The 57,671-nt window shown below is 37.5% G+C and carries 61 protein-coding genes (1 of these 61 running past the window's edge); 41 read left to right on the top strand and 20 right to left on the bottom strand.

Features of this window, described 5'->3' with window-relative positions:
* Positions 1 to 962 carry the 3' portion of a 23S rRNA (uracil(1939)-C(5))-methyltransferase RlmD gene (gene rlmD / locus N7603_RS06450; protein ID WP_262096587.1) on the top strand. 316 nt of this gene lie to the left of the window's left edge, so the window shows 962 of its 1,278 coding nt (coding positions 317-1,278); its start codon lies off the left edge, out of view; its stop codon occupies positions 960 to 962.
* A gap of 115 nt (positions 963 to 1,077) precedes the next feature.
* Complete coding sequence (locus N7603_RS06445) at positions 1,078 to 3,387, top strand: ABC transporter ATP-binding protein/permease (RefSeq protein ID WP_262096586.1); 2,310 nt, start codon at positions 1,078 to 1,080, stop codon at positions 3,385 to 3,387.
* Positions 3,388 to 3,433: 46 nt separating this feature from the next.
* Here N7603_RS06445 and N7603_RS06440 read toward each other — a convergent pair whose 3' ends face one another.
* Both N7603_RS06440 and N7603_RS06435 read right to left on the bottom strand, forming a co-directional pair.
* Entirely contained in the window at positions 3,434 to 4,786 is a 1,353-nt protein-coding gene (locus N7603_RS06440; RefSeq protein WP_262096585.1) for an O-antigen ligase family protein, read from the bottom strand.
* A gap of 35 nt (positions 4,787 to 4,821) precedes the next feature.
* Positions 4,822 to 5,436 carry an MBL fold metallo-hydrolase gene (locus tag N7603_RS06435; RefSeq protein ID WP_262096584.1) on the bottom strand — a complete coding sequence of 205 codons (615 nt, stop codon included), beginning with the start codon at positions 5,434 to 5,436 and terminating at the stop codon, positions 4,822 to 4,824.
* Between the two features lie 116 nt (positions 5,437 to 5,552).
* Here N7603_RS06435 and cysK point away from each other — a divergent pair, with 116 nt between their 5' ends.
* From cysK to N7603_RS06365, 14 genes are all read left to right on the top strand, one after another.
* Positions 5,553 to 6,479 (top strand): cysteine synthase A, encoded by a 927-nt coding sequence (gene cysK / locus N7603_RS06430; RefSeq protein ID WP_262096583.1) that lies wholly within the window; start codon positions 5,553 to 5,555, stop codon positions 6,477 to 6,479.
* Positions 6,479 to 7,120 carry a serine O-acetyltransferase EpsC gene (gene epsC, locus N7603_RS06425; RefSeq protein WP_262096581.1) on the top strand — a complete coding sequence of 214 codons (642 nt, stop codon included), beginning with the start codon at positions 6,479 to 6,481 and terminating at the stop codon, positions 7,118 to 7,120. The genes cysK and epsC overlap by 1 nt, the downstream gene beginning before the upstream one ends.
* A 139-nt stretch (positions 7,121 to 7,259) precedes the next feature.
* A complete protein-coding gene (locus N7603_RS06420) occupies positions 7,260 to 8,216 on the top strand; it encodes an ABC transporter permease (RefSeq protein ID WP_262096580.1) in 957 nt (318 codons plus the stop codon).
* Positions 8,206 to 9,183 carry an iron chelate uptake ABC transporter family permease subunit gene (locus N7603_RS06415; protein WP_262096579.1) on the top strand — a complete coding sequence of 326 codons (978 nt, stop codon included), beginning with the start codon at positions 8,206 to 8,208 and terminating at the stop codon, positions 9,181 to 9,183. The genes N7603_RS06420 and N7603_RS06415 overlap by 11 nt, the downstream gene beginning before the upstream one ends.
* Positions 9,180 to 9,959, top strand: a complete 780-nt coding sequence (locus N7603_RS06410; RefSeq protein ID WP_262096578.1) for an iron ABC transporter ATP-binding protein — start codon at positions 9,180 to 9,182, stop codon at positions 9,957 to 9,959. The genes N7603_RS06415 and N7603_RS06410 overlap by 4 nt, the downstream gene beginning before the upstream one ends.
* A complete protein-coding gene (locus N7603_RS06405) occupies positions 9,956 to 10,960 on the top strand; it encodes a siderophore ABC transporter substrate-binding protein (protein WP_262096577.1) in 1,005 nt (334 codons plus the stop codon). Before N7603_RS06410 ends, N7603_RS06405 begins: the two co-directional genes overlap by 4 nt.
* Positions 10,961 to 11,060: 100 nt before the next feature.
* Positions 11,061 to 11,285: a preprotein translocase subunit SecG gene (gene secG, locus N7603_RS06400; RefSeq protein WP_262096576.1), complete on the top strand. Its 225-nt coding sequence runs from the start codon at positions 11,061 to 11,063 to the stop codon at positions 11,283 to 11,285.
* A 200-nt stretch (positions 11,286 to 11,485) separates the two neighbouring features.
* Positions 11,486 to 12,073 (top strand): hypothetical protein, encoded by a 588-nt coding sequence (locus N7603_RS06395; protein ID WP_262096575.1) that lies wholly within the window; start codon positions 11,486 to 11,488, stop codon positions 12,071 to 12,073.
* A 97-nt stretch (positions 12,074 to 12,170) separates the two neighbouring features.
* Complete coding sequence (locus tag N7603_RS06390; RefSeq protein WP_262096574.1) at positions 12,171 to 12,620, top strand: YceD family protein; 450 nt, start codon at positions 12,171 to 12,173, stop codon at positions 12,618 to 12,620.
* An 11-nt stretch (positions 12,621 to 12,631) separates the two neighbouring features.
* A complete protein-coding gene (gene rpmF, locus N7603_RS06385; protein ID WP_262096573.1) occupies positions 12,632 to 12,817 on the top strand; it encodes a 50S ribosomal protein L32 in 186 nt (61 codons plus the stop codon).
* A 129-nt stretch (positions 12,818 to 12,946) separates the two neighbouring features.
* Positions 12,947 to 14,920 (top strand): LTA synthase family protein, encoded by a 1,974-nt coding sequence (locus N7603_RS06380; protein WP_262096572.1) that lies wholly within the window; start codon positions 12,947 to 12,949, stop codon positions 14,918 to 14,920.
* A 1-nt stretch (position 14,921) separates the two neighbouring features.
* Entirely contained in the window at positions 14,922 to 15,830 is a 909-nt protein-coding gene (gene rsmH / locus N7603_RS06375) for a 16S rRNA (cytosine(1402)-N(4))-methyltransferase RsmH (protein ID WP_262096571.1), read from the top strand.
* A complete protein-coding gene (locus N7603_RS06370; RefSeq protein WP_262096570.1) occupies positions 15,827 to 16,906 on the top strand; it encodes a phospholipase D-like domain-containing protein in 1,080 nt (359 codons plus the stop codon). Before rsmH ends, N7603_RS06370 begins: the two co-directional genes overlap by 4 nt.
* A 107-nt stretch (positions 16,907 to 17,013) precedes the next feature.
* The gene (locus N7603_RS06365) at positions 17,014 to 18,036 is read left to right on the top strand and encodes a DUF2804 domain-containing protein (protein WP_262096569.1); all 1,023 of its coding nucleotides are present in this window, start codon (positions 17,014 to 17,016) and stop codon (positions 18,034 to 18,036) included.
* Between the two features lie 64 nt (positions 18,037 to 18,100).
* Here the strand turns inward: N7603_RS06365 and N7603_RS06360 are convergent, their stop codons facing one another.
* Both N7603_RS06360 and N7603_RS06355 read right to left on the bottom strand, forming a co-directional pair.
* Positions 18,101 to 18,526 (bottom strand): Fur family transcriptional regulator, encoded by a 426-nt coding sequence (locus tag N7603_RS06360; protein ID WP_262096568.1) that lies wholly within the window; start codon positions 18,524 to 18,526, stop codon positions 18,101 to 18,103.
* Positions 18,527 to 19,300, bottom strand: a complete 774-nt coding sequence (locus N7603_RS06355) for a lysophospholipid acyltransferase family protein (RefSeq protein WP_262096567.1) — start codon at positions 19,298 to 19,300, stop codon at positions 18,527 to 18,529. It abuts the gene before it with no gap.
* Positions 19,301 to 19,408: 108 nt separating this feature from the next.
* Here N7603_RS06355 and N7603_RS06350 point away from each other — a divergent pair, with 108 nt between their 5' ends.
* Genes N7603_RS06350 through recD2 form a run of 5 tightly spaced genes read left to right on the top strand, consistent with a single transcriptional unit; the run spans position 19,409 to position 26,331 of the window.
* Positions 19,409 to 19,972 carry a nicotinate-nicotinamide nucleotide adenylyltransferase gene (locus N7603_RS06350; protein ID WP_262096566.1) on the top strand — a complete coding sequence of 188 codons (564 nt, stop codon included), beginning with the start codon at positions 19,409 to 19,411 and terminating at the stop codon, positions 19,970 to 19,972.
* A 5-nt stretch (positions 19,973 to 19,977) separates the two neighbouring features.
* Positions 19,978 to 21,840, top strand: a complete 1,863-nt coding sequence (locus N7603_RS06345) for an NAD(+) synthase (protein WP_262096565.1) — start codon at positions 19,978 to 19,980, stop codon at positions 21,838 to 21,840.
* A complete protein-coding gene (gene mnmA / locus N7603_RS06340; protein WP_262096564.1) occupies positions 21,837 to 22,964 on the top strand; it encodes a tRNA 2-thiouridine(34) synthase MnmA in 1,128 nt (375 codons plus the stop codon). Before N7603_RS06345 ends, mnmA begins: the two co-directional genes overlap by 4 nt.
* A complete protein-coding gene (locus tag N7603_RS06335) occupies positions 22,964 to 24,133 on the top strand; it encodes an MFS transporter (RefSeq protein ID WP_262096562.1) in 1,170 nt (389 codons plus the stop codon). The genes mnmA and N7603_RS06335 overlap by 1 nt, the downstream gene beginning before the upstream one ends.
* Complete coding sequence (gene recD2 / locus N7603_RS06330; RefSeq protein WP_262096561.1) at positions 24,130 to 26,331, top strand: SF1B family DNA helicase RecD2; 2,202 nt, start codon at positions 24,130 to 24,132, stop codon at positions 26,329 to 26,331. The genes N7603_RS06335 and recD2 overlap by 4 nt, the downstream gene beginning before the upstream one ends.
* Positions 26,332 to 26,368: 37 nt before the next feature.
* Here the strand turns inward: recD2 and N7603_RS06325 are convergent, their stop codons facing one another.
* The 4 genes from N7603_RS06325 to N7603_RS06310 form a co-directional block, all read right to left on the bottom strand.
* Positions 26,369 to 26,629 carry a thioredoxin family protein gene (locus tag N7603_RS06325; protein ID WP_262096560.1) on the bottom strand — a complete coding sequence of 87 codons (261 nt, stop codon included), beginning with the start codon at positions 26,627 to 26,629 and terminating at the stop codon, positions 26,369 to 26,371.
* Between the two features lie 10 nt (positions 26,630 to 26,639).
* On the bottom strand, positions 26,640 to 27,653 hold the full coding sequence (locus tag N7603_RS06320; protein WP_262096559.1) for a permease: 1,014 nt from the start codon (positions 27,651 to 27,653) through the stop codon (positions 26,640 to 26,642).
* Positions 27,650 to 27,943 carry an ArsR/SmtB family transcription factor gene (locus N7603_RS06315; protein WP_262096558.1) on the bottom strand — a complete coding sequence of 98 codons (294 nt, stop codon included), beginning with the start codon at positions 27,941 to 27,943 and terminating at the stop codon, positions 27,650 to 27,652. Before N7603_RS06315 ends, N7603_RS06320 begins: the two co-directional genes overlap by 4 nt.
* Before the next feature lie 146 nt (positions 27,944 to 28,089).
* Positions 28,090 to 28,752 carry an MIP/aquaporin family protein gene (locus N7603_RS06310; RefSeq protein ID WP_262096557.1) on the bottom strand — a complete coding sequence of 221 codons (663 nt, stop codon included), beginning with the start codon at positions 28,750 to 28,752 and terminating at the stop codon, positions 28,090 to 28,092.
* A 225-nt stretch (positions 28,753 to 28,977) separates the two neighbouring features.
* Between N7603_RS06310 and N7603_RS06305 the strand changes: the two genes are divergently transcribed.
* Together N7603_RS06305 and N7603_RS06300 are read left to right on the top strand one after the other, a co-directional pair.
* On the top strand, positions 28,978 to 30,243 hold the full coding sequence (locus N7603_RS06305; RefSeq protein WP_262096556.1) for a DUF1576 domain-containing protein: 1,266 nt from the start codon (positions 28,978 to 28,980) through the stop codon (positions 30,241 to 30,243).
* On the top strand, positions 30,240 to 30,581 hold the full coding sequence (locus tag N7603_RS06300) for a hypothetical protein (RefSeq protein ID WP_262096555.1): 342 nt from the start codon (positions 30,240 to 30,242) through the stop codon (positions 30,579 to 30,581). Before N7603_RS06305 ends, N7603_RS06300 begins: the two co-directional genes overlap by 4 nt.
* Positions 30,582 to 30,613: 32 nt before the next feature.
* On the opposite strand, the gene N7603_RS06295 is transcribed toward N7603_RS06300, so the two are convergent.
* The 3 genes from N7603_RS06295 to N7603_RS06285 are packed head-to-tail and all read right to left on the bottom strand — an operon-like array spanning position 30,614 to position 32,425.
* Complete coding sequence (locus N7603_RS06295) at positions 30,614 to 31,177, bottom strand: DUF2179 domain-containing protein (protein WP_262096554.1); 564 nt, start codon at positions 31,175 to 31,177, stop codon at positions 30,614 to 30,616.
* Positions 31,178 to 31,236: 59 nt separating this feature from the next.
* On the bottom strand, positions 31,237 to 31,941 hold the full coding sequence (locus N7603_RS06290) for a pseudouridine synthase (RefSeq protein ID WP_262096553.1): 705 nt from the start codon (positions 31,939 to 31,941) through the stop codon (positions 31,237 to 31,239).
* A complete protein-coding gene (locus N7603_RS06285) occupies positions 31,928 to 32,425 on the bottom strand; it encodes an NUDIX domain-containing protein (protein ID WP_262096552.1) in 498 nt (165 codons plus the stop codon). The genes N7603_RS06290 and N7603_RS06285 overlap by 14 nt, the downstream gene beginning before the upstream one ends.
* Positions 32,426 to 32,576: 151 nt before the next feature.
* Between N7603_RS06285 and N7603_RS06280 the strand changes: the two genes are divergently transcribed.
* From N7603_RS06280 to N7603_RS06195, 18 genes are all read left to right on the top strand, one after another.
* The gene (locus N7603_RS06280; protein WP_262096551.1) at positions 32,577 to 34,748 is read left to right on the top strand and encodes a sensor domain-containing diguanylate cyclase/phosphohydrolase; all 2,172 of its coding nucleotides are present in this window, start codon (positions 32,577 to 32,579) and stop codon (positions 34,746 to 34,748) included.
* A gap of 11 nt (positions 34,749 to 34,759) precedes the next feature.
* On the top strand, positions 34,760 to 36,124 hold the full coding sequence (locus N7603_RS06275) for a GGDEF domain-containing protein (RefSeq protein ID WP_262096549.1): 1,365 nt from the start codon (positions 34,760 to 34,762) through the stop codon (positions 36,122 to 36,124).
* Between the two features lie 51 nt (positions 36,125 to 36,175).
* On the top strand, positions 36,176 to 36,619 hold the full coding sequence (locus N7603_RS06270) for a hypothetical protein (protein ID WP_262096548.1): 444 nt from the start codon (positions 36,176 to 36,178) through the stop codon (positions 36,617 to 36,619).
* 5 nt (positions 36,620 to 36,624) lie between these two features.
* Positions 36,625 to 36,807 carry a helix-turn-helix domain-containing protein gene (locus N7603_RS06265; protein WP_262096547.1) on the top strand — a complete coding sequence of 61 codons (183 nt, stop codon included), beginning with the start codon at positions 36,625 to 36,627 and terminating at the stop codon, positions 36,805 to 36,807.
* Positions 36,808 to 37,027: 220 nt separating this feature from the next.
* Positions 37,028 to 38,299 (top strand): RNA-guided endonuclease InsQ/TnpB family protein, encoded by a 1,272-nt coding sequence (locus N7603_RS06260; RefSeq protein ID WP_262096545.1) that lies wholly within the window; start codon positions 37,028 to 37,030, stop codon positions 38,297 to 38,299.
* 151 nt (positions 38,300 to 38,450) lie between these two features.
* On the top strand, positions 38,451 to 39,455 hold the full coding sequence (locus tag N7603_RS06255) for a glycoside hydrolase family 5 protein (protein ID WP_262096544.1): 1,005 nt from the start codon (positions 38,451 to 38,453) through the stop codon (positions 39,453 to 39,455).
* 9 nt (positions 39,456 to 39,464) lie between these two features.
* The gene (locus N7603_RS06250) at positions 39,465 to 39,770 is read left to right on the top strand and encodes a DsrE family protein (RefSeq protein WP_262096543.1); all 306 of its coding nucleotides are present in this window, start codon (positions 39,465 to 39,467) and stop codon (positions 39,768 to 39,770) included.
* A 92-nt stretch (positions 39,771 to 39,862) separates the two neighbouring features.
* On the top strand, positions 39,863 to 40,603 hold the full coding sequence (locus N7603_RS06245; protein WP_262096542.1) for a nuclease-related domain-containing protein: 741 nt from the start codon (positions 39,863 to 39,865) through the stop codon (positions 40,601 to 40,603).
* Between the two features lie 8 nt (positions 40,604 to 40,611).
* Positions 40,612 to 43,914, top strand: coding sequence for a DUF3427 domain-containing protein (locus N7603_RS06240; protein WP_262096541.1), 3,303 nt, complete (start codon positions 40,612 to 40,614; stop codon positions 43,912 to 43,914).
* Between the two features lie 145 nt (positions 43,915 to 44,059).
* A complete protein-coding gene (locus N7603_RS06235; protein ID WP_262096539.1) occupies positions 44,060 to 45,142 on the top strand; it encodes a Glu/Leu/Phe/Val family dehydrogenase in 1,083 nt (360 codons plus the stop codon).
* A 3-nt stretch (positions 45,143 to 45,145) separates the two neighbouring features.
* On the top strand, positions 45,146 to 45,376 hold the full coding sequence (locus N7603_RS06230) for a 4Fe-4S dicluster domain-containing protein (RefSeq protein ID WP_373425385.1): 231 nt from the start codon (positions 45,146 to 45,148) through the stop codon (positions 45,374 to 45,376).
* A complete protein-coding gene (locus tag N7603_RS06225) occupies positions 45,369 to 46,436 on the top strand; it encodes a 3-methyl-2-oxobutanoate dehydrogenase subunit VorB (RefSeq protein ID WP_262096535.1) in 1,068 nt (355 codons plus the stop codon). The genes N7603_RS06230 and N7603_RS06225 overlap by 8 nt, the downstream gene beginning before the upstream one ends.
* Positions 46,433 to 47,179: a thiamine pyrophosphate-dependent enzyme gene (locus N7603_RS06220; protein WP_262096533.1), complete on the top strand. Its 747-nt coding sequence runs from the start codon at positions 46,433 to 46,435 to the stop codon at positions 47,177 to 47,179. Before N7603_RS06225 ends, N7603_RS06220 begins: the two co-directional genes overlap by 4 nt.
* Entirely contained in the window at positions 47,172 to 47,699 is a 528-nt protein-coding gene (locus N7603_RS06215) for a 2-oxoacid:ferredoxin oxidoreductase subunit gamma family protein (RefSeq protein WP_262096532.1), read from the top strand. Before N7603_RS06220 ends, N7603_RS06215 begins: the two co-directional genes overlap by 8 nt.
* Before the next feature lie 66 nt (positions 47,700 to 47,765).
* Positions 47,766 to 48,233 (top strand): NUDIX domain-containing protein, encoded by a 468-nt coding sequence (locus N7603_RS06210; protein WP_262096530.1) that lies wholly within the window; start codon positions 47,766 to 47,768, stop codon positions 48,231 to 48,233.
* An 87-nt stretch (positions 48,234 to 48,320) separates the two neighbouring features.
* Positions 48,321 to 49,025, top strand: a complete 705-nt coding sequence (locus N7603_RS06205; protein WP_262096528.1) for an ABC transporter ATP-binding protein — start codon at positions 48,321 to 48,323, stop codon at positions 49,023 to 49,025.
* A complete protein-coding gene (locus tag N7603_RS06200; RefSeq protein WP_262096526.1) occupies positions 49,015 to 49,758 on the top strand; it encodes a hypothetical protein in 744 nt (247 codons plus the stop codon). The genes N7603_RS06205 and N7603_RS06200 overlap by 11 nt, the downstream gene beginning before the upstream one ends.
* A gap of 120 nt (positions 49,759 to 49,878) precedes the next feature.
* The gene (locus tag N7603_RS06195; protein WP_262096525.1) at positions 49,879 to 51,294 is read left to right on the top strand and encodes a DEAD/DEAH box helicase; all 1,416 of its coding nucleotides are present in this window, start codon (positions 49,879 to 49,881) and stop codon (positions 51,292 to 51,294) included.
* 33 nt (positions 51,295 to 51,327) lie between these two features.
* Here N7603_RS06195 and N7603_RS06190 read toward each other — a convergent pair whose 3' ends face one another.
* From N7603_RS06190 to N7603_RS06150, 9 genes are all read right to left on the bottom strand, one after another.
* Positions 51,328 to 51,738, bottom strand: coding sequence for an Hsp20/alpha crystallin family protein (locus N7603_RS06190; protein ID WP_262096523.1), 411 nt, complete (start codon positions 51,736 to 51,738; stop codon positions 51,328 to 51,330).
* A 130-nt stretch (positions 51,739 to 51,868) separates the two neighbouring features.
* On the bottom strand, positions 51,869 to 52,558 hold the full coding sequence (locus tag N7603_RS06185) for an ABC transporter ATP-binding protein (protein WP_262096521.1): 690 nt from the start codon (positions 52,556 to 52,558) through the stop codon (positions 51,869 to 51,871).
* Positions 52,551 to 53,720: an ABC transporter permease gene (locus N7603_RS06180; RefSeq protein WP_262096518.1), complete on the bottom strand. Its 1,170-nt coding sequence runs from the start codon at positions 53,718 to 53,720 to the stop codon at positions 52,551 to 52,553. The genes N7603_RS06185 and N7603_RS06180 overlap by 8 nt, the downstream gene beginning before the upstream one ends.
* Positions 53,721 to 53,722: 2 nt before the next feature.
* The gene (locus N7603_RS06175; RefSeq protein WP_262096516.1) at positions 53,723 to 54,358 is read right to left on the bottom strand and encodes a cobalamin B12-binding domain-containing protein; all 636 of its coding nucleotides are present in this window, start codon (positions 54,356 to 54,358) and stop codon (positions 53,723 to 53,725) included.
* Between the two features lie 159 nt (positions 54,359 to 54,517).
* Positions 54,518 to 55,474, bottom strand: a complete 957-nt coding sequence (locus N7603_RS06170) for a DUF1700 domain-containing protein (RefSeq protein WP_262096514.1) — start codon at positions 55,472 to 55,474, stop codon at positions 54,518 to 54,520.
* Positions 55,471 to 55,785 carry a PadR family transcriptional regulator gene (locus tag N7603_RS06165; protein ID WP_262096512.1) on the bottom strand — a complete coding sequence of 105 codons (315 nt, stop codon included), beginning with the start codon at positions 55,783 to 55,785 and terminating at the stop codon, positions 55,471 to 55,473. Before N7603_RS06165 ends, N7603_RS06170 begins: the two co-directional genes overlap by 4 nt.
* Positions 55,786 to 55,913: 128 nt before the next feature.
* Positions 55,914 to 56,555 (bottom strand): hypothetical protein, encoded by a 642-nt coding sequence (locus tag N7603_RS06160; protein ID WP_262096509.1) that lies wholly within the window; start codon positions 56,553 to 56,555, stop codon positions 55,914 to 55,916.
* 195 nt (positions 56,556 to 56,750) lie between these two features.
* The gene (locus N7603_RS06155) at positions 56,751 to 57,458 is read right to left on the bottom strand and encodes a transposase (RefSeq protein WP_262096507.1); all 708 of its coding nucleotides are present in this window, start codon (positions 57,456 to 57,458) and stop codon (positions 56,751 to 56,753) included.
* 25 nt (positions 57,459 to 57,483) lie between these two features.
* Positions 57,484 to 57,671: hypothetical protein (locus tag N7603_RS06150; RefSeq protein ID WP_262096506.1), on the bottom strand; the 188-nt coding region annotated here is incomplete at its 5' end.

Genomic DNA, 57,671 nt, shown 5'->3' with positions numbered 1-57,671 from the left:
TTTCTATTGACCCAATCTTGTGTGATAATCGTGACCGCCATTACCGAAACAAAGTGACTCTACACGTAGCCAAGCTTGACACATTAAAAATGGGTGTCTTTGAACCCGGGTCGAACCGTTTATATCCAGTTAAGCATATGGTGCTCGCGAGCGACCCGATTCAAAAAGTGATACTAAAACTGAATGAAATATTCAAAATGGTTCAGCTACAAGACGATACTCTAAAACACATTACACTACGCTCTTTCCAACAAAAAGTGATGCTTATTTTTGGGACAACAAAACCTGAATGGTCTGAAAAAGACATCTTCTTAAGTCATTTAAGCTTACCAATCATCTCATCTATTTATCAGAATATCTTAGATAATGATTATGAAAATATGGGTAAAACCTCCATATTACTTTTTGGAGATGAAACCCTTGAAGTGAACTTAGGTAACTTAAAGTTCTCATTAAAACCACAGGCGTTTTTCCAAATCAATACACCGATTGCGTTACGCATGTATGAAAAAGTAAAATCTCTCATAAAAGGGAAAGTGGTCATTGATGCTTATGCAGGGATGGCTTCAATTGGACAGTTTATATCTGATCGGGTCGATCGAGTTTACGCAATAGAATCAAACCACGAGGCCATTTTATCCGCTGAGATTGCGTTAGAGGAAAACCGCATTCGAAATGTTCAATTGATTGAATCGGATGTTTCGTTAGCGATTGAACGCTACTTACCTTTAGCGGACACCATCGTCTTTGACCCGCCAAGAAGTGGGTTAGATGATCACACTAAACAATTGTTATTAACACATCTAGTTCCAGAGATTATCTATGTTTCCTGTGATTTAAAATCATTAGTAAGAGACATCAACATGCTTAAAGCACATTATCGTGTAACCTCAGTGACACCAGTTAAAATGTTCTATCATACGATTGAAACAGAAACGATTGTTAGACTAGAGAAAATGTGAAAGTTAAGACATTTTACTAAATAAATTCTTACTTTCAAAAAAATGTGTATTAGTACATAAGAATTTATTGAATCAGTGATATAATGACCTCATTGAAGAAATGAGGTTTTTTATTATGCTTAAATTAGAACATATTAAGAAGGATTATCTCATTGCGGGAAAGCCGTTTACGGCACTGCATGATATCAATCTAACCTTTGATCGTAGCGAATTTGTTGCGATACTAGGGCCATCTGGATGTGGTAAAACAACCCTACTAAACCTAATTGGTGGGTTAGACCAATACACATCTGGGGATTTGATTATTGAGAATAAATCCACCAAACGATTTGATGATCGTGACTGGGATGCTTATCGTAACAACAAAGTTGGATTCATCTTCCAAAACTACAACTTGATCAACCACATCTCCATTATTGAAAACGTCGAACTCGGGATGACCCTTGCAGGTAAATCGATCGAAGAACGTCGTAAAAAGGCAGAAGAAGTCTTAATTCGAGTGGGTTTAAAAGACCAAATGTACAAGCGTTCAGCTCAACTCTCTGGGGGACAAAAACAACGTGTTGCAATTGCGAGAGCACTTGCGAATGACCCAGAAATCATTTTAGCGGACGAACCAACAGGTGCGTTAGATTCTCAAACTTCTGTTCAAATCATGGAGTTAATCCAAGAAATTGCGAAAGAACAATTGGTCATCATGGTTACACATAACCAAGAGTTAGCAGATACCTATGCGACGAGAACCATTCGACTATTGGATGGTAATGTCGTATCCGATACCAAAACCACACAATCCACCAAAAATGATGAGACTGTCTACACCCCTAAGAAGACTTCGATGTCTTACTTACAAGCGATTAAATTATCCTTTAATAATTTAAGAACTAAACTGGCTAGAACGTTGATTACAGCGTTTGCAGGCTCGATTGGGATCATTGGGGTCTTATTAGTCCTCGGTGTCGGTAATGGCTTTAACAAGACCGTATCAGACCTTGAACGTGGCGCTTTGGTGTCCATTCCAATCATGATTAATCAGTATTCAGTGACGTTTGGTCCACCGGATTTTGATGCACCTGCACCGGTATCGAATGGTTATGTAAAACCATACGACTCGAGCATTCCACCATCGGCTTATTTGAATAACTTATCCCCTGCTTTTATAAGTTATTTAGAACAAAATCTAAATCCAAATGATTTCACCAGTATTGAATATGAATACGCTGTTCAAACGCTACTCTTACAACAAAACGCGGGCGTTTATAGACTAGTTGATAAAGAATCCATTCAATTTGCACAAACCAATAAAGCGTTCTTGAATGAATACTTTGACATCATGGCAGGATCGTTAACTGTGACAGACCCAAATGTCTATGAAATATTCATTTTGTTAAACGATGAGTTTGGTGTCGATAAACGTGTCTTAGAAGCCTTTAACTTACCAACAGATGGGTCAGTTGCGTATACAGATTTAGTGGGTAAAACACTCGTATCACCTTACTATAACGATTACTATCAAGCGGATTCGACCACATTAGCTGGTAAGACGATTTTCAAACCTAACACCGATTTATCGAATGCATTCAACAATGGTATGGTGTTAAAAATCTCTGCGGTTCTAGCACCGAAAGTAGAAAACGTATTTACGATTGATGATGGTGTTTACCATCTTGATGACTTTAATAACGTCCTCTTACAAAAGGCGTTAACTTCACAAGTTGGTATCGCTCAAAAAAATTCGAATTACTATGTCATGGACTTCCGTGCTCAAGGACAAAGCTTGAGACCTGCAGGAACTAACTTTGTTGCAGAAGCGATGGAAAGACCACTCGTTGAATCCTTTATCGGAGTCGATCAAAAGCCTATATCCATCAGCATTTATCCAGTATCCTATGAATCTAAAGAAGGTATCATCGATGTGATTGAGGCTTATAATAAAACCGTCTCTGAAACCGATAAGATAATCTACTTAGATTTAGCTGAAACGATTGGTTCTGCTTTAGGTAGTGTCGTGAATATGATTTCGATTGTCTTAGTTATTTTTGCAGGTATATCCTTGGTAGTATCCTCAATTATGATTGGTATCATTACCTATGTCTCAGTTATTGAAAGAACTCAAGAAATTGGGGTCTTACGTGCACTGGGTGCGCGTAAGAAAGACGTAAAACGCGTATTTAACTCAGAAACCTTCTTAATTGGTTTAACTGCAGGTATCCTCGGGTCATCCATAACCTACATTCTATCTTTCCCAATCAATTTAATTGTGGAAAACTTAAACGAACAAATGGCACAAATCTTACAACTCACATGGGTACATGTATTGTCGATGATTGCGGTGTCGATTACCTTAACCTTCATTGCCGGTTTATTCCCAGCGTCCTTAGCTGCGAAGAAGAACCCAGTAGAAGCGCTTCGCGCAAACGACTAAAAAAATATCGGAAACCTTTTAAACGGGTTTCCGATTTTAATTATACTTAGATGGTATTTTGTTCAAGATTTTCTAACATACTGAATAGGATGAGGGTTGCGAAAGTATAGACAATCATATACATGGTGTTATCGATTAAACCATGGATTTGTGAAACTAAAATGCCTATCAAAATGACGCTTTTCACCAGATTACGTTTCGTAAATAAGTACTTAAAAGTTTGATAGAAGTAGTAGAATAAGCCAAGTAATCCAAAGGTGCCCATCACAGCGAGTGAATGGAATATTGTAGAATGGAAGACTTGGATTCGGTCTGGATTACCGATATCGGTCATCGATTCCCATCCCCCACCAAACACAGGGAATTCTTTATATATATCTAAAGCATGTTTATAAAGTGTGATTCGACTCGATGAGAAACTATCTAAATCATCCCACCCACCTTGGATCGCAATCTCATAAGCGATTTCCACCAATAATCTCAGTTCATATAATGTGAGTCCAACGATGATGAAGGCGTAAATCATATTGAGAATGCCCCACTTGTTGGTCTTCTTTATGACGTATGGAATATAGAATAAGAATGATAATGCCATCGATAAATACCCACCACGTGAAGCCGAGACAAACACAACAAAACCGGTTAACAGTGGGAAAATCCAAAGCAAGATGTTTTTAGGATATTTTAAGATTAAGTAAAACTGTGCACCCATTAATAAAGTGATATGGATGACCACATCGTTGATGTTAGCCCATCCGAAATCGGCATTGAACCAAGACGCTCTCATGCCAAGTGAAATGCGTTCTCGCATCGGTTTTTCTAAGTTTTCTAAGAAGAAGCCGAGGCCAATATTATAAGAAAGCTCAGCTAGTAATAAGAGTGATGCGAAAAACAGTATTCGCATCATATAGGATTCATCGGTCTTCATGGTTTGACGGAAAAATTGATAGACCATTAGGTATAGGAATCCGACAAGTGATAATTGAAGGTAGGTTACCGTAATATTTACATAGAATATGGAACCAATATACGCTAACGCAATCCATAGGTAGGGTTTTGTGAGCACCCCTTTAGTAAATTTAGGCTTGAAGCGTATCCAGTGGATAACGATGGAAGCGACAACAAATACCGGGATTAAATAGACAAAACCTAACTCACTGATGGTATTCAAGTTCGGGTTTTGCATGTTAAAACCATACATGATACCCATCATGAAGGGTACAGTATAAATTGTATTCTTAAAGAAGATTAGAATAAGTGATAGCAAAATCAAGAAAGTCAAGAGTACGTACGTGTTATATATTTGATTTTCACCTCGTGAGATGAAACCAAAAAACGTCAAACCGTTGACGAGTATTAGGAACACATTCGATTTTAGGAAAGCCTCAATTTTCTTCATTTTCAATTACCGCGTAAATCTATTATAAAACAAAACTAAGGTTTTCTAACCACACTATTATTTATTTGTTCAAATCCAATATGTGTTGTTCGACCATGGCCTGGATAGCACAAAGTGTTTTCAGGTAGTATATAAAGTTTTTCTAAGATACTTTTTTTAAGTGCATCGAATGAAGAATGGTATAAATCGGTTCTACCAACAGTCATATAAAACAGGGTGTCCCCTGAAAATAAAACGCCTTCTGTATATAGGCACGTACCGCCTTCTGAGTGTCCTGGTGTATGAATGACTCTAAATTCATAGCCTTGGAATGGAATCACTTGTTCGATGTCATCGTCTAGAAACTCATCGACATGGACTTTGTAGTTTAAGCGTGAAATACCAAAAGCTGGATCAAAGAATACAGCATCCTTTTTAGGAGCTATCACCACTGCTTTTGGATAGAGTGCCTTTAACCCGTTGATACCACCAATGTGATCAAAATGACCATGGGTGGCGTAGATGATGTCTAATGTTAAGTTATTGTCGGCGAGGAATTCTTTGACCTCATAAGTATCAAATCCTGGGTCAATGACCATCGCATGTTGGTTATGATAGACGACGTAACAGTTGCTACGGATTTCGCCAAGTGTGAATCGTTTTATTTGCATGTTTCTTACCTCATGTCCTATTATAGCGTTTTCTTTAGAAAGGTAAAAGCAAAAGCAACTAAATCGTTTGTAAATAATGCGTTAAAAGCATACAATAAGGTATGGAGGTACTATCTATGAAAATCTATCAAAATTATGCTGAGTTGGTGGGCAATACGCCATTACTCAGATTACACACACTCGAAAAAGAAACTCAAACTGAAGGCAGATTGATTGCTAAAATTGAACGTTTTAACCCGCTTTCTAGTGTCAAGGACAGACTTGCGAAAGCGATGGTTGATGACCTAGAGGTAAGAGGTCTACTCAAAAAAGACACAGTACTTGTGGAACCAACGTCTGGGAACACGGGAATTGGATTAGCCTTTATCTGTGCTGCTAAAAATATTCCACTCATCATTATCATGCCTGAAACTGTAACAAAAGAACGCGTTATGACAGTAAAAGCCTTAGGTGCAACTGTAATCTTAACCGAAGGTCCTATGGGTATGAAAGGTGCGATTGCGAAAGCAGAAGCGCTCCTTGCAGAACACCCAAACTATATCATGCCACAACAATTCAAAAATCTTGCGAATGTCGAAATGCACCGTAAGACAACCGCTGTGGAAATCTTAAACGATACTGACGGCGAAGTCGCTGCGTTTGTAGCGGGTGTCGGTACCGGTGGTACCATCACCGGTGTTGGTGAAGTCTTAAAACAAACCCTTAAAGACGTTAAAATTGTTGCGGTTGAACCTTACGATTCTTCAGTACTATCCGGAGAAAAACCTGGATCACACCGTATTCAAGGGATTGGTGCGGGGTTCATTCCGGATGTATTAAATATGAAAGTAATTGATGAAATCATCCGCGTAACCAACGATGAAGCCATTCATATGGCGAAATTAGTGGCGAAGACAGAAGGTGTCTTTGTAGGCATATCTTCAGGTGCTGCTTTAGTTGCGGCAGTGAAAGTGGCTAAAAATCCAATCTATAAAAATAAGAACATTGTGGTCGTCTTACCAGATTCTGGTGAACGTTACTTATCCACGGGGGTATTTGAATAATGTTCTTCAAAGAACTCCGCTTGACGATCAATCAAGCGAAGAAACATGACCCATCAGCCCCGTCAAAGCTAACGATATTATTAGCTTATCCTGGGATTCATGCGCTCATGTATTATCGTGTAGCGAGATTTTTCTATAAATTACGCTTTACTGGATTAGCACGTGTTATATCCAATATAGGCAGAACATTCACCAATATTGATATTCACCCAGGTGCTAAAATTGGTAAAGGTTTGTTTATCGATCACGGAGCAGGTGTTGTTATCGGACAAACTGCAGTGATTGGTGATGATTGTGTGATGTTCCATGGGGTAACCCTTGGGTCCAACTCAACCAATTCAAAAGGCAATCGTCACCCAATCTTAGGTAATCGCGTCACGATATATGCGAACGCGACCTTGGTTGGGCCCGTGAAAATTGGTGATGATTCTATCATTGGTGCGAGCACCATTGTGAAACAGGACTTACCTGAAAAAAGTGTGGTCGTCGGTAACCCGATGCGTTTTATATCAATTGATGGCAAGCGTGTATACGACTCGACTTGCGAATGTGAAATCATGAAACAAGAACTCGCTCAAATCAAAGAGCGGTTAGAAGAACTTCAAAAGCAATTAGCTTCAAAAGACGAATCTACTATCTAGGACTATATGTCCTAGATTTTTTTCTAAAAATCGCCTTATTATGAGATAAAAACCTAGTTATTTATAATCTTTACTATATTTTTTGAATTGTCAACTCTAAAAAAATATAATAGGTTTGTATTAAAAAGGTGGGTTTCCATTGAAAAAACGGCTTTATTTATATTTGTTATTTATTGTGCTGTTAGTCATGTCTATTTTTGTAGGCGTTTCTGACATCAAAATACAAGATATCGTATCACTAAACAAAGAGGCGTGGTTCTTATTATGGACTTCAAGAATCCCTCGTACACTAGCGATTATTTTAACTGCTGTAGGCTTGTCCATTTCAGGATTGATTTTACAAACCATCAGTAAGAATAAATTCATATCCCCTTCTGTGGTCGGTGTGACTGATTCTGCACAGCTCGGTATATTACTCGCTTACTTATTGTTAGGGACACTCTCCCTAACCTTCAAGTTGGTATTCGCGTTTGGGTTCGCTGTATTAGGGTCATTCATGTTTATCACGATCTTAAACAAAATTAAATTTAAGAATGAAATCTATGTCCCACTAATCGGGATGATGTTTGGTAGCATTGTCGCTGCGATTGTTTCATTCTTAGCGTATCAGTTCAACGCGACCCAATTTGTCGATACGATTGGGGTGGGTAGTTTTACAACCAAAATCGCTGGGAACTATGAATTACTTTATGTGATTGTACCGCCACTCATTTTGGCATTTATATATATGGTTCAGTTTAACATTATTGGGATTGGTGAAGATTTCGCCAAGAATCTAGGTGTGAACTATAAACGTACGATGATGATTGGTTTAGTGATCATATCGATGGTATCCGCTGCTATCTTCGTCGTTGTGGGGTCCATTCCATTCATTGGATTGGTTGTTCCTAATCTCGTCTCGATTTATTATGGCGACAACGTGAAGAAGAACGCTCTTGATATCGCATTATTCGGTAGTATCTTCGTTTTAATCGGAGATATCTTATCGAGAATGATCATTTATCCTTATGAAATTCCAGTATCCTTAACTATGGGCGTATTAGGCTCGATCATTTTCTTATATTTAATTTATAGGAGGGTGTATCATGCCAAGTAAATTTATGAAACCGATGTTATGGATTGGGTTGTTGGTAGTAGTTTCTATTGTTTTATACTTAACGTTCTGGCTGATTGGGATTGACGTCATCACAATAGGTCAACTTGAACGTGGGTTAAGTAGACGCGCATCTCGTGTGGTCGCCATGATTGTGGTCGCAATCACGATGGGTATGACAGGTTTGTTCTTTCAAACACTTACTCAAAATCGAATTTTGACACCGAGTGTCATTGGATTCGATTCGACGTTTGTGTTGTCACAAACCTTAATTGTATTCCTGTTTGGTTCGTCTTCACTCTTCATCAGCAATCCTTACTATAATTTTGTAATATCAACCACCGTAATGGTTCTTTCTTCCTTATTACTTTATGGATTCGTCCTTAAAAAGGGGAAGAACAACCTCGCTTTACTCTTATTAGTGGGTTTGGTTTTTAGAACACTGATGGGCAGTCTAACGTCCTTCCTATCGAGAATTATTGATCCGGACGACTTTCTCGTAGTGACTTCGCGTTCAATGGCGAGCCTGTCGAATATGAATACCGATATCCTTTGGTATTTGGCATTACCGATTATGATTGTCGTTATATTTTTGATGTCTAGAGACACCAAATCCTTTGACGTCATGAATTTAGGTGAAGACCAAGCTAAGAGTTTAGGGGTTTCTTATTACAAACTTATGAACCGAAACTTAGTCTATATCGCGATTTTGATTTCGGTATCGACCGCATTAGTTGGGCCACTCATGTTCTTAGGATTAATTACGGTTAATCTAGCTCGAGAACTGATCAAGACCGATTACCACAAACCACTCTTATGGATGAGTTCGATGCTTGGGGTTGTATTCTTAGTGTTAGGACAGTTAGTCTTAACCACATTGAATTTGAATACTTCACTCGCAGTACTCATCAATTTAATTGGAGGTCTTTATATGATCTCAATTCTCGTAAAAGGAGATAAAAAAGCATGATTGAAATTAAAAATGTTCATAAAAAATATGGCAGTCTGGTTGTACTAGACGATATCAATCTCACCATTAAAGAAGGTGCAGTCACCGCTTTAATTGGACCAAATGGCGCAGGTAAGTCTACGCTTTTGGGTGTCATCTCCAAATTGCTTGAAGCTGATCAAGGCACCGTTTTATTAGATGGTGAACCCATTTCTAAAGTGAAACCTCACAACTTCGCGAAAGCCATCGCGATATTAAAACAAACCAATCAAATTAACGTGAACCTAACTGTTCGTGAATTGGTAAGTTTTGGACGTTGGCCACACTCTAAAGGAAATTTGACTACTTTTGATGAACAAAAAATCAACGAAGCCATTCAATTTTTAAGATTAAAAGAAGTCGAACATAAGAACATCAATCAGCTGTCGGGTGGGCAAAAACAACGTGCCTACATCGCGATGATTGTAGCACAAGATACTAAATATGTCTTATTAGATGAACCTCTTAATAACCTCGATATGCGTTATTCTGTGGATATGATGCTCATCCTTCAAGACTTGGTTAAGAAACTCAACAAGACTGTTATGATAGTCTTACATGACATCAATTTCGCCGCGACCTTCTCAGATCACATCATCGCGATGAAAGACGGAAAAATCATTAAAGAAGGTACACCAGATCAAATCATGGAGAAAGATGTTTTAGATTATGTCTTTGACCATGAGTTTTGTATTGCGGGTGTGAATGGAAAAAAATACTTTATATATTATCAAGAAAGTGTAGATGACAAACTATGAGAAAATTATTATACTTAAGCCTTATATTCGTTTTAAGTTTTAGCCTAATGGCGTGCACCATCGTGGATGACAATAAGAATTATCCAGAAACGGTCACCATTACCCAAACCGTTACACACGCGACTTCAAGTACAGATACCAATAAGTCCAACGAAACGGTCGATGAGGTTATTCCAACTAATCCAAAAAATGTCGCCATCTTTGATTTTGGCGTATTAGATATCTTAGATGCCATCGGAATCGATGAACTTGGTATTGAAAATTTAGCGATTGTAAAATCCAACGTTCCAGCGTATTTATCTAAATATAATGTCGATAGCGTCACCAATGCAGGTACGTTATTCGAACCGAACTTTGATAACCTAGATTTATTTAGCCCAGACTTAGTCATTATTTCCAGTAGAAGTGCCTGGACCTATGACAAACTTAAAAGTGAACTTGGTGGTGTCGCGGTTTTAAATGTCGCTGTGAACAACACGAAGTATTTAGAAAGTGTCGTAAACAACATTACCAACCTAAAGAAAATATTTGGTGGTGTGGAATCTTTTGACACCATGATTTCAACTCTAGAAACCAAGACTTCTGAAGTGAAAACTTTAGCTCAAAATAGCACATTTAAGGCTTTAATTTTCATGACCAATGGCGATGACATTTCAGGTTATGGGATTGGGTCTCGTTTTGGATTCATCCATAACGAACTTGGATTCCTAGCTGCAGATGCGAATTTTGGTAATGGGGATGCAAACACGCATGGGGATATCGTTTCATTTGAATATATCCAAACTTTAAATCCAGACGTTATTTTCATCGTCGACCGTGCCGCAGCCATCGGTGGTGAAGCCTCTATAGGTGTATTAGATAACGCGCTTGTCAATTCAACGAACGCAGCTAAAAATGACCGTATGGTCTTATTAGATTCGGTTGCGTGGTACATTGTCAGTGGGGGTTATCAATCCACCCTTACAATGATTAACGATGTGAAGGCCCTGTTTGTTGCCTAATAAACAGACTCTTAAAGAGAGAACCAGCGAACCACACCGTTGACAGTTGACAACAAAACGATTAATTGATACAATAAAGTGTATTTTAGGAGGTACCCACATGAATTTTGCTGATTATATCGCTATGGTATTGGGTTTATTACTCATTGTAGCAGTTGCTTTACAATCTTCACAAGACGATGTCGCAGCGGCATTCTCTGGTGAAAAATCAGAGTTATTTAAAAATTCAAAAGCGAGAGGCTTAGAACTCTTCTTAGTAAGATTCACAGCTGTCGTTTCCGTGTTATTTGTGGCTATGGTCATCACGTCCATCCTTACCCACTAAAATAACTTACTCAAAAAACAATAAAAATCCCTTATTTAGTTAAGGGATTTTTTGCCGTATAAATACGTTCAATGAATCGATTACTTCATATAAAAGTCTAATTTATTCAATAAACAGGTCAGAAAAGGTGGGTTTCATTGACTAAATTCGATTATCTTGATAAAATAAACTTAGATTCATCACATGAGGGAGATGAGCTGATGGACCGCGCTAAATTCATGAAAAAGTATTTTAGGAAGAAAATTAAAGGAGCACAGGATTTTGATGCTTATGCACAAGAGGACTATAACAAAGCCTTAGTGAGAGCTAGAAGCATTCTTGGCTTAACCGAAGCGGAAACCAATGAATTAAACCCGTTAGTCGTATCTTTACCTGAAGCATTTTTTAAAGGATCGAGCATTCTCTTTAAAATGTCTAAGAAAAATGACCATATTCGCTATAATCAAGCCCGTGTTACCGTATTTCTTTTTGGTGAGCATCAACTGTTTTACTACACAGCACTGATTGACCATGAACGTGGCGCATTTACAGATGACTATACCGTTGAGATTCCGTATGGATCAATTGTGTCGATTGAAACCAACTCCATTCGTTTCTATGAACGTGGGACCAATCACCATTACATCGATTTCCAACTATATCTCGTGAATGATCACGCGATTACCGTAAGAATGAAGGATGTAGTTGTGGATCGAAAGATTCTTCAAGCAGGCGTTTCGATTCCTGAAGATACCCAAACAGTCTTACATAACATAATGAAACTGCTACGCGCTAAACGCGGCTTATAGCTCACGAAAACGTGGGCTTTTTACTTGAGATTATCGATATTAATTATGTTTGACAAACAGTATAAAACCATGTATAATTAATCAAGCTGGTGATTGTATGATATTAACACTTGAAAAGCTCAAAACCGAATATGCCAATCAGGGCATGAATCTTACACTCGACTTCAAAAATCGCTTAAAAGATCAAACACTGATGTATGACATTGATTTGGTTAAGGTAACTGGCCAAGTCCAGTTTTTACAGAGCCGTTATGTCCATTTCGATTTAACTATTGAAACGACATTAACCCTACCGTGTGCCATTACACTTAAACCGGTGATTTACCCGCTCAGTTTCAAAATTGAAGAAGATGTTTCAGAGACCAGTGACGCTGAATACCGAATCATCGAAGACAAAATCCACTTAGGCGACATCGTATGGGGAGCCATCATTCCGATGATCCCAATGCAAGTCTACGCGGAGGATGCTCCACGTGATCAGTTTGAAGAAGAACCGAAAATCAATGAAGTATTCGCTCAATTAAAAGACCATTTTGACAAAAAATAGGAGGTGTGAAGATGGCAATTCCTTTTCGCCGCACGTCTAAGACTGCAAAAAGAAAACGTCGTACACACTACAAACTAAGCAAACCTACATTAGTGGTTGACCCACAAACAGGTGACTTAGTATTACCTCACAGAGTATCCCCAGTTACTGGCGAATACAGAGGCAATAAAGTAGTTAACGTCAAAGAATCTGAATAATCAGATTTAAAGAAGGATGCCGATGGGCATCTTTTTCTTTACATAGCGGTTACATGAAGTATAAATGGCTTTACAAAGTAACGCTTTAGTTATAAGATATTCATGAATTATTAAAAATGAGGTTTGTTTATGAGAAGAATTAAAGACAAAGGATATATCCTTTTGATTATAACAGCATTTGTAGTACTCACTATGCTCAATCGTGTTATGGTCACCGCACAATTTTTTAATCCAGGTATGAATTTATATTACGAATCCTTGATGATTCGTTTAAATGCTTGGATGGGAGACTTGGGATTACTACTAGCATTAGTAGGCCTATTTTTAATTCTATTTAAAACCAAACGCAGTTTTTCACTATCCGTCCTAATCTTAGGCATCACCTTATCTGTGTTAGTCTTTTCCTTAAAGATTTATGCATTCTATTACGGAACTGCATTCTCGTTTTTCAATGCGAGAACATTTTCCAACAGTGCACCAGTCTTAGGTCAACAATTAACCATTCACCTCTGGCGTAATCTATTTAGAATGGGTCAATATATCGCGTTAATTCCAGCATTCTTATTCATCTATTTAGGAATCACTTTATTTACCCATAAACGCTTTAAAGAAACCCCACAATTTATAAACCAAAACAGAAGACGAAAACTTGCCATCACCACCATCTTAACAGGGCTATTAATGACAACATTCTCGCAAATGGTTTATTATAACCATATCAATAATACCTTCTATGAAGAACACCGTAACGCTTTAAAAGGTGTTCAAACCATGGGAATTTATAACTATTACTTAGTGGACTTAATCAGTTATACAGTCATTCCACAAGAAGTGGTTGAACTTGAACAAAAGCCAACCCTTAAAGCGCAAGTCGACGCGTTTATTGATAATGCACAACAAACTTGCCCGCTCAATTATGAAGGTAATCCAAGTTGTATAAATGCAGATCTAACAGGTATTTTTGAAGGTAAGAAGTTGGTCATTTTACAATTAGAAGCTTTAAACGACTATATGATGAATCTATCGGTAGAAGTCGATGGCATTTCATATGAAATCATGCCATTCATGAATAGCATCGTGAATTCAGACTCAACTCTATACTATGACAAATTCTATTCGAATTTCGGTGTCGGTAAGACCAGTGACGCAGAATTCGCAGCACTGACAGGACTCTATCCAACCGGTCAAATTGTAACGTATTTTGATTATCTCGCAACCAACTTTGAAACCATCCCTAGCTTATTCAAAGATAAGGGCTATAAGACTTATGGCATCAACGGTTCAACCGAATCCTTCTACAAACGGTTCATCAACTATGAACTACTTGGTTTTGAAGAGTTTGTTCCAGCAGAACGTTTACTTGCAGAAAATTATTTTGATCCAGAACAAGATATCATCAACGGCTGGGTCGACGATACGGTCATCTTTGATTACATTACCGATGTCCTTCAAAAAGACGAAGATCAGTTCGTCTTCGGTTTATCGACGGTTACACATACCCCGTATTTTGATGTTGAAGGTATTACCAGTGTGAATGTTTGGGAAGAAACCATCGTTCGTGATTTAGGTAATTACTTCGACTTTAACCACCGTTTTGATAAAGTCTTAGAAGCATTCTTTACGGAACTTGAAACACTCGATATCCTTAAAGACACGGTGTTTATGATGTATGGTGACCATACAGGAAACATGACTATGGGTGACTTAAAACAAATCTACCCAGACATCACACATCATCAATTCCAAGAACTGGCTCATAATGTTCCATTCCTAATTTACGCGCCTGGCATGGATTTATCTGGATTTGACTTAAATACATCTTTAGTACGTGGTCAAGCCGATATCAAACGTACCGTCAGCAACCTCTTTAACCTTAATGAAGTGTATCATTTTGGGGTAGAAATCACCTCGAACAACCGCTCATTCTCCTATAATCCAATGACGCTTGATTTATTCACAGACGATTATCACTTAATCGTACCAGCGCTTGAAGTAGATAATGAAGCATTTGCAGATAAAACCCTTGAGATTCAAGAGTGGTTCTTAAAATATAAATTAGTGAACGATGCGATACTGAAATATCGTTATTTCGATAAAGAATAATATGAAACATTACAGTGTATTACTAAAAGAATCGATTGACGCACTGAACCTCAAGAAAAATGGCATTTACGTGGACGCAACCCTCGGTGGGGGCGGTCACAGTGAAGCCATTTTATTGGCGTTATCTGGGGGTCATTTATATGGTTTTGATCAAGACCAATACGCGTTAGCAACCGCTAAAGAACGTTTATCTAAATTCAATAACTTCACTGCAGTAGAATCGAACTTTGAATTCATTGAAGAAGAACTTCAAAAACGTGGCATTACTGAAATCGATGGCGTTGTCATGGATTTAGGGATGTCCTCCTTCCAAATCGACGACGCGTCAAGAGGATTTTCTTATATGCAGAATGCGAAACTTGACATGCGCATGAATCAATCTCAAACCAAGACGGCTTACGATATCGTGAACTACGCGTCGTTTGAAGAACTTGTGTACATCTTTGAAGTGTACGGAGAAGAAGACTTCGCTAGACCGATTGCGAAGAAAATCATTGAACTAAGACCACTAGAAACCACTTTTGATTTGGTGAAAATCACCGATATGTATAAATATAAGTCTAAATCTCACTCCGCGAAACAAGTCTTTCAAGCTCTCCGTATCGCAACCAACGATGAACTTGGGGTTTTAGAAAGAACCTTACCGAAACTATTAAAGATTTTAAAACCGGGTGGGGTACTATCCATCATAACCTTCCACTCGTTAGAAGACCGGATCGTGAAACACTTCTTTAAAACAAACAGTGAAGTTCATGTTCCTAAAGGCATTCCGATGCTCAACTTACCGACACCACCGCTTAGACTAATCTCAAAAAAACCAATTTTACCGAGCGAACAAGAACTCGCAGAAAATAGCCGCTCGAATAGTGCGAAACTGAGAGCCGCGATTAAAAACGAGGTTAAGTCATGAAATGGATTAATTATGGGCATAACGCCTTCAATGAAATCATTTTAGACATCGATCAAGCTCAAGGCTCTATCCTCATTCAAATGTTTATTTGGCGTGATGACAACATTGGCAATCGCTTATTGAGTCACGTTCAAAAAGCCTTAGACCGTGGTGTTAAAGTCACCATTCAAAAAGACGCGTTCGGTTCGATTTTCGAAAAAGCCGAAGAAAATAAACAGAGCTTATTCCATAAACCCCACAATAAGAAACTCCAATTTTTAACCCGTATCATCGATATCGGATATCACGATAAGCGTAAACCCAAAGGGTATCGTCAAAACCAAAACCAAGCCTTAGAACGATTCATAAAACATCCCAATTTAACCCTCAAAAGTACAATCTTAAAAGACCATACCAAGTTTTATATCATCGATGACAAAATCCTTTATATTGGCGGTATCAATGTTGAAGATAAAGAAGATGGTAAAGATATTCAAGGTAGACGTTATCTAGACTATATGGTTCGAATCGAGGATTCAAAGGAAGTCGCGTATTTCCTCGATCGCTTTAATCAAAAAACCCCTTATAGTGCCTTAAGACCCATGGATTACATCATGAACAGAAACGGTGTCTTTAATGTTCAAAAAGACTTAACAGAAATTATAGAAAAGGCTCAAAAACGCATTTTAATGCACATGGCTTATTTCGGAGCGAAACCCGCGATGAACGCGCTAGAAAGTGCTTTAAAACACGGTATTGAAGTCATCATCGTAACCTCACGTGTTTCAAATCTTCAAACTGAATACAATCTCTACTGGATGAATAAACTTCAAAAACTTGGCGCGAAGATTTATCTATTTGAAGGGTTAGTCCATGCGAAAGCATTACTCGTCGATGATACGCTCATTGTCGGGTCTACGAATTTAAATAACTCAGCTTATTATCAACTCGGTGAATGTTCTTTAGTCGTTAGAAGCCATAAAGACTTAAACCAAGCCTTTCTAGATAACCACCATGAAGTGATTCAATCATCCATCCAAATGAATCCAATTAAATACTCTAAAGTGAAATCATTTTTTGAAAAACTATTCAGCTAAAGTGTGCAGCCGCACACTTTTTATTTTTTTCATTAGGTTAGTTAAGATTTCTAATTCAGTTTCAAAAACGCACTATGATATAATAAACCCATAGGGTAGGTGTTAAGATGGCAGAACAACGACTCACCAAAGGCCCTCTGCTCGATGAATGTGGAAATCTTATTGAGAGCGGGTATCACGAAGATTTAATTCGGGCTTACGATCGTAAAGACATTACGGTTAAAGGCATGCGCATCAAGGAATGGGATTACTATTACATTGGTAATCAAAAACACGGTATCGCGTTGACGGTAGCGGACAACTCTTATATGTGGTTGGTTTCGATTACCACATTTGAATTTGAACTCAAACAAGAGCACACCAAATCACTCATGGGCTTTTTCCCGATGAAACGATTAGGTATGCCAAATTCGTCTCGTGTGGGGAATGTCGTATTTAAGAAAAAAGGATTCTCATTTGAGTTTTTACTTGAAAATGATCGACGTCATTTAATAGTAAGTATGGATAACTACAAGGCTAATCAAAGATTATCCGCGGATATTTATTTAAAAGAAAACCAAAATACATCCTTAGTGATTGCCACACCATTTCATAAAAAAGGACATTTTTACTACAACCATAAGATTAACCTCATGGAAACAGAAGGCAGCTTTACCGTTGGGAATTCAACCTATCCACTAGAAGGTGCATTTGGTACACTAGACTGGGGTAGAGGGGTCTGGACATACAAGAATACTTGGTATTGGTCTAGCGCCTCCGGATTATATCAACAAAAAACGATTGGCTTTAACTTAGGGTATGGCTTTGGAGATACCTCAAAAGCGAGTGAAAATATGTTTTATTATGACGGCGCTTGTTATAAGTTTGATCACGTTATATTCAATATCCCGAAGAAGAATGACCAATATGACTATTTAAGTCCTTGGTCATTTACCTCTCAATCGGGTGATATCGAATTGTTATTCGAACCGATCCTCGATCGTTCTAGCGCTTCAAATGTCATCATTATCAAATCGATTCAACACCAAGTCTTTGGGAAGTTTAGTGGATTCTTTAAACTCCCAGATGGAAAGAAGATTGAATTTAATAATCTCATGGGTTTCGCAGAACGGGTTATCAATCACTGGTAAAAAAAAGAAGGCAAACTGCCTTCTTTTTCAAGAATAAATCCCTCGTTTTGAGGGATTTTTGTTATTAATATGATTTTTTCTTACGGGCACCAATGGTAATTCGAACGTAATCGATTTGTAAGTCTTTCAATTCAGGAATTTGCTTGATGAATTCAAATACATCGGTATTGTTGATTTCTGTAATCTTATTGGTATCCTTAACCACGACGTGGATATGGCTATCAGCGTTGTGCATTGGGTTATCAATCGCGAGGTCATAATACTTGGTATCGTTGATGAAAAGTTCAACCACGATACGCTGCTCGATTAAAAAGTCTAAGTTGTTGTATATGGTGGAAATGTTCGTAAACCCTTTTTTAGCTAAAGCAGTTTGAATTTCCTTGAAGGTTAAGTGGTTATTTTCAAGGACATCGATCATCGCTTTACGGCTATTGGTAATACGGAGATTTTTCTTGCGTAACTTATTTAAATACGTCTCTCTTGAGTCCATTTAATTACCTCCTACATAGTCACTGTGCGTATTGTAGTATGCAGTAATTATCTTCTGAAGTTCTTCAGTGTTAAAAGATAACGTCTCGTATTTGGTCTCTAGTTGTTTTAATTGGTAGGGGTCCAAAATATGCAATTCTACACACGGTTTGCGCTTAAGGTACTTATAAAAGCCTTTCGGTTTCTTGAATATAAATACCATAGGTATTATATCAACATTCGCGTTAAATGCGAAACGAAATGCTCCTTTTTTAAAAGGACGAATGTGGTCACAGTAAGGACGCAGGGAGGCTTCAGGGAATACAGCGATGATATTGCTGTGGTGTAAACGTTCATTTAACAAGGTTTGATAACGCAAAATTCCTTCTTTAGTATCCGGAATGGGTGCGCCACCAATGATATGAAATAGTTTACCTACAATTGGCAAACCGAGGTTCGATTTTAACATGGTGTAGTAAATACGCTTTGGATAAAACGAAGCCCCAAGTAAGAAGGAATCAAATTGGTGGACATGGTTAGATACGATGACAGCGCCTTTTTTACGGTACTGCTTCATAATCTTTTTATTACGGACGCGGAAACGTAAGAAGAAGTAGCCGTAGATATAGACAAAAATAACCTTGATTAAGAAAACCAAGATCTTCGATAGAATACGGCGATGCCACTTTTGACCAAAGTAGTCAAAGTCAGGTGGTAAATCTACCGGCTTCGCTTCAATGGTTTTAAACGTATGCTCATTTTCGGTTTTGGGTTTTAAATCGTCGTTTGGTTCCATAATGACCCCTAAATAAGATTAACTACTTAACTATTATATCATAGCACATCTGAATCATCACTGACTATAAATACTCATAGAGTATGATATAATATGTGCGGTGATGGTATGATTTTAGTCTTTGGTGGGGCATTCAACCCACCGACCAAGGCACACAAAACAATTTTTGAAACGCTAATGAGTCGATATCAACCATCGCTTTTTATCTTTTTACCAGTGGGTTCGGCATATCCAAAGCCAGAATTGATCGATTTTAAACACCGTAAAGCGATGCTTGAAATCCTAACCAACCACGTGCCTTCCGTATTGGTTTCAGATATTGAACAGCACCCACCTTTTAAAGGCAGTGTGTCTGCGTTAGATCATTTTAAAATCCAATACAATGAACCCGTAAAGTTTGTTTTAGGGTTAGATAACTTACTCGATTTACCGAACTGGATTGAATACGAACGCTTACTTAAAGAAAATCAGTTCATCGCGATTGACCGTAATGGTAGCGCGAAAGATAAAATCCTTAAGCATTACCCTTTATATCAAGACCATTTCGATGTGGTATCATTAGACATCTCTACCGCGTCTTCCTTATTTCGAAAAGACCCAGTTCGCTATCAAGACATGATTGAACCCAAGGTCTTAGATTATATCTATAAGCATCATCTATATGGAGTGTGACCCCTATGTATCGTGAAGGATTTCTCAAACTGGCTTTAGTGACCCCAAGTGTGGAAGTCGGAAACCCAGTCTACAATGTCAATGAAATACTAAAAGCGATTGACGGTTTAAATACCGGCATCGCACTTTTTCCTGAGTTATCCATTACTGGGTATACGTGCGGTGACCTTTTTTACCAAGACAGTTTAATTCAAACTGCGAAAAGAGAACTTCAAAGACTCTTAAATGAATCGACCTTTAAAGGGATTTTATTGGTAGGTCTACCTTTAGATATTGAAGGGGTTTTATATAACACCGCTATAGTGATTCAAGGGAATAAAATCCTTGGTGTGATCCCGAAGAAGTATTTACCAAATACCTATGAATATTATGAAAAACGCTGGTTCAACTCCGGCTTAGATATTCAACTCAAAGAAGTACTACTCTTGAATCAAATGGTGCCGTTTGGCGATTTGATTTTTGAAGATAATGATAAAAATATCCGTTTTGGTGTCGAAATTTGTCAAGATATGTGGACAAACTTTTCACCAGGGAATGCGCTAGCGTTAAACGGCGCGAATATGATTTTAAACTTATCTGCTTCTAATGAGTATTTAGACAAAGAAGCTTCTAGACGGATGGTCGTGATTGAAAACTCACGCCGTAATGCAGGAGCCTATGTCTATGTCTCCTCAGGGATGATGGAATCCTCTTCAGACACCGTGTTTTCAGGACACAATATGGTCGCGATTAATGGCCAACTTCGTGATGAAAAATTCTTCAATAGCCCGACCACTAAAGTGTTACTCACTGAAGTGGATTTTGGTGAGATCCATTTCACCAGACGTCATGATACGAACTTAAAAGATGCGTTACACCGTATGAAGATGGATGTAACACGCATTCCGGTCAGTTTCACCGACGATCCAAACTTTGAGTTTTCAAAAAAACTCGATGAAATGCCTTTTGTTCCAAAACCAAAACAAGCTAAAAAAGCGTTTGAAGACATCAAACGCATTCAAGTTCAAGCACTTGCGAAACGCTTATTACATGTCAACTTACCTACTTTAGTCATTGGGGTTTCTGGTGGGTTAGACTCGACATTAGCCTTATTGATAGCCCATGAAACCTATCAATTCTTAGGATGGGACCCAAAAGGTATCTTTGGGGTTACGATGCCTGGATTAGGTACCTCAGACCGCACCAAAGAAAATGCGTTAATTTTGATGAAAAAACTGGGGATTACCCATCAAGAAATTTCGATTGTGGATGAAACCCATAAACATTTTGATATGATTGACCAAGACCCGAATTTGACCGATATTACCTATGAGAATACCCAGGCTCGTATTCGCACGATGACACTTATGAATCTAGCGAATAAACACAAAGGCATTGTCTTAGGCACTGGCGATTTATCCGAAATCGCCTTAGGGTTTATGACCTATAATGGCGATCAAATGAGTATGTATGGCATCAATGCAGGCTTACCAAAAACCTTAGTACGTTTTATGGTAGAAATGTATTCTACTGTCCATGAAAATTTAAAAGAAACCTTACTCGATGTTGTTCATACCCCTGTATCTCCTGAACTCATTAAAAATCAAAAGACAGAAGATATTTTAGGGAAGTACATGATTAACGATTTTCTCTTACATAGACTTTTACGCTGCGGTGATGAACCCGCTAAAATGGCGTTTTTACTTAAGCACGTCTTTAAGCTCACAAGTGAAGAAGCTGAAACCCGTGCAAATTATTTCCTAAACCGTTTTTACAACCAGCAATTCAAACGTCAAGTCTTACCTGACGGACCTAAAATCCTAGACATTACGCTCTCACCAAGAGGCGATTTTAGAATGCCTAGTGACATCAAAGTGGTGATTAAATGAAAGTAATCCTAGGCTTATCCGGTGGTGTCGACAGTAGTGTCGCAGCCATCAAACTCTTAGAATTAGGCTATGAAGTCGAAGGCGTATTTATGCGCAACTGGGACTCGGCAGCGAATCAAGACGTGTATGGCAATCCAACCGTCAACGATGAGATGTGTGCTCAAGAAGTCGACTATCAAGACGCCTTAAAAGTAGCCAATCAAATTGGTATCAAACTCCATAAAGTGGATTTTACACAAGAATATTGGGATCAAGTATTTCAATATTTTTTAAGTGAATATAAACGTGGTAGAACCCCAAACCCAGATATTTTATGTAATACGGAAATCAAATTCAAAGCGTTCTTACACTACGCGAAGAGTTTAGATGCAGATTACATCGCAATGGGACATTACGCGAAAACGGAAATGGTCAATGGAAAAGTACTCTTAAAACGTGCCCATGACGATAACAAAGACCAAACCTACTTTTTATCACAACTCACAGAAGCTCAAATTGAAAAAGCATTATTCCCACTAGGGGATATTGATAAACCAGAAGTCAGAGAAATCGCGAAAGCACACAATCTCGCTACCGCTGTAAAGAAAGACTCCACTGGAATCTGTTTTATTGGAGAACGTCAGTTCAATCAATTTTTAAGTAACTACATCTATAAAAAACCAGGTAAAATGACGAAACTCGATGGGACATTCATCAAAGCTCACGATGGCTTGATGAACTATACCATTGGTCAACGTAAAGGTTTGGGTATCGGGGGATTAAAAGAATACGATTTAGAACCGTGGTTCGTCGTCGGTAAGGATGTCGAAAAGAACATTTTGTTCGTTGAACAAGGCTTCCACCATCCATACTTATATTCCAACCGTTGTATCGTCAAAGACGTCGTCTGGCGTTATGAAAAAGACTTAAGTGGTAGAACCTTTACAGCGAAGTTTAGATACCGTCAAAAAGATACCGATGTATTTTTAAAATGGCTGGATGACACCACTTTGGAAGTCACCTATCCAACCACCGTTCGCGCTGTGACCCCGGGTCAAGCGTGCGCGATTTATGAAGGCGATGTCTGTGTGGCAGGCGGCTTCATCGATACCGTATATATGAATGAAGAAAGAAGAAACTACTGATGCATAAAGCTTGGCTCTTACTTGCCTTTTCACTCTTAGTTGGACTCGGGATGAATTTAGCCCATCCTGTAACCCCAGCGCATTTAGACTCCATCGGGATTAATAAATCACTGTTTGGTGTCTTATTTGCCAGCATGAACTTAGGACAATTCATATTCGCTCCGATTTGGGGTAATTTAGGTGACCAAAAGAACCGAACGATGGTCGCCTTTATTGGTATCTTAGGCTACGCGATTTCACAATTATTGTTTGGATATTTTACAAACGTCTATTTAATCATTTTAGTTAGATTCACAGCTGGCATTTTCGCCTGTGCCATTCTTTCTAATGGTTTAGCCCACATCTCTGTCAATCCAGCCTTTGGCCGAAATAAAGCGAAACTGATTTCGCTTTTTGTAGCGTTCAATGTCATTGGATCAACATTGGGTTACTATATTGGCGGAACCATTGGCGATTATTTTGTGGGTCAAGAATCGGTCTTGATGTACATTCAAGCGGGATTCAATATCCTATTGGCTATCTTTACGCTACTATTCATTCGAATGGATGAAGAAGTGAAAATCGTTAAAAAACGTCAAAGTGCGATTGCGCAACTTTTACAAATCAAAGAGTTATCCAAAGAACTCTTCTTACTCATTATCATCATCGCGTTGGTTTCGATTGCACAAACCAACTTTTCAAAATATCTAGATATGTATATTACCGACTTAGGGTATATGCCTTCAACGATTGGTACCTTAGTCTTTACGACTGGAATGGTCACGTTGTTGGTCAGTTTTCTCGTCGTACCTTATCTCAATAGACACTTCAAAGAAACGAAAACCTTGTTGGTTGTAGTCATTCTTCAAGCTGTTTTTACAGCCTTAACGTTTGGACTCAATCAAAGCCATTTCCTACTTTGGGGGTATACGTTCTTTATGGTCTACACCGCGGGTAAAGCTATTTATGAACCCGCTGTGGCTTACCATTTATCGAAGTACACTGAAATCTCACCTGGGGTCTTAATGGGGTCTCGTCAAAGTGCGATTTCATTAGGCGCGATCATCGGACCACTCATCGCTGGACTCATTTATGACGATATTGGGGTTTGGATGTTTATTGTGTTATCCGGTATTTTAGGAATCAGTGCCGTTTTATTATTTATATACAATAAGCGGGTGAAAGTATGAGAATATTAACCGGTAATGTCACCCATTATTTATTTAGAAATCAAGATAACGGGTATTCGATTGCGAAAGTGATCCTAGAGGATGAATCCGAAGTCATCATGACTGGGTATTTTCCTGAACTTTCGAAAGAAGTTACCTATACATTTAACTGTGAAGAAACGACCCATCCAAAGTATGGGATTCAATATAAAGTCATCGCTTTTGATAAAGCCGATGTCCAAAATAAAGAAGGCCTAATCGCCTATCTATCTTCAGACTTATTCACAGGGATTGGACCTGTCAAAGCCCGTAAGATGGTTGATTTATTTGGCGATCAAGCGATCAAAAAGATCTTAGACGATAAACTCATTTTGATGGAAGTTGGTTTAAACCGACTTCAAATCGAACGCTTTTATCAACAACTCTACGACAATCAAGTGATCGAATCAACGCTTGTGAAACTCTATGGGTATGGCTTATCTTCAAAGATGGCGATGAGACTATTCAATAAGTATAAAGATGAGACGCTATCTGTTTTACAAAATAACCCATATCGATTGATCGAAGACATCGAAGGGGTCGGCTTCCAAAAAGCAGACGCCATCGCTGAACTTTTCTCAATTAAAAAGGATGACCCAAGACGGGTTGAAGCCGCAATTCTTTACGGGATCAAAACCTATTCATTCTCGAAAGGGGATACCTTCTTATTTAATAAGCAACTCGATACGATTTATGAGGTGATGTTACCTGAGATTTCTGATCAAAAGAAATCAGAAGGTTTAAATCGACTCATCGAATCGAATCACCTCTTACAAGAAGACAATAAGTATTTCTTAAAAACTATTTACGATACCGAACTCGCTGTATCGAATCATATCAAGCGTTTGATGGTACCGATCGAAGACCGTACCAATGAAATCTTAAACTTGATTGAGCGGGCACAGTTTGATTTAGGGATTGAATATACTGAAAAACAAAAAGACGCGATATTATCCGCACTTTCATCCTCAATCTCAGTTGTTACTGGGGGACCTGGTACAGGAAAAACCACGGTTATTTCAGGGATATTGTATGTGTATTCAAAACTCAATAAGATTGACTTAGGCTTAGAGTCTGCGAGTGAAGAGATTCTCTTAGTCGCGCCGACCGGACGTGCTTCACGCCGGATGCAAGCCGTGATGAATGTCAAAGCGATGACGATTCACCGCGCGCTAGGCTATAATTATGACGGCATTTTCTTATATAACGAGAACTATCAACTGCCACACGATTTAGTTGTTATTGATGAAGCATCAATGATTGATATCTTCTTAGCTGAAAACCTCTTTAAGTCGATTCCTGCTCATACACAGGTGATTATCGTAGGGGATGAAGACCAGTTGCCATCGGTTGGACCTGGGTATGTCTTAGGTGATATCATCGCTTCTAACCAAGTCCCGGTGATTCGATTAAAAGAAATTCACCGCCAAGCGAAGAATTCGAATATCATTGGACTCGCTCAAGTGGTGAACGAACAACGTGTTGAAGATACCGATTTTGAATCGAGAGAAGACATTAAGTTCATGTATCTTGAACCGAATAAAATCATCGATACAATCAAAGAAACCATCAAACAAGCCTTATCGATGGGGTATGATTTATATGAAGACATTCAAGTCTTAATCCCAATGTATAAAGGCCCACTTGGGATTGACGCTGTGAATAAAGCCTTACAAGAAACCTTAATGACATTTTCTAAAACCATCACGTATGGTGAAAAAGTCTTCACGATTGGCGATAAAGTCATTCAACTCACGAACTCCCCTGAAAAAGGCATTATGAATGGGGATATCGGAATCATTAAAGACATCTCAAAATCCAAAGACAACGAAGACATCATCTATATCTCTTTTGATGACCATGTGATCCCATTCCAAAAAGGGGACTTAGAAGACTTAAACCACGCCTACGCGATTTCAATCCATAAATCTCAAGGGTCTGAATACAAAGTTGTCATTATGCCTTTAGTAAGAGCTTATATGAGATTACTGCGTAAGGAACTACTTTATACTGGCATCACCAGAACCAAAACCCATTTATCCTTATTAGGAGACTTAAGACTAATCGAACAAGCTTCTAAGGTGTTGAATGAAAAAAGACAGACCCGTTTGGCTCACTATCTAAATGAGTCCATAGAATCTGTCGAAGTTGATGTGTCGCCGTACGACTTTTTGGAATAAACTTTGAAACCAAGTGTATAAAAGCACTTGGTTTTTTCTATAATTTTCTAGCTCTTAAACGGTCAAAATTCTCAATGAGTTTTTTCGTTTCTTCGATAGTTAATACACGACCATAAGTCACAATCACGTTATCGACAACCACCCCTGGGGTTCTCATCAAACCAGATTGTGCGATCGCTTTTAAATCTGTAACATATAATACTTGTGCATCTAACCCCATTTCACTGACCGCTTTAGATACATTCTCATAAAGCTTTTTACAATTGGCACAGCCTGAACCTAAGACTTTGATTTCCATGTGTAGCCTCCTATATGAATAAATAACCTAACGCGTTGAATAAGTAACCGACGAGTATAATCCCTGTCGTAACAATCCCTAAAAAGGTAAAAAGTAAACGGGGTTTAACGACTTTCTTTAATAAAATGAGCGAAGGTAAGGATAGTGTCGTAACAGCCATCATAAAGGCTAAAACAGTGCCTAAACCGACCCCTTTAGACACTAAAGCTTCCGCGATTGGTAGTGTTCCAAAGATATCTGCGTACATCGGAATCCCCACAAGTGTCGCGATTAATACCGAGAATGGGTTATCTTGACCTAAGATGGATTCAATAAAGGATTGTGGTATGTAGCCGTGAATAATCGCGCCAATTCCCACCCCAATTAATACATAAAGCCATACTCTATGAATGATTTCTTTCACTTGATTGAATGCGTAATGCATGCGGTCTTTTTTAGTCATGGGTAAAACTTCACCTAAATCGGTCATCATCATAGGTGTGGGTTCTTTAACAAACTCTTCGACATATTTTTCCATTTTAAGCAGGCTAATTAAACACCCACCGATGATCGCGATGAGTAACCCAGTAACGACGTAAGCCAGTGCGACCCACCCATTAAAAATGGTTGCGAGAAGTAGAATCGAAGCGAGGTCTACCATAGGCGATGAAATTAAGAATGAGAAGGTCACACCAATCGGTAAGCCTGCTTTCGTGAATCCAATAAAAATCGGAATCGATGAACACGAACAAAAAGGCGTCACTGTACCCATTAAAGCCCCGAGTGTATTCGCCCATAAACCTTTAAACTTACCCAACAAGGCTTGCGTTTTTTCTGGGGTAAAATAAGACTGAATATAACTCGATAAGAAGATCAAAATGGATAACAAGATGAAAATTTTGATGACATCGAAAAAGAAGAAGACAATGCCAGCATAAAATGGTGAATCGGGTGTTAACCCTAAAGTTTGAAATAACCATTCGAAAAAATCACTCAGCCAAGTCATTTTTAAGAATAAGTCACTGAAAGCTTGCCAGAGGTTCATTTAGTCTTACACCCTGGTTCACTCGATTTGAGATCAATTAAGAATGTTATCAACTCATCAATCAAATCGGTATTGACTGTGTGTTTTTTCCAAGTCCCTTCTTTTTTAGCGGTGGTTAACCCAATATCCGATAAAGTCTTCAAATGGTAAGAAAGTGTCGGTTGAGAGATATCTAGATTATCAATCAGTGTACAGCCGCACGTTTCACCATCAATCAATCGCTTAAGAATTAAAAGGCGGTTTGGATCGGATAGGACTTTGAAAAGATTCGATGCGTGTTCTTTAGTCATAAGAATTCCCTTCTTTATATAGATAAACATCAATATAGATATCTATCAATATTATAAGCCTTTTTAGGAGGATTAGTCAATCTTTCTAAGCTCATAAATCAATAAAAAAAGACACCCTTTCGGATGTCTTATATAAACATATTAAATTAGAAATCGAGTTGATCAGAAGCGTGTGCGGCTAATACAGAACCAAGTAATGGGAATACAATAAATACCCAAGATTGTTCTAATGCGATGCCACCTTGGAATAATGCAGGGGCTAAGCTTCTAACAGGGTTTACACCGACACCAGTTAAGTCAAATCCGAATAGAATCACAACCACTAAGGATAACCCAATGATTAAACCAGCGAATGGTTGAGTCTTTTCTGAACGAGTCGCGCCAAGGATTGCGAACATGAAGATGAATGTCATGATCATTTCAACCACACCACCCATTAAGAGTTCAACAAAACCGTCTTGTGGTAATGCAGCGGAAACTGTGTTTGCACCAAGTGCTGCGTTAGAACCTAAGAATAGAACAAGCAGTCCACTACCTGCAATCGCACCTAAAAGTTGACCTAAGCTATAAACCCCTAATTCAACTGTGGATAATTTTTTCTTTAAGAACATGGTTAAGGAGACTGCTGGGTTGAAATGACCCCCAGAAATGTGACCTACTGCGAATGCCATTAAGACAACGCTTAAACCGAATGCTAAAGCTGTGACTAAACGGTCACCACCGGTCATGACTGCGACCCCGGTACCGAATAGTACTAATACGAATGTACCTAAAAATTCTGCTACACCTTTTTGAAATAATTTTTTCATAGTTATATATACCTCCTAAAAAGCATTTTAGCACGGTTAAAAGATTAGGTAAAATGAAGTGCCCAATAAAAACTTTTCTAGATAATTAATAAGAATAATTATAAATTAATAATATAGAGTTATTCTTTTAATCTAGGTGTAAAATTCTCGTTAAATATGAAGAAAAACTGTGTATTTTCGAAACAAACACATGATATAATAGACGAGTAACTCGAGGACCCCAAAATGAAGAACATTTTACATACGAAACCATTAACTTATATTACCCTAATCATTCTATTTGCACTACCCTTTTTTGTAGATGATCCAAAGTCTATTTATGAAGGGTTTATAGAAATTCAAATTAGCCCATCGTTACTCATATCTGACTATTTAAGAATCGGTGGACTTGGCGGGTCCTTAATGAATCTAGCCATTGTAATACTGATCAATGTACTACTCATACGCTTATTAAAACTCAAACTCAATGGCCCAATCTTTGCTGGACTCTTAACGATTGCAGGCTTCGCATTCTTTGGTAAAAACGTCATCAATGCGCTACCGATTTATTTAGGGATATATTTAAATAGTCGCTTCCAAAAAGTTGAATTTAAATCGTTGATCATTGTACTCTTATTATCAACCGGGATTGGACCGATTGTAAGTTATATGGTTTTTGGATCTGGATATGATTATCTATTATCGATTCCACTGGGGATTGTGATAGGGATACTGGTTGGATTTATGTTACCAATACTATCGGTACATATGATTAGATTTCATAAAGGTTATAACCTATATAACATTGGATTTACGATGGGGTTGGTCTCACTATTCTTCTCAGCCATCTTTAGAAATGTATTAAAACTTGACTTGTTTGGTTTTGATTCCTCTACCAGTGAAGACTACCATCTATTCTTATATATATTGATTTTAATAGGTTCAATACTCACAATCATCCTCGCGTTAGTCAGTAAAAAAGACGCCTTCAAAGACTATCCAATAATATTGAAGAGTAGTGGCCGTTTGGTTTCCGATTACATGCGTGAAACCTCAAAAGAAACAACGATGCTTAATGTCGGAATTATGGGTTTAATCTCCTTGTTGTTCATTACAGTCTTAGAGATTAAAATCAACGGGCCGGTATTTTCAGGGATCTTAACCGTCATGGGCTTCGCAGCCTTTGGGAAACACCCCAAGAATTCTATTCCTGTCATGCTTGGAGCGACTATCTGGTTTTTATATGTCAGATATTCAACAGGTACGGTTGGTGTTGGTCTTCAAATTGGTGTGTTATTCGTTACAGCCATCGCGCCAGTAGCTGGACGTCATGGGTTCTTAGTTGGTATTCTCGCAGGCTTTACCCATGTGATGTTTACCCCACTGACTTATCCATTCCAGGGTGGATTTGACTTATACAATAACGGATTCGCAGCAGGCTTTGTCGCGGCGATCATGATTCCGTTATTTGATTTCATACGTAAAGATAAAATTGTGGAGGATACCCTATGAACCCCAAACAAGAACGCAGAGTGATAGCCCAAATCATTGAAGAGTTAACCTTGTTTTTACTGTTTCATGGGTATACAGAGTTTAGAATCGATTTTCAAAGTGATGAGAAACAAGAAATTTATGTTATCGATGTACCTCACATGCGTGAAGAACTCATCAAACGCATTCAAACCCAAATCGATCAACCCCGCGAAGAAGCCTTTGAACAAACCTACTTCGAATTATTAGGTGAACTCGATTCGAAAGAAGACCTCGATTTATTAGGCATATTCATCGACGAATTGGTTGTTAAACACACAGAAGATTCAGTCACGTTAACGTTAATTCGTAAAAAATAAGCACTCGGCAAATATTAGCCGAGTGCTTTCTTTTATTTGAGTAATTTTTTCATCGGATTGATGTAGCCACCCGATACATTCGATATTTCATTCGATACGATCACAGCGGCTTCGTGAACCGATTTGATGATGTGAACGGCTTTACCGGCATCACGACGGTTCGCGTAAATCATTAACATGGTTTTCTCATCGTCTTTGCCCATCGCTTGAAGGGTTGTCACACCAAATCCAGAGGCTCTTAATAAACTCGCGATATCATTCGATAAGGCTTTACTCGTAATGGTTTGAATCATCACTTTACCAAATGCGAGTTTTTGTTCGATTAAGGACCCTACATACACACCGGCTGCGAAACCAAAGCTGTATGAGACACCCTTCATTGGCGATTCGCTTATCCCGTTTATGACAGAACTCGCAACAAACACCCATAAGAAGATTTCGATAATCGCTAAAGATGTACCAATTTTACGGTAACCTTTAGAAATTAAAATGATGCGCATTGTCCCAATCGAGACTTCAATAATTTTCGCTATAAATATCAATAACAGTTCCGAAATCGGTGTTATTGTTAACATCTCTACAAAGTTATTCCACATAGAATCACCACCTCCATTATTCTAACATAGAAGTAAATAAACTGTACCGATAAAATCACTTATGAAACCACTTTTTTGAGGGCTTCAAGCTCTGTTTCAGAAAGCGGTCTAAACTTGCCTTTCGGAAGGGTTTCATCTAAGGCAATTGGACCGAAGGATACGCGCTTCAAATAGGTAACAGTCATGCCTAAAACCATAAACATCCGTTTAACTTGATGGTATTTGCCTTCCTTAATAGTGAGTAGGGCTTTTTGAGGTTCTAAGAGTTCAATCTTACTTGGCATACATAGATACCCATCCTCTAAGGTTACCCCAGTTTCGAATAAAGCAGTGTAAATACTTTGGTAATCCCCACTGAACTCAACATAATAGGTTTTATCGACATGATACCTTGGTGATAACAACTGATGGGCTAATAACCCATCGTTGGTAATGATTAATAAACCCTCAGTATCTAAGTCGAGTCTACCGACAGGAAACGTTGCGTAGTGTTCATACCCTTTAATCAAATCTTTGGTTGTTTTATGATTGGGGTCATAATTAGATGAAATCACACCAGCTGGTTTATGTAACATTAAATAGACATGTTTAGTGTAATTAGACTTCTCACCACTGACGATGATTTCATCGTTTTCTTCATCGATTTTTTGGTCATCTTTTTTAATGATGACACCGTTCACCTCAACCAAACCTTTTTGGATTATTTTTTTGACCTCACTGCGGGTACCATGGCCCGCATGGGCTAAGTATTTATCCAATCTCATGGTGTTTATACCTCTGGTAAATAATATAGGCTACCCCTTTTGGATTGAGTAGTGATTCATCAATCGGCAGTTTATACCAAGAAGCTTCATCGACTTCTTTAGACAATACAAATGGGACTTGTTTAACTCTTGATATATAACATAAGAAGAGCGTATCCAAGCGTTCATGATAAAATGATTCGACAAACTTTAACGATTCTACCGTTTGACCAATTTCTTCATAAACCTCACGTTTAACGGTATCTTCTGCGGATTCGCCTGGTTTATAGTATCCTGCAACGAATACTTTATGGGTTTTGGTGACATAGTCTTGTCTCAATAAAGCAACCTCTTCAAATTCGTTGATCACCATCGTTAAGATACAAACTGGGGCGTGATCAAAAACCGGCTTTGAACAGGTTTCACAGTAAGGCACTAAGCCTTCATCCCCGATGATACGTTCAAGTAGACGCATGCCACAATGTGGACAGTAAATAGATTTCATAGTACATACCTCATGACTCCATTGTATCAAAAAAATATCGAATTGAGCCTTAAACCCGTTATTATGGCTTTAGTCCGATAATTTATTGTAAAAATATTAAAAATATCTTATAATGAGGGGGTAGTTAGACTTAGAAATCGGGGAAATAGAAGTGAATAAGGAAGTTTACGAGAGGCTCTTTAGCGAGTCTAGTTTAGGTATGGTTCATAACAAAATGATCTTTGATGAAGAAAATCAAGCCATTGATTATATTGTTTTGAATGCGAACGACGCGTATTTCAATTACATGAGCGCGACAAAAGAACAGCTCATTGGTAAACGCATTTCGTTTTTATCAAATGAAACGAATCACTATTTAGAGGGTTGGATAAAATCCTACGAGAAGGTTTTTACAACCTCTGATACGATTGAATTCATTCAGTATTCAAGTTTACTTAGAAAAACATATTATGTGAAAGCATTTCGAATCAGTGAAGATGAATTTGTATCTAGTATCGATCTTTTTGACTCCTATAAACAAGCATTTGAAACTTCAAAGATTGAACAAAATTTGATTTTGAATGCGATCGCAGAAGGCATTATTGTCCTTTCTAAAACACATGAAATCACCCATATGAATCAACGTGCCTTCCATATTTTAGGCTACGATGATTCTTTCGAACTCATGGGTAAAAATATATTTAATGTCTTATTCAGGGAAGTCTATTTAGAGAAAGAACAAAAATTCATTCAAAATCTGGATAAATTACCAGTGTTTAACCGTTTTTCAAGGTTTCAAAAAGCTGACGATTCCTGGGTCGATGTATCCATGTCGATTTTAATAAAACCAGGCAAAAACTCTGATATTGGTTATGTCATCTCATTCCAAGATGTGACCCAACTAGAAGGACTCAAACGACAAGTGGAAGAAAGTGAACATACCAAGGAAATACTAGTGAACCACTTACCAGGGATGATATACCGTTGTAAGATTGATGAGGATTGGACGATGGAATATGTCAGTGAAGGGTTTAAAATTCTGACTGGGTATGAAGTATTTGAAGTCATCAACAATGAGCGAATCGCTTTTAATGACATCATTCATCCAAACTATCGAAAAATTTTGGTAGAAGCTTGGAAAACTACCATTAACGAACATACTAACTTTGAAAAAGAATATATGATCATCACCAAAGATGGTAAAAATAAATGGGTTTACGAACAAGGCAAACCAGTCTATGATGAAGCGGGTAACCCAATTGCTTTAGAAGGCATCATCATCGACTTGAATAAACGTCGTGAACGTGACCTTGAAATTGAACACATGATGTATCATGACCAATTAACGGGTCTTCAAAACCGCCTAGCCTTTGATGAAACCATTCAAAAATTAGACGATGAAAAAGCGTATCCGTTTGGTATATTGATCGCCAATATCGATAACTTAAAAATGATCAATGATTCATTTGGCCGTGCGGTCGGGGATCAAGTCATTATGGATTTTTCAAATGTCATTAGAGCCTATGAGAAGAAGGGTTACTGTGTGGCGAGAACCGGTGGGGATGAATTCTCCATCATCCTCACGAACTCAAGTACTTTAGAAACCTATGATGTGATGATTGAAATCCAAGAAAAAGCCAAACTACACACTTACAACGGTCCGGATAACTTAACTTACCAACTCACAGTATCCTGTGGGTTTGAAACTAAGGTTTCTGAAGAAACTGCCATTCGTGATGTGATTCGCTGTGCAGAAGATTACATGCATAGACGTAAACTATTAGCGAGAAGCCGTTCTAATCGTGATTCGTTAACCTCAATCAAAGCGACGATGCTGGCGAACTCACAAGAAACCCAAGACCACATGGAACGCATGGGAGAGATTGCGTTAAAAGTTGGCGCTAAATTAGGTTTAAAACAATATACCATGGATGATTTATACTTATTAGCGATGTTACATGACATCGGTAAAATCGGTGTACCTCATCATATCATCAACAAACCAGGTCCTCTAACCAATGATGAGTGGGAAGTGATGAAGCGCCATCCTGTAATCGGGTACCAAATCGCGATTTCATCGGTCGATTTGAAACCGATCGCAGAAGGCATCTTAAATCACCACGAACGCTTTGATGGTAAGGGATATCCTAATAAAATTAGTGGTAGAGACATTCCGCTCATCGCGAGAATTGTATCTATCATCGATGCGTATGACGCGATCACACAAGACCGCCCCTACCGCATGAAAAAAACACACGAAGAAGCCATTGAAGAAATTAAAAAACATGCTGGTACTCAGTTTGACCCAGATATCGTAGAGGTATTTGTGCATATATTTGATTAGGAGTAGTACATATGGATAGCCTGTTAAAACGCATCAAAGTCTTTTTGATCACTTTTATCACGCTACTCTCAGTGCTCACCATTTTTGGGATTTATAGCCCGCTATCACAAACCATAGAAAAGGAAAAAAGGAGTCACTTCATCACGGCAGCCGAAATCTACCACGATTCGATTGAGTCCTTTATTTCTAATGCTTTTCAAGATGTGCATGTGATAGCATCAGACTATGATACCAAAACTCGGTTGATCGACTATTGGGAAGGCAACCAAACTAAAGCAGAAATCACTGCTTATTTCGATGTTGCTTTTAAGGAACACCTTGAAATTTATGAAGGTGTACTATACGCTGAAATTGGTGCGAATAACGAATTTTTAAGCAGTTATGGGACTAGTGTAGAAACCTATCCTTATTCAGAAATTATCATGAATTTTTATGGACATAAGCTCATAAAAACCGATACCAAAGACATTTTAAGAATTACCTATCCTGTCACTTTAAATGTCACGAATGTGGGTTATGTGGTTGTATATTTTGAGTTAGAACCCATCCTTACCTCGCACCAACATTTATCGTTATCGCTTTATCCAAATAATAGTGAACTCCAAGAAATCTATTTAAATTCAAAACAGATTAAAGTAGATAATACGACTTTGTACTTACACGATGATCACGTTGACTACATTGGGGTATTCCCAGGAAATCAAATCTTTTATGTGATATCCATCAATAATACCGATTTGTACGGTAATTCGAATTCCATCGTCAAGTATAGCATTATCGCCCTCATCCTCATCATTTTTATCGCATTTACGATCTTCAACACAGCGGTATTTAAAAAAGCTCAACAATTGGTCATTTCAACCAACATCGAAAAAGAAGAAATCCTACAAATCGCCGATGTCGATTCCTTAACGGGTGCTTATTCGAGAAGCTACTTTGACCGGTACGCGAAGACTTTTAATCGAAGATACGATTCAAGTTGGATCGCAAGCCTCGTGATGATTGATTTTGATGATTTGAAAACCATCAACGATACGCATGGACATTTAGCTGGCGATACTGTATTGAAAACAGTTGTTCAAATGGTGAACGAATCCCTAAGAGCGAATGACCTCTGTTTCCGCTTTGGCGGCGACGAATTTATCATCATTTTAGAGGATTGTGATTTAGAACTCGCGCATAAAATCGCGAACCGTTTGATGAATGATATTCAAAATGTATCTAACGCATTGCCTTACACAGTATCAATTTCATTTGGGATTGCGAAACTCTCAAATAACAGCGATATCAACGCAGTCATTCATGAAGCCGATCAAAATATGTATAAAGACAAAAAACAAAAAGATCAAAGAAATTACGATTTATTCAACGTTTAGAACCGACATTCTAAACGTTTTTTGTTGTATAATAAGGATAGGAGGGATACGATGAAACGATACGAAAAATGGATTTATCTTGGTTTATATCTCATATATACAATCATTTACTTACAGCTTCTATTTGGTTTTGCCCGTTATGAAGGGTCCTCTGGTATTGTATTATTTTTATTTACCATGATCTTATTCAACATCCTTTATGGTGTTTTTACCTATAAGGTCAAACCGAACCTTATGGCAATCATTTTAGCAACCTTCTATTTTGTGTGGTTTACAATTGTCTTATTTGAAATCACCCCAGTAGATTCAGGTATTCTACCAGCCTATACCATTCATTATTTGTGGATTAATCTAGGTTATTACCCAGCTAAACTCACCGCACTCAATGCGTACTTTGAAACTGTACTCGCGGTATCTGTTTACGCTATCCCACTGTTGTTACTACTCAATGTCGATTTATTTAAAAAGTTTGGAAAGGATATTAAGAAAGGATAAAATATATGGACGATTTAGAAAAAGTATTAGAAGTGATGACACGAGCATGCATCCCGCTTACTCAAAAAGAAATTGAAGCGAAATCAGGATTAGACCCTAAAACCGTAGATAAAGCGATGAAGGCCTTAAAGAAAGACGAAAAGATCATTTCAAAAATCCGCTGCAAGTGGGAACCCAATCAAAAGTAAGATATCCAAAACAGGATATCTTTTTTTATTTACTAGGAAAGTTCGTCTTTTATTGTTCTATCTAATAACAATTGATTTGTGACTTTTATAAAATTTTCTCTAAAACAACATTTAAAATGCCCTCTTTTAATGACTTTCTATATAATTAAATATTCATATAAAATATATATTTTATCGGATGTTTATGGTATAATTTAAGTAGGAAAGGGGGAATGCACTTATGCCTTATAAAGCCCTTAAAACAAGACTCTATCTTAATTCAAATCAACATCAGTTTATATTATCTTTAATGCGTGCTTCAAGAAGTCTCTATAATCAAGCCCTTTATAATGTAAGACAACATTTTATAAAAACCAATGGCTACTTATCCTATAACGAAAACTATCAACTACTCAAAGACAGTGAACACTATCGTTACTTAAGTACCACTCAAGGTCAAATGGTCATTCGTAAAGTCGATGAAGCGATGAAAGGCTTCTTTGGATTATTGAAGTCTAACGTTAAACAAACCATCAGACTTCCGAGATACTTAAAGAAAGACACCCATTATCCCATCTATGACCGAATGGTCTATAAACCAAATCATGAAGTCTATACCTTACCTAGAAGTAACTTCATCAAGAAAGTATCGAAAGAACTAGAAAAGGATTCAAAACAGATTCACAAGCACACAAGCGAATTAAACCATTTAAGTGATTTATCTTTAGACATCCAAACACCAGAATGTATCCAAAACAAACCAATCAAAGAAATCACCATCAAGTCCTATTATGATGGAAAGTACATTGAAGTGATTTATGTCTATATAGATGAAACCCTTAAAATAGAAACCAAAGATTATACAGAAATCATGGGGATTGATTTTGGGTATAACAACCTAGCGTTTTGTTCAACTACGAACAATGTGCACTTATTGATTGATGGTAAACGATTGAAAAGCATGAATCAGTTTTATCATAAGCGGATAGCCAAGCTAGCTAGCATTAGACCTAATCATAATGGCTTAACGAAACAAATGATTCGTCTAATGGATAAACGTAACCATCAAATGGATTATGGAATCTATAAAGCAGCTAAACTCATTATGAGTCACGCAGTTAAGAATAAGGTAAAACAAATCATCATTGGTTATAACGATACCTTCAAAGATGAAAGACTATCGGATACGTATAATCAGTGGACTAAAAGTATACCCATCGCTAGATTAAGAGATCGAATCATCTATCTAGCAGAACAATTAGGTATTGAGACTAAAGTAATTAATGAAGCGTACACATCAAAAGCTTCATATATGGACCAAGATGAATTCGTTAAAGGCGATTTCTCTGGAACTAGAATTAAAAGAGGTTTATATAGAAGTAAAAAAGGCACTTTGATTAATGCTGACCAAAATGCGTCATTAAACATGATTAGAAAAGGTAATCCCGATGCCTTATGGATAGGGACTAAAGGTGTGAACATACCTAAGCGTACAAACCTATTTGGTGTGTAGTCGCTTTAAATAAGACGAGTTAAATCGTTAAGAGGAAATCAAATCATTCTGTAAAGGGTGATTTATTCACCTCTTTGTTCTAATCAAAAGCATGCCCAATGCTTAAGATACGATATCAATCATGATATAATGACCTAGGAGGACTATACTTATGGCAATCATTAAAGGCGTTAATTTAGGTGGTTGGTTTGTCTTAGAATCGTGGATGAGACCAGCTTTATTTGAAGGACTCAAAGGACCCGATGAAACCCACTTTATGGAATTTCATCCGAATCCCCATGAAGCCTTAGAGGCACACTATCAAACTTTCATTACAGAAGCAGACTTTAAATATCTTAAAGATAAAGGCATCACTCAAGTTCGTTTACCTGTACCTTGGTGGTTCTTAGGTACAAACCTTTACCACAGGTCTAAAGAACACATCGATAGAGCGTTTCAATACGCAAAAAAATACGGTATTCAAATCTTAGTCGATTTACATACCGCACCTGGTTGTCAAAACGGGTTTGATAATGGCGGTATTACCGGCGTCATCGACTGGCCAAAAGACCCCAAAAACATCGATAAAACCATTGAAGTACTAGAAACCTTAACGAAACTTTATCACGAAGAAGAAGCCTTCTTAGGCATTCAAGTATTAAATGAACCACATAGTTCAATAGATATCAACATCATCTTAGATTTTTACCAAAGAAGCTATCAAGCGATTCGCAAGATTACCTCTAAACTGATTGTGTTTCATGACGCATTCAGACCGACTTTACCAGTTTGGGAATCTTTCTTTAAAGGTAAAGAGAATGTCGCATTCGACTTACACTTATACCACTGTTTTGATGACAAACTCGCCAATAGCGACACCGATACCCACCTTAAAACAGTCTTTGAAGAACGTCACCACATGATTCAAAAAATCTCTAAGTTTGTTAGAGTCATCATCGGTGAATGGTCTTTAGGTTTACGTGAAGGCCCATTAAACTTTAAAGACACCTTTACAAAGAACCTATTTGTAAGACTCTTAGCCGATACTCAGCTTTATGTCTATAACCAAGCGTTTGGCTTTTATTTCTGGAGTTATAAGATTGACCGTGAATCCCATTTGCATTGGGACTTCAGACGTATGATTGAACATCATTTATTACCTAATCATTTTGAATAAGGAGAACCTATGAAAGCATTATTCCATATTGATGAACGTCACAAATGGCCACTATTATCTATGAACGTCAAAAACATTTTACAAGCCAGTCCAAACATGGAGGTTGCAGTTGTAATCAACTCAGAGGCAGTCGAATTGTTCATTAAATCGACAGTCAAACTCGAACCCAATGTTAAATACTACATTTGTGAGAATTCATTAGTAACTAGAAATCTTAATCCAAGAGAATTACTCCAAGGCACTGAACTCACTAAGAGTGGGGTTTATCAGATTGTGTTTTTACAGAATCAAGGCTACGCATACATAAAACCGTAAATTAGTTACGGTTTTTTTATTTCTAACCTGGTATAATTGAATCAGTAAGTATAAATAAGCAATCATTTATCAATTTTAGAAAGAGGCTTTTCATGTCAAGACGTAGAAGACAATCCCCATTTGATGTATTACTAGAAATGGTTGTATACATCATTTATTCGTTAATCTATGTATTAATGAGACTTATAATGTTTTTATTTGATGTTATCACATTTTATACATCTAAGTATAAGGTTAAATCTGGTCATAAACTTTTATCAACCTTATTTGATAAAGGTCATTATGGTGAGTTTAAATTGTATAAGAAACTACTCCGTAAGTTCCATAAAGATCAGGTATTAACTAATCTATATTTAGATTCACAAAATACAGAAAAAACTGAGGTTGATATGGTCGCAGTAACAAAAAAAGGCATTTATGTCTTTGAAATGAAGAATTATGGCGGGTATATATATGGTTCTTATAAAGATGAGTATTGGACACAGGTATTAAATCGTTTTAGTAAGAATACATTCTATAATCCATTTAGACAAAACTACGCACACACCAAAGCGATTGAGGATTACTTAGAACTCGAACAATCGAGGATTACACCAGTAGTAGTGTTCTCTAATCGTTCTAAGTTATCTAAGGTTGATTCGGGAGATAAATATTTATTCCAGTTAAATGATCTTCATAAATTTATAAAATCACAGTATAAAAAGAAACCAGATATTTTCACAGATGATGAAGTCATCTCAATGATATTAAAACTTGAAAAAGCGACACTCGCCTCGGATGAAGTTAAAGCAAAACACATTGAAGATATAGAGGAATTAATTAAAACAGAATAGAGGATATTATGGGACAAGTCCGGTTCATAAGTAACGAAAGTAACAACAATTTCTATTTTCATTTAATATCATCCATCGAAAGTGCCAAATCTTTCGATTTTTCGGTTGCTTTTATATCGGATGCCGCAATTCAATTACTCACAGATACGTTCTGTGATGCTCAAAAAAGAGGTGTGAAAGGTAGAATTATCACGTCGGATTATATGTTTGGTACCGACCCTAAAGCACTAAGAAGACTTTTAAGTTTTAATAACATTCAAGTTAAAGTATATTCTACTCTAAAAAATAACAACAGAGGTTTCCATACCAAAGGCTATTACTTTACGCGAGATGAGGACACTCAAGTCACTATAGGGTCGTCAAACTTAACATCTAATGCACTCAAAAGTAATCATGAATGGAATATGACCTACTATTCAAATCAGAATTCTCGAGTAATTCAAAACGTCCGATCGGAGTTTGAGGATCTTTGGTTTGATGAAGATAACGTTATTCCATTAACGGAAGATTATATCAAGGAATATGAGCTGGCGTATAATTCGAACAAATACTCTAAGGTTAATCAGCAACAAATATTTAAAGAGCTTGCGGAGTTCCTAAAAGATAACGTAGATACCGATTTAATCAATCGAATCGTTGAAAGCTATGATATATCACCGGAAGAGGTTAAAGAAGTCATTTATAACAATGGACTTGGTTTGGATATTAAACCGAATCCCATGCAAGAAAAAGCCTTAGAATCATTAAAAAACCTTAGAGAACTGGGTTCAGATAAGGGATTAGTAATTGCAGCCACAGGGACAGGTAAAACGTATCTTGCCGCGTTTGATGCACTTCAAGTCAATCCAAAACGCTTATTATTTATCGTTCATAGAGAAAAAATCTTAAAGGAGGCAGAAAAAACATTTAGAAATATCCTAAATGTCAAAACCGGACTTTATACTGGTAATCACAAATCCTTGGATTCAGATTATGTGTTCGCTTCTATTCAAACTATTAGTAGAAATGACAATCTTTACCAACTCAAACCCGATACTTTTGATTATATCGTGATCGATGAAGCACACCGCTCTGCTGCACCAACTTACTTGAAGGTAATTAAACACTTTACACCTAAGTTCTTATTAGGCCTTACGGCTACACCAGAACGAACTGATGCTAACAGTATTTTTGAGCTATTCGATAATCAGGTTGCTGCTGAGATACGGTTAAGAGATGCTTTAGGTGAAAAACTTGTAGTACCTTTCCATTATTTTGGTATTACAGATATTGTTACAGATTATGAAGGCATTGATATTTCCAAAGACATCGATGAAATGGCTGAAAGACTTAATATTAAGGCTAGAGTTAATCTCATCGTTGAAAATATTAATAAGTATGGGCATAGCGGTAACAAAACCAAAGCGATTGGTTTTTGTGCAAACATTAAACACGCACAGTACATGGCTGAACAGTTTAACTTACGTGGTTTATCTGCCGTAGCACTCACCAAGGATGATTCAGAGTTTCTTCGTGATATGTATATTGAACAACTCGAGGATAACACTCATTCACTAAGTTACATATTCGCTGTAGACATTCTAAACGAAGGTATTGATATACCGAGTTTAAACTTGATCTTAATGCTTAGACCTACGAAATCACCGATCATTTTCACACAACAATTAGGCAGAGGACTCAGACTACATGAACAAAAAGAGTATCTTACTGTACTTGATTTTATCGGTAATCATAATCGTTCTTTCATGATTCCTGTTGCATTAACAGGGGATAGAGCCTATGATAAAGAAGATATCATGCTTGAAACCTCAAGAGACTTTATGGGTGTTCCGGGAGATACTTTTATTCGAATGGATCGAGTATCCAAAGAACACATTCTAAACCAATTAGAAAAAACAGATTTTGATAAAAAAGAATACTTAGAAGAGATTTTCTTTGATGTTAAAAGACAATTGAAAGATAGATTACCAAAACTAAGTGATTTTGGATTCGATGGTTTTGATCCAGTCAGATTCATTGATAAATCGAAATCCTACTTTGAATTTGTAAATTCAGTAAACGAAAATGCCAATATGGAATACTTATTAAGTAATACAGATGCTTTGAAGTATATCCGTTTCATTGATAACTTTTTACCGCTCAAGAGAGTTCATGAATTCGTGATTTTAGATATGATGATTAATGAAGTCAGTATTCACTTTGGATTTATCGAAAATGAATTGTACAAGTATATCTCTGTAATCGATCAACAGGATATAAGTCATGCGATTAAGCATTTAACTGGTGATCTTTTAACCAGTCTTGATAAATCTAGATTTAAATCCCCTCTAATACAAACGGAAAAAGGTATTTTCTTAGATCCGAATTTTAATGAATTATTACGTAATCCCCTATTCAAAGAGTATGTAACAGATAGTATTCAGTACGGGATTAATCGGTATCAACATGAGTTTGGAAGACAGATTTCTGACTATCCGAACTTTAAACTATTTTATCAATATGAATTAAGGGATGTTACACAGATTGCACGATTCGATAGTATTCATGTTATTCAATCTGGAGTGTCTTTATATGAAAAGAATTTCTACCTTTTTGTTACTCTAGATAAAGGCAATGTTAAAGAAGAGATTAACTTTAAGGATAAGTTCTTAAGTCGAAAAATATTACAGTGGGAGTCTATGAGAAAGACCTCTCAAGAAAGTCCTATAGGTCAAGATTTAATCAACCATGAACAACGTGGTATAAAAATCCATCTCTTTGTTAAAAAAGGTGGTAAAAATACTAAGTATTATACTACTAAAATGATCTATCTAGGAACTGCAAAAGTGATGAGTTATGAGATGAATAATCCGATTCGTTTTAGACTTGCCTTAGATCATGAAGTACCAGAAGATATTTACTATAGACTAACAACGGAGTATAAAGAAATGAAAAAACGTATAGAAGTGGTTGCTGCAGTAATTCAAAAAGACGGAAAGTATTTCTGTGCACAAAGAAAAAATGCAGGGGAGTTAGCTAAAAAATGGGAGTTTCCTGGCGGCAAGATTGAAGCGAATGAGTCTCATCAGCAAGCGCTAATTAGAGAAATCAAGGAAGAACTAGCTACCGATATTAAGGTTAATAAATTCATAACAACAGTTGACCATGAGTATAGTGGTTTTATTTTAACCATGCATGCTTACAATTGTGAGATAGTTAATGGTGACCTTACCATATCTGAGCATTTAGATTCGAAATGGCTGACTGTGGATGAAATGAGTAATTATGATTTCGCAGCAGCTGATTTACCGATCATAAAAAAACTAGGATAAAATAACACTTAGAAGGTATAAAAAAACCTTCTTTTTTCTTTAAACATAAAACTCCAAAACTAGATTAGATAGTAGTAATAAAAAAGATATAACTATGTTATAATACCAATGTAAACGCTTTTATTTCGAAGGGAGAATAACATACATGAATGATTTTAAAGTATTTGAGTACATGGAAAAACACAAGTATGAACAAGTAGTCTATTTCTACGATAGAACTACAGGATTGAAAGGCATCACCGTGATTCATAACACCACATTAGGGCCAGCCCTTGGTGGCACTAGAATCTGGAATTATGAATCCGAGGATGCTGCAGTCATGGACTGCTTAAGACTGGCTAGAGGCATGACTTATAAAGCAGCTGCGGCAGGTCTAAACTTAGGTGGCGGTAAAACTGTATTGATTGGGGACGCTACCAAAGTGAAGAGTGAAGCGTACTTCAGAGCCTTAGGGCGTTATGTACAATCCTTAAACGGTAGATACATCACAGCTGAAGACGTCAACACCAGCACAAAAGACATGGGCTATGTCCATATGGAAACAGACTTCGTTGTTGGTCTAGAAGGCAAATCAGGGAACCCATCACCAGTTACAGCCTTAGGAGCTTTATATGGTATTAAAGCATCCCTTAAGTACCGTTTTGGAGATGAAGATATTTCTAAGTATACCTTCGCCGTTCAAGGTGCAGGTCAAACTGGATACTACCTCATCAACCACTTAGTAGAACTTGGAGCGAAGAAAGTTTATTTCTCAGAAATTAATCCAAAGTATATTGAAAGAATGAAACAAGAACATCCTGAAGTCGAATTTGTCAACCCAGATCAAGTTTATAGCATGGATGTGGATGTATTTGTACCATGTGCCTTAGGTGGTGTATTGAATAATCAAACCATCCCTCAAATCAAAGCGAAAATCATTGCAGGTACTGCAAATAACGTATTATTAGATGAAGATATTCATGGACCAATGATTAAAGAACGTGGCATTCTTTACGCGCCTGACTTTGTCATCAACGCGGGTGGTTTAATCAACGTGTATGTTGAATTAAACAACTGGCCACAAGAAAAAGCCATGGCAGATGTTAAATTAATCTACGACCGTTTATTACAAATCTTTGAGATTGCGAAAACTCAAGATATCCATACACAACAAGCTGCGAAAGTATTTGCTAAAAACCGTATTGAAACCATTAAGAACTTACACGATAACTATATACCCAAAAGATAAGGAGTGATTCTGTTGGCTAAGTATCAACTTGATTTTAACAACGACGCCTGTAAGGGCTGTGAACTGTGTGTCAACAGTTGTCCTGTTAAAATCCTTGGGATGTCAATCTCAAGAACGAATGCCTCGGGTTATACACTCGTGGACGTATTAAACATTGACAAATGTATCGGGTGCGCCTTTTGTGCCGTCATTTGTCCAGACTCTGTGATTAAGGTGGTAAGAACCGATGCCTAAGCGCCTCATTAAAGGAAACGAAGCCATCGCGTTAGCTGCGATTAAAGCGGGTGTCGATGCGTATTTCGGCTATCCGATTACCCCACAAAACGAAGTACCAGAGTATTTATCCAAATACTTACCGGAACACGGTAAAGTGTTTGTTCAAGCCGAATCTGAAATCGCCGCCATCAACATGGTTTATGGCGCTGCCGGTGCAGGTAAACGCGTGATGACGTCGAGTTCCTCTGTAGGGATTGCTTTAAAACAAGAAGCGATTTCTTACATAGCAGGGGCTGAACTCCCATGTGTGATTGTATCTGTGATGAGAGGTGGTCCAGGCTTAGGTGGAATTCAGCCTTCACAAGCAGACTACTACCAAGCAACCCGTGGGGGTGGGAATGGCGATTACCATACCATCGTCATCGCACCTGAATCCATTCAAGAAACAGTCGATTATATCAAACAAGGTTTTGATATCGCCGATATTTACCGTAACCCAGTAATGATTCTAATCGACGGGTTAATTGGTCAAATGATGGAAGCGGTCGATTTAGAACGTGAAGTGCCTAAACGTAACTTACCTAATAAATCATGGGCAACCATTGGCATGGCACACCATTCTGGTAGAAATATCATCAACTCATTGTATCTAGACGCGCCTAAATTAGAAGAACACAACAATAACCTCAAAGCCAAATATGATATGGTGAAAAAGGAAGAAGTTAAATTCGAAATGATCAATATGGAGAATCCGGATTACGTAATCGTCGCTTATGGGTCAGTTGCGAGAATCGCGAGAAGCTCGATTGAAATGCTTAAAGAAGTGGGTATCAACGTCGGTATGATTCGTCCAATTACTGTTTGGCCATTCCCGAAAAAAGCATTTGATTTAATTCCTGAATCTTGTAAAGGTATTTTAGTCACTGAAATGTCAATGGGTCAAATGCTCGATGACGTATTAATTTCCGATAAAGGTAGACATGAAATTGCCTTCTATGGCCGTACTGGCGGGATTGTTCCAGACCCAACCGAAATTAGAGATGCGATTATAAACTTTAAGAAGTGGGTGATATCATGACCGTTAAATACGAAAAGTCTTTAGGTTTAACGAATGCAAAAACGCATTATTGTCCAGGATGTACTCACGGTATATTGCATAAAATCGTAGCCGAAGTTTTGGTCGAATTAGGTGTCTTAGATCACACCGTTGGCATCGCTTCTGTCGGTTGTTCTGTATTTTCCTATCAATACTTTAACTGTGATATGCAACAAGCCCCTCATGGACGTGCTTGTGCAGTCGCAACCGGTGTGAAACGCGTATTACCCGATAATATCGTATTCACCTATCAAGGCGATGGTGACCTCGCATCCATTGGGATTGCAGAAACCATTCACGCTGCGAACCGCGGTGAAAACATCACTGTAATCTTTGTGAATAACGCAACCTACGGTATGACTGGTGGGCAAATGGCTCCGACCAGCTTAGTAGGACAAAAAACGACCACTTCACAATTAGGCCGTGATCCACACAATCAAGGCTATCCAATCCGTGTATCAGAAATGTTCCAATACATTGAAGGCGTTGCGTATCTTGAAAGAGTTGCGTTAACGAGCCCTCAAAATGTGAAGAAAGTTAAAAATGCGGTTAAAAAAGCATTTACCATCCAACAAGAGAAAAAAGGATTTACCATGGTTGAAGTATTATCTACTTGCCCAGTCAACTGGGGCATGGCGCCAATCGACGCGATGAAGTGGGTCGAAGAGAAAATGGTTCCTGTATTCCCATTAGGTGTATTTAAGGATGTGACCAAACATGACTAAAACCATTCGAATCGCAGGATTTGGTGGACAAGGTGTGATGTTACTCGGTCAAATCCTCGCTTATAGCGCAACCATTCAAGGCATGAATGCGATTTGGGTACCGACTTACGGTCCTGAAACCAGAGGCGGAACCGCAAACTGTATGGTTACGATTTCCGATACACCGATCTATTCACCTGTATTCAAAGACTCTGATGACTTAATCGTTTTGAATGAACCAAGTTATCAAAAGTTTAAACACACCGTCAAATCCGATGGATTTATGCTTTTTAACGAATCTTTAATTCAAATTGATGAGAACCCTAAATATCAAGTAAAAGGGGTTAAGGCGAACGATTTAGCCCTCTCAGTGGGAGAACCAAGAGCCATCAACTTTGTATTACTCGGTGCGTATTTAAAACAAAACCCAATTTTTGATGAAAATACCATTATGGAAGCTTTAAAATACTTCTTTGGTTCTAAAAAAGAACACTTGATTGAAGTGAATAAAAAAGCCTTCAATCTTGGACAAACTGTATAACTTATAAAGGAGACCACTTGTGTCTCCTTTTTTGTGTTATGATTTTAATAACTAAAGGAGAAATCTATGGCGAACTACATTAAAGATATTAGAAGTGTCGTTGGACATATTCCAATAAGAAGTGTTTCTGCTGCAGTCATTGTCGAATACGAAGATCAAATCCTCTTGCAACACCGTAGTGATACGTTAGATTACGGTACACCGGGCGGGAATATCGAACTGGATGAAAAAATCCTAGAAGGTGTTAAAAGAGAAATGTTTGAAGAAACCGGTCTTCAATTAGATGACCTTACTTTGTTTGGAATCTACTCAGGTAAAGATCAAATTGGTGTGTATCCAAATGGCGATGTCACCCATTATGTCGTGATAGTCTTTTACAAGAAAATCCATGAAAAACCAGTCTTGATTCACGACGAAGAATCGTTTGGTTTGGATTTTTATCATCGAGACCGCTTACCAAACCCAATCAAACCAACCGATTATGCGTGGATTAAAGATTGGGTTAAACAAGATTTTAGTATTAAAATTGATTAATAAAACTGTTTCAATTTTTACTTATTTTCATTAATAGGTATACATCGCTATGTAATTGCTTTATAATCATACTTAGAGGTGATCGTTATGGACAGTATTGTCAGTATTCAAAACTTAAAAAAATCCTACGGTCGAACAGAAGCTCTCGTGGATGTTAATTTAGAACTTCCAAAAGGGAAAATCATCGGCTTGTTAGGTCCGAATGGATCAGGGAAAACGACATTAATCAAAATCTTAACTGGACTTTTACAACAGTTTGAAGGTGAAGTTAAAATTGATGGTATGCCAATTTCTAAAGATACCAAGCGTGTGGTCTCGTATTTACCAGACCAACTGTATTACGATTCATGGATGAAAATCATGGATTTAAAGCGTTATTTCATGGACATGTATAACGACTTTGATGAAGCACGCTTTGATGAGCTCATCCAGCAGTTTCAAATTCCAAAACGCGATTTAATTCGAAAATTATCCAAAGGTAATCAAGAAAAGCTTCAACTGGCATTCGTGCTTTCACGAAACGCGAAGCTCTATATCTTTGATGAACCGATTGGTGGGGTAGACCCAGCGTTACGTGAAATCATCTTAGAAACGATTATGAACTACCGAAATACCGACGCAACCATCCTTTTATCGACCCACCAAATTTATGATGTCGAACAGCTCTTTGATGAAGTCGTATTCTTAAAACAAGGCCATGTGATGTTACATCAAAACTTAGACGAATTGATTGCTGAAAAGAATAAGTCTTTATTAGAAATATTCAAGGAGGTCTTCAAGTATGCTCGCTAAATTGATGAAACATGAGATTTTATCTTCTTACCGTAAGTTCTTACCGATTTATGGTGCAATCATTCTTTTAACCTTACTGACATCTTTCACCTATAACATTGAGAATATATCTGCAGGGATGACGTTTACATTCTTATTATTTACGCTCATTGGGATTACGATGTTATTTACCTTTTATACCATCATCATTAACCTAGGACAGCGTGTTTTTGGTAAACCAGGGTATTTACTATTTACGACCCCTGCGACTACCCTAGAGATTATGGTCTCTAAAGTGGTCATCAACATGATGTGGCTTTTATTATCGGTAGTCGTATCTGTGTTCGCAGCCTCACTATTCATCCTTTCTGCATTCAGAGAGAACGTATTGAATATTTTCACAGAAGTATTCAAATTGATCGGAAACTACCCATTTGAAGCTGTGACTGTGGTTACTGCTGGAATTGTCTACGCGCTTTATACCATTGGGATGTTATTCTTCTTATTCGCATTACTCAATATGATTTATAAAGGCGAAAAGAAAATCCTATTTGGGATACTATTATACTTTGTTGTCAATCAAGTAGCAGGACTCGTTTCAAGTGCCTTCATTGGGACTTACGTGTCTTTCGCTTCATCATTTATGACAGATTTTGCGTCGGTATGGGTATTTATTGCCATCTACTTTATTTTGAGTGCCGGATTCTACGTATTAACCTATCTCATCATCGATAAGAAACTAGAATTACAATAATAAACAAAGTTGTAGTTTTTTACACATACGTGTGATATAATCACTTGTAACAAAAAATAAAAGCAATTTATTAGGGATGTTACCAAACATCCCTTATTTTTTTGAAGAAAGTGGACTTACATGACATTTAGAGAATTAAACATTATTGAACCGATTTTAAAATCCGTCGCGATTGCTGGGTATAAAGAACCTACCCCAATCCAAACTGACGCCATCCCAGTACTTTTAGAGAAAAAGGACATTTTAGGCAGTGCACAAACCGGAACTGGTAAAACAGCCGCATTTGCCATCCCAATCCTCCAAAATCTATATTTAGAACAGCCACACTCTGACCATAGACAAATCAAAGCTTTAATCCTCACGCCCACCCGCGAGCTTGCGAGTCAAATCTATGAAAACTTTACCCTTTATGGGAAGTTTGTCAATCAAAGAAGCACCGTCATTTATGGAGGTGTCTCACAAAAGAAACAAGAAGAAGCCTTGAAAAAAGGTGTCGATATTTTAATCGCAACCCCAGGTAGATTATTAGATTTAGTCTATCAAGGCCATATCAAGTTGAATGCAGTATCTTATTTAGTATTAGATGAAGCCGACCGTATGCTTGATATGGGCTTTATCAAAGATGTGAATAAGATTATTGACTTGGTTCCGAAAGCCCGTCAAACCATGCTTTTTTCAGCAACCATGCCGAAAGAAATCGAAACACTATCGAAAACCATCTTAAACGAACCCGTACGTGTCTCGATTGTTCCGGTCAATCAAACGATTGACATCATCGAACAATCGTTATACCACGTCAATAAGCAAAAAAAGACCCAACTCTTACTCGATTTAGTCAAATCTCAAAAGATGAAATCCGTTTTAGTCTTCATGAGAACCAAACACACAGCGAATAGGCTTGTGACTGAACTTACCAAAGAAAATGTCACTGCTGAACCCATTCACGGCAATAAATCTCAAAGTGCGAGGGAACGTGCTTTAGAAAACTTTAAAAAAGGGAAAACCCAAGTGTTGGTTGCTACAGACATCGCGGCTAGAGGCATCGATATCGATTCGTTAAGCTATGTCGTAAACTACGATTTACCTGAAACCCCTGAAACCTATATCCATAGAATCGGAAGAACCGGTCGTGTAGGAAAAGATGGCAAGGCGATTTCCTTATGTGATCCAAAAGAAAGAAGTCTATTAAATGATATTGAAAAAAATATCAAAATGACGATTCCTGTTGTGTCACATGCTTATACTGTGGTACTAGATGCGACACCTAAAGAAACAACATCCAAAAATAACAAACCAAAATCGAATAAACCTTCTCAAAAACCAGCTTTTAAATTAAATACGAAAAAAAATAATAAACCAAAATCGAATAAAACGAATAAAGAAACACAACCCATCACGGAGAAGAAAGCTATGACAGGATTAAAAAACCTCTCGCCAAAATCAAAGTTCGGACCAACTAATAAAGGTGTCACGAGCTATAAGGCACAACAACCTAAACGCAATCAAAACAATAAAAACAGAAGAGCAGTTAAATAAAGAATCGGAGCCAAATAACGGCTCCGATTTTACTTATTCAAGTTGTAGATATTTCTTGGTTTCTACTTTTTTAGCTTCTTTCGGAATTTGGATTCTTAAAACCCCTTTATCGAAAGAACCTTTGAGTTCATCCATGTGAATATCACCTACGTAGAAACTACGTCTCATGACCCCATAATAACGTTCACGGCGGATGAATTTGCCTTTAGAATCGTCTTCATTGGATTCATGTTTTCTTTCCGCTTCTACAAGTAAGTAGCCATTATCTAGGCTCACTTTCACATCTGCCTTATCAAATCCAGGCATTTCAATGGCTAATTCATAGACATGTTCACTTTCTTTGATATCTGTTCTCATGGAGACATCATTACCAAATGGTGCTACTCTGAATTCGTCGAACAAGCTATCAAAGAAGTCTCGGTCTTTTTTGAGTAAACTCAACATAAACATCGCTCCTTTTCTAATTGTCCTGAACTTATTTTCTAAGTTCACCTATATTATAAATCAATAAATTGGCACTGTCAAGTATAGAGTGCAAATTTTTTGATAAAAAAAGAAAGACTCTCGTCCTTCTTTAGTTAATGACATCTAAGTTGATTCGTCCATCTTTGATTTCGATGATACGGTCTGCTTTTTCAGCAATCTTTCGGTCGTGGGTAATGATGATGAATGTGGTTTTGTATTTCGCGTTGATCTCACGAAGTAGGGTATAGACTTGTTCGGTTGAATCGCTGTCTAAGTTCCCGGTTGGTTCGTCAGCGAGAATAATCTTTGGATTGTTGATCAAGCTTCTCGCAATCGCAACCCTTTGTTGTTGACCCCCAGACATATTCTTAGCCAAGTTGTTTTTAACTTTCTTTAAACCCACAAAATCTAAGAGTTCATTGGCTCTATCCAAAATTTCAGGGGTAATTTTTTGTTTTGAAATCTTATAAGGCATTAAGACGTTTTCAAAAGCTGCAAATTCAGGGAGTAAATAGTGGAATTGGAAGATGAAGCCAATGTTTTGATTTCTTAAGAAGGAAATTTGATTGGCTTTCATGTTCTTTGTATTTTGTCCATTGATGAAGATTTCACCATCGGTTGGGTTATCGAGTGTCCCTAAAATATTCAATAAAGTCGATTTACCAGATCCACTTTGACCGATGATGGCGTTGAATGAGCCTTCATAGAATTTTAAATCGACACCAAATAATACTTGAGTCTTGATTTTTTCACCATAAACTTTAGTGATACCTTTGAGTTCCATAACGGTATTAAGCATTGCGAATCACCTCGATTACAGATAGTTTAGAGGATTTACGGGCTGGAACTAACGCCGCGGCAGTTGAAACTGCGATGGCGATTAAAGCCGATAACGCGATGAAGTCATATTCGATATTGAGCGGAATGACCGGTTCGCCCGTTGTTGCGTCTATAGCGAAGGTTTGGAAGGATACGAGTAAACCAATCCCTAACAATACCCCAGTTAAGGCTCCAAATACACCGAGGATTAAACCTTGGAATAAGAAGATTAAGGAAGCGTCACTATTCTTAATTCCCATCGCTTTAAGAATCCCAATTTGTTTGGATTTTTGTAAAACGATGATCGCTAGAATGGATGCGATCCCTAATACAACAGAGATCAACACGAAGACTTGAATCATTAAAGAAGAAATGCTTTGGCCTTGTAAACCTGATAGTAAGGATGCGTTATTTTCAATCCAGTTTGTGACTGCGTAATCTGAACCGATTTTGTCTGCAACTTTTAAAGAAATCGCATCTGCTTCAAAATACGCAGATTCTTTCACTTGCGATTCAATCGAAGTCACGATGTCAGCTACACCATATAACCCTTGAGTGGTTGATAAAGTGGATACTGCCCACGATTCATTGATGCTTTTAACTTCAAAGTCGAAGAAGCCAACTACAGTTAACGTTTGATTGGCTTTAAGAGGCACTTGTATGGTAATCGTGTCATTGACGTTTAAATTTAATTCTGTTTGAAAGAAATTCCCTAAAATGATTTCATTGGTTTGATTAGGGAGTCTACCAGATGTGAGTTTATCTGAAAACTTATAAATGCCATCCGCGGAAGTCATATCGAACCCACGAACCAATACGGGGAGGGTTTCACTGTTTTTTTCTAAAGTCCCCGCGACGTTGAAATTACCGGTTGCGACACGGATGTTGGAATCACTGTTTAATATTTCAACAATTAAATCGTCATAATTGGAGATATAAGGATTGTCTTCATCTTTTAAGGTAACAGTAATTTGAGAACTGTTCCCAATGGTGGTGTCGACTAAACTTTTTTGAAGACCAGAAATTAAGGCTCCGATAAAGACTTGAACAGAAACCCCTACACCAATCCCTAATACAATAAATAAAGTCTGTAGTTTACCAGACGATAAGAACCGTCTAGCGATTTGAAATGCGAGTTTCATGCTTATTTGCCCCCTAAAATGAAGATGTCTTCTTTGGTTTTTAAGTGGTAATCATACACTAAATGATCTAAAGCACCTGGTTTATTAAAGGCGTTCCCTCCAAGAATCACTTTGACATTTGGGAATAATCCCTTCACTTGTTCGGTGATTTGTTTGGTAACGACTAAGTTATAGTAATTGGTTACCGATAATGCGAGGTAATCGGGTTTTAATGCTTTTACAGCCGATACAATATCATTCTTTGGAGTATTCGCACCAATGTACTGTGCATCGAATCCAGCTAAGGTGAAGTAGTTAGTCACGATGATGGCGCCCACTTCATGGAACTCTTCACTTGGACAAACGACAACGACTTTTTTGTTGTTCTTTTTAACCGTCTTTTTATTTTCAATTAAATATGGATAAGTCGATTCGAGAATGGTTCGGACAATTGAGGTTCTGACGTGTTCTTTCCAAATGCAAATCTCTTCATCCTCTGAATTACACTCAAACTCATTTAAAACAGGTCTTAAAAAGAAATCATACAAGTCATAAAGTTCAATCTTTTTTTCTTTTAATAACTCTAATACATAAAGCATGGCCTCATCTTTATTCTCGTGATTCACAAGGTCTAAGAACTTTGGATAATAAGGGTTCATTATAAGCCTCCTAATTTGCATTCTTATTTACATTAACACAACTTTATTACTTTCGTGTACTAGTGTATCAAAACTATTTTCATCTGTCTATCAAAAAGCATTGCATACAATTTAATTTTACACAATTAGCCATAAGCTTAAAAAAAAGGGGAAATCCCCTTAATCTTTTGAAACTAAAATCGCTGTGATGGGTATTAATAGAAACGCTATCCATGAGATGTGGAACATATCAAAGAAGAACCCAAGTGAATAGAAAATCACAACAGAGATAAACGGCATGAGCGCAACAATATTCCCTTTCGCAAATAATATAATCGCAGTCATAGGTATCCCTAACACAAACATCCAAGACCATCCCCAGCCATCAAAGGCTAAACCTAATCCAATAAATAAGCCAATCGTGAGTAGGATTACCCCAATCAAACTTAAGACTTTCTTTCGTTCTTGACCTTTTAAGTCTCCAAATGAGAGCACTATTTGACCGCGAATAATCGAGAAAATAATGGCTGGAATGAAACTTAACCACGCAAGCTGGAATCCGTAGGTTTCACCGACATACACATACCCCATAATCCCAAGTAGAACGAGACCTAAGAAGGTAAAACTGACCCATTTCTTATTATCAGAGAAGTACCCTAAAACCGGAATCGATAGGAAGGGTAACCAGGCTAACTCCCAACGGCCGGTTGTAAAGCCAATCGTAATTAGTAAAATGACTGAGATAAATGGGGATAACGCAACGAACTTTTCTTTTCGAGGTGTATTAAATAGAATTCCTAACATCGGAATCATTAAGAAGAAAAGCCAACCGAAAACCCAACCATCAAAATAAAAACCTGATATGAAGAAACAAATGGTTGCGATAAAAGGCGATACAGCGACGACCTTATTGCCTTTTGAACGTCTTTCTTGTTTCAAGGATAAACTTTCTTTGAGCTCATCCACAATGTCTATGGGATCCCCTAACATCGCTTCAACTTCCTCAGGGGTTTTACCTGTTTGTAATGCATCATCATACATTTCCTCATAATCACGAACGATGTCTTTCACATCGGCGAAATTGGTTGTATATTGATTTAATTCAGATTTAAGTCTGTCGATATAGTCTTGTTTCATTGTTTTTCCTCCATGATCTTTAAGACCCCTTTTAAAAATGCGCTCCATTCATCGGTATAGACCTTAAGCGCTTCTTTACCTTGTTTCGTTGTTACATAATACTTTCTAGGTGCACCATACGATGTCTCTTCCATTTCGATATCAAAATAGCCTGAAGTGGTTAATCGTCTCAAAATGGGGTAAACCGTATTCTCAGAAACATCCATAATTTGAGATAAGGTTTCAATCACTTCAAAACCATACATCTTTTTATCGTCAATGAGTTTGAGGATACACATCTCAAGAATGCCTTTTTTAAATTGAGAATTCATAATAACCCCCTACTGTGTCTTACACAATACCAGTATATAACAGTACTGTGCGAAACACAATACCCATTTTTACGAAAATTTAAAAATAAAAGCCACCCTGAATAGAGTGGCTCATATGTTATCTTTGTTTAGTTAACGTAAGGACGATCTTCTTTTTGTTCATCCAAGATAACTTCTTTTTTCTTTTCGACTTGTTTTTCTTTTTCCTTACCCTGATTGAGTTCTAGTTGGAACTGACGGTATTTCTTATAACCACCAAAACCATCGAAACCTAAGTAAACAGATCCAATCAACGCGACGATGAGTAAGAATAAACCCACAGTTTCATAAGAAAATTTAGGCGCGGTCGCGATATAGGTACCAAGGGTAATTGCGAGAATGTGAACCCAGAATTTAGGAATCTCGGTTTTTTCACCTAAGAACACCACAGAGTTCAAATAGACTAAGCCTCTCGCATAGAAGAAGAACGCGAGCGCGTAACGGTAAACTTCTTTCCAAAGGTCGCTGTTATCCATTTGACCGGTTGCTGCTACATAGATCAAGACCCCACCAATGAGGGTATCAAAAATGATTTCAATCAAATTAATCGTACGTAGGATTTCTTTTTTAAGAGTCTTCATCAGAGGAATTACTCTGAATAAAGAGAAGATTACGATAACTACGCCAGTAATGAGGTATACCACTTCATCGGCGAATACCATATAAATACCCATCCCCAATAGAATGGCTGCGAGTACAAATTTTAAAACCCAACCATAACCATACTTCATTTCAAAACCTCCTTTAAGTTTATCTCATTATAGTGCATTTAACTGACTTTTTCAACGACCTTAGTATAACATTGAACTATTTTTGAAAAAAACTAGATTTTTCATAATGAATTTAAGAACAAAGAGGTGAATAAATCACCCTTTACGGAATGATTTGATTGCCTCTTAACGATAATCTCATCTTATTTAAAGGGACTACACACCAAATAGATATGTACGCTTAGGTGTGTTCGCTAGAGGTGAATCGTGATTCACCCTTCCTATCCATATGGCATCGGGATTACCTTTTCGAATCATATTTAATGAGGCATTTTGGTCAGCATTGATCAAGATGCCTTTTTTACTTCTATATAAACCTCTTTTGATTCTAACACCTGAGAAATCACCTTTTACGAATTCATCTTGATCTAGATAGGACGCTTTGGAAGTATATGCTTCATTAATCACTTTGGTTTCAATACCTATCTGTTCAGCTAAATAAAGGATTCGGTCTCTTAGTCTCGCTATAGGTATACTTTTCGTCCACTGATTATACGTGTCAGATAGTCGCTCATCTTTAAAGATATCATTATAACCAATGATGATTTGTTTCACTTTATTATCTATCGCGTGATGAATAATGAGTTTAGCTGCTTTATAGATGCCATAATCCATTTGATGGTTCCGTTTATCCATCAGACGAATCATTTGTTTGGTTAAGATAGTTTGATTGGGTCTACTACTCGCTAGTTTCGCGATTCGTTTATGATAAAACTGATTCATACTCTTTAACCGTTTGCCATCTAACAATAAATGCTCATTATTCGTGACTGAACAAAATGCTAGATTGTTATAACCAAAATCTATTCCCATCGTTTCGGTAGAATCTTCTATCGTTGCTTGAGGTGTTTCATCTAGATACACATAAACCACTTCGATGTATTGACCATCATAGTAAGACTTGATGGTGATTTCTTTGATTGGTTTGGATACATGTGGGTGTAGGTATGTCTAACGATAAGTCACTTAAATGGTTTAATTCGGTTGTGTGCTTATGAATTTGTTTTGAAACTAATTCAATCTCTTTGGATACTTTCTTGATGAAGTGACTTCTAGGGAGTGTATAGACTTCATTGG

Origin of the sequence: Paracholeplasma vituli, from assembly GCF_025446935.1 — a bacterium.
GTDB classification, from domain to species: Bacteria; Bacillota_I; Bacilli_A; order Acholeplasmatales; family UBA5453; genus Paracholeplasma; species Paracholeplasma vituli.
This window is presented reverse-complemented; position numbering and strand designations above follow the sequence as displayed.

What these genes read in the sequence shown, in the direction of transcription:
- N7603_RS06445 (WP_262096586.1), top strand. Translation starts at nt 1,078, where the DNA reads ATGCTTAAATTAGAACATATTAAGAAGGATTATCTCATTGCGGGAAAG.
- N7603_RS06440 (WP_262096585.1), bottom strand. Translation starts at nt 4,786, where the DNA reads ATGAAGAAAATTGAGGCTTTCCTAAAATCGAATGTGTTCCTAATACTC.
- N7603_RS06435 (WP_262096584.1), bottom strand. Translation starts at nt 5,436, where the DNA reads ATGCAAATAAAACGATTCACACTTGGCGAAATCCGTAGCAACTGTTAC.
- cysK (WP_262096583.1), top strand. Translation starts at nt 5,553, where the DNA reads ATGAAAATCTATCAAAATTATGCTGAGTTGGTGGGCAATACGCCATTA.
- epsC (WP_262096581.1), top strand. Translation starts at nt 6,479, where the DNA reads ATGTTCTTCAAAGAACTCCGCTTGACGATCAATCAAGCGAAGAAACAT.
- N7603_RS06415 (WP_262096579.1), top strand. Translation starts at nt 8,206, where the DNA reads ATGCCAAGTAAATTTATGAAACCGATGTTATGGATTGGGTTGTTGGTA.
- N7603_RS06410 (WP_262096578.1), top strand. Translation starts at nt 9,180, where the DNA reads ATGATTGAAATTAAAAATGTTCATAAAAAATATGGCAGTCTGGTTGTA.
- N7603_RS06405 (WP_262096577.1), top strand. Translation starts at nt 9,956, where the DNA reads ATGAGAAAATTATTATACTTAAGCCTTATATTCGTTTTAAGTTTTAGC.
- secG (WP_262096576.1), top strand. Translation starts at nt 11,061, where the DNA reads ATGAATTTTGCTGATTATATCGCTATGGTATTGGGTTTATTACTCATT.
- N7603_RS06395 (WP_262096575.1), top strand. Translation starts at nt 11,486, where the DNA reads ATGGACCGCGCTAAATTCATGAAAAAGTATTTTAGGAAGAAAATTAAA.
- N7603_RS06390 (WP_262096574.1), top strand. Translation starts at nt 12,171, where the DNA reads ATGATATTAACACTTGAAAAGCTCAAAACCGAATATGCCAATCAGGGC.
- rpmF (WP_262096573.1), top strand. Translation starts at nt 12,632, where the DNA reads ATGGCAATTCCTTTTCGCCGCACGTCTAAGACTGCAAAAAGAAAACGT.
- N7603_RS06380 (WP_262096572.1), top strand. Translation starts at nt 12,947, where the DNA reads ATGAGAAGAATTAAAGACAAAGGATATATCCTTTTGATTATAACAGCA.
- rsmH (WP_262096571.1), top strand. Translation starts at nt 14,922, where the DNA reads ATGAAACATTACAGTGTATTACTAAAAGAATCGATTGACGCACTGAAC.
- N7603_RS06370 (WP_262096570.1), top strand. Translation starts at nt 15,827, where the DNA reads ATGAAATGGATTAATTATGGGCATAACGCCTTCAATGAAATCATTTTA.
- N7603_RS06365 (WP_262096569.1), top strand. Translation starts at nt 17,014, where the DNA reads ATGGCAGAACAACGACTCACCAAAGGCCCTCTGCTCGATGAATGTGGA.
- N7603_RS06360 (WP_262096568.1), bottom strand. Translation starts at nt 18,526, where the DNA reads ATGGACTCAAGAGAGACGTATTTAAATAAGTTACGCAAGAAAAATCTC.
- N7603_RS06355 (WP_262096567.1), bottom strand. Translation starts at nt 19,300, where the DNA reads ATGGAACCAAACGACGATTTAAAACCCAAAACCGAAAATGAGCATACG.
- N7603_RS06350 (WP_262096566.1), top strand. Translation starts at nt 19,409, where the DNA reads ATGATTTTAGTCTTTGGTGGGGCATTCAACCCACCGACCAAGGCACAC.
- N7603_RS06345 (WP_262096565.1), top strand. Translation starts at nt 19,978, where the DNA reads ATGTATCGTGAAGGATTTCTCAAACTGGCTTTAGTGACCCCAAGTGTG.
- mnmA (WP_262096564.1), top strand. Translation starts at nt 21,837, where the DNA reads ATGAAAGTAATCCTAGGCTTATCCGGTGGTGTCGACAGTAGTGTCGCA.
- N7603_RS06335 (WP_262096562.1), top strand. Translation starts at nt 22,964, where the DNA reads ATGCATAAAGCTTGGCTCTTACTTGCCTTTTCACTCTTAGTTGGACTC.
- recD2 (WP_262096561.1), top strand. Translation starts at nt 24,130, where the DNA reads ATGAGAATATTAACCGGTAATGTCACCCATTATTTATTTAGAAATCAA.
- N7603_RS06325 (WP_262096560.1), bottom strand. Translation starts at nt 26,629, where the DNA reads ATGGAAATCAAAGTCTTAGGTTCAGGCTGTGCCAATTGTAAAAAGCTT.
- N7603_RS06320 (WP_262096559.1), bottom strand. Translation starts at nt 27,653, where the DNA reads ATGAACCTCTGGCAAGCTTTCAGTGACTTATTCTTAAAAATGACTTGG.
- N7603_RS06315 (WP_262096558.1), bottom strand. Translation starts at nt 27,943, where the DNA reads ATGACTAAAGAACACGCATCGAATCTTTTCAAAGTCCTATCCGATCCA.
- N7603_RS06310 (WP_262096557.1), bottom strand. Translation starts at nt 28,752, where the DNA reads ATGAAAAAATTATTTCAAAAAGGTGTAGCAGAATTTTTAGGTACATTC.
- N7603_RS06305 (WP_262096556.1), top strand. Translation starts at nt 28,978, where the DNA reads ATGAAGAACATTTTACATACGAAACCATTAACTTATATTACCCTAATC.
- N7603_RS06300 (WP_262096555.1), top strand. Translation starts at nt 30,240, where the DNA reads ATGAACCCCAAACAAGAACGCAGAGTGATAGCCCAAATCATTGAAGAG.
- N7603_RS06295 (WP_262096554.1), bottom strand. Translation starts at nt 31,177, where the DNA reads ATGTGGAATAACTTTGTAGAGATGTTAACAATAACACCGATTTCGGAA.
- N7603_RS06290 (WP_262096553.1), bottom strand. Translation starts at nt 31,941, where the DNA reads ATGAGATTGGATAAATACTTAGCCCATGCGGGCCATGGTACCCGCAGT.
- N7603_RS06285 (WP_262096552.1), bottom strand. Translation starts at nt 32,425, where the DNA reads ATGAAATCTATTTACTGTCCACATTGTGGCATGCGTCTACTTGAACGT.
- N7603_RS06275 (WP_262096549.1), top strand. Translation starts at nt 34,760, where the DNA reads ATGGATAGCCTGTTAAAACGCATCAAAGTCTTTTTGATCACTTTTATC.
- N7603_RS06270 (WP_262096548.1), top strand. Translation starts at nt 36,176, where the DNA reads ATGAAACGATACGAAAAATGGATTTATCTTGGTTTATATCTCATATAT.
- N7603_RS06265 (WP_262096547.1), top strand. Translation starts at nt 36,625, where the DNA reads ATGGACGATTTAGAAAAAGTATTAGAAGTGATGACACGAGCATGCATC.
- N7603_RS06260 (WP_262096545.1), top strand. Translation starts at nt 37,028, where the DNA reads ATGCCTTATAAAGCCCTTAAAACAAGACTCTATCTTAATTCAAATCAA.
- N7603_RS06255 (WP_262096544.1), top strand. Translation starts at nt 38,451, where the DNA reads ATGGCAATCATTAAAGGCGTTAATTTAGGTGGTTGGTTTGTCTTAGAA.
- N7603_RS06250 (WP_262096543.1), top strand. Translation starts at nt 39,465, where the DNA reads ATGAAAGCATTATTCCATATTGATGAACGTCACAAATGGCCACTATTA.
- N7603_RS06245 (WP_262096542.1), top strand. Translation starts at nt 39,863, where the DNA reads ATGTCAAGACGTAGAAGACAATCCCCATTTGATGTATTACTAGAAATG.
- N7603_RS06240 (WP_262096541.1), top strand. Translation starts at nt 40,612, where the DNA reads ATGGGACAAGTCCGGTTCATAAGTAACGAAAGTAACAACAATTTCTAT.
- N7603_RS06235 (WP_262096539.1), top strand. Translation starts at nt 44,060, where the DNA reads ATGAATGATTTTAAAGTATTTGAGTACATGGAAAAACACAAGTATGAA.
- N7603_RS06225 (WP_262096535.1), top strand. Translation starts at nt 45,369, where the DNA reads ATGCCTAAGCGCCTCATTAAAGGAAACGAAGCCATCGCGTTAGCTGCG.
- N7603_RS06220 (WP_262096533.1), top strand. Translation starts at nt 46,433, where the DNA reads ATGACCGTTAAATACGAAAAGTCTTTAGGTTTAACGAATGCAAAAACG.
- N7603_RS06215 (WP_262096532.1), top strand. Translation starts at nt 47,172, where the DNA reads ATGACTAAAACCATTCGAATCGCAGGATTTGGTGGACAAGGTGTGATG.
- N7603_RS06210 (WP_262096530.1), top strand. Translation starts at nt 47,766, where the DNA reads ATGGCGAACTACATTAAAGATATTAGAAGTGTCGTTGGACATATTCCA.
- N7603_RS06205 (WP_262096528.1), top strand. Translation starts at nt 48,321, where the DNA reads ATGGACAGTATTGTCAGTATTCAAAACTTAAAAAAATCCTACGGTCGA.
- N7603_RS06200 (WP_262096526.1), top strand. Translation starts at nt 49,015, where the DNA reads ATGCTCGCTAAATTGATGAAACATGAGATTTTATCTTCTTACCGTAAG.
- N7603_RS06195 (WP_262096525.1), top strand. Translation starts at nt 49,879, where the DNA reads ATGACATTTAGAGAATTAAACATTATTGAACCGATTTTAAAATCCGTC.
- N7603_RS06190 (WP_262096523.1), bottom strand. Translation starts at nt 51,738, where the DNA reads ATGTTGAGTTTACTCAAAAAAGACCGAGACTTCTTTGATAGCTTGTTC.
- N7603_RS06185 (WP_262096521.1), bottom strand. Translation starts at nt 52,558, where the DNA reads ATGCTTAATACCGTTATGGAACTCAAAGGTATCACTAAAGTTTATGGT.
- N7603_RS06180 (WP_262096518.1), bottom strand. Translation starts at nt 53,720, where the DNA reads ATGAAACTCGCATTTCAAATCGCTAGACGGTTCTTATCGTCTGGTAAA.
- N7603_RS06175 (WP_262096516.1), bottom strand. Translation starts at nt 54,358, where the DNA reads ATGAACCCTTATTATCCAAAGTTCTTAGACCTTGTGAATCACGAGAAT.
- N7603_RS06170 (WP_262096514.1), bottom strand. Translation starts at nt 55,474, where the DNA reads ATGAAACAAGACTATATCGACAGACTTAAATCTGAATTAAATCAATAT.
- N7603_RS06165 (WP_262096512.1), bottom strand. Translation starts at nt 55,785, where the DNA reads ATGAATTCTCAATTTAAAAAAGGCATTCTTGAGATGTGTATCCTCAAA.
- N7603_RS06160 (WP_262096509.1), bottom strand. Translation starts at nt 56,555, where the DNA reads ATGAAGTATGGTTATGGTTGGGTTTTAAAATTTGTACTCGCAGCCATT.